Source organism: Janthinobacterium sp. 1L-D-8-B-C4 (assembly GCF_057291295.1).
This window is the reverse complement of record NZ_JBXAVX010000020.1, coordinates 1-56,604: the sequence shown is the minus strand read 5'-3', so window position 1 is coordinate 56,604 and position 56,604 is coordinate 1. Positions and strand designations below refer to the sequence as shown.

General features: G+C 62.6%; 50 protein-coding genes, 2 tRNA genes and 1 pseudogene (1 of these 53 only partly in view). 30 read left to right on the top strand and 23 right to left on the bottom strand.

Features of this window, described 5'->3' with window-relative positions:
• From AC0Z42_RS26730 to AC0Z42_RS26720, 3 genes are all read right to left on the bottom strand, one after another.
• A protein-coding gene (locus AC0Z42_RS26730; protein ID WP_485471101.1) for a YgjP-like metallopeptidase domain-containing protein crosses the window boundary here: on the bottom strand, positions 1-373 show its 5' portion. The gene continues 137 nt to the left of window position 1, outside the view; 373 of the gene's 510 nt are visible here — the first part of the coding sequence; it begins with the start codon at positions 371-373; the stop codon falls past the left edge of the window.
• Positions 374-464: 91 nt separating this feature from the next.
• A complete protein-coding gene (locus AC0Z42_RS26725; protein WP_485471100.1) occupies positions 465-863 on the bottom strand; it encodes a KGG domain-containing protein in 399 nt (132 codons plus the stop codon).
• Positions 844-1,074 carry a hypothetical protein gene (locus tag AC0Z42_RS26720; RefSeq protein WP_485471099.1) on the bottom strand — a complete coding sequence of 77 codons (231 nt, stop codon included), beginning with the start codon at positions 1,072-1,074 and terminating at the stop codon, positions 844-846. The genes AC0Z42_RS26725 and AC0Z42_RS26720 overlap by 20 nt, the downstream gene beginning before the upstream one ends.
• A 155-nt stretch (positions 1,075-1,229) precedes the next feature.
• Between AC0Z42_RS26720 and purU the strand changes: the two genes are divergently transcribed.
• Together purU and AC0Z42_RS26710 are read left to right on the top strand one after the other, a co-directional pair.
• Positions 1,230-2,099, top strand: coding sequence for a formyltetrahydrofolate deformylase (purU, locus tag AC0Z42_RS26715; protein WP_485471098.1), 870 nt, complete (start codon positions 1,230-1,232; stop codon positions 2,097-2,099).
• 26 nt (positions 2,100-2,125) lie between these two features.
• Positions 2,126-2,668: a YaeQ family protein gene (locus tag AC0Z42_RS26710; RefSeq protein WP_485471097.1), complete on the top strand. Its 543-nt coding sequence runs from the start codon at positions 2,126-2,128 to the stop codon at positions 2,666-2,668.
• A 155-nt stretch (positions 2,669-2,823) separates the two neighbouring features.
• Here AC0Z42_RS26710 and AC0Z42_RS26705 read toward each other — a convergent pair whose 3' ends face one another.
• Positions 2,824-3,609, bottom strand: coding sequence for a head GIN domain-containing protein (locus tag AC0Z42_RS26705; RefSeq protein ID WP_485471096.1), 786 nt, complete (start codon positions 3,607-3,609; stop codon positions 2,824-2,826).
• A 166-nt stretch (positions 3,610-3,775) separates the two neighbouring features.
• Between AC0Z42_RS26705 and AC0Z42_RS26700 the strand changes: the two genes are divergently transcribed.
• A complete protein-coding gene (locus tag AC0Z42_RS26700; RefSeq protein WP_485471095.1) occupies positions 3,776-4,411 on the top strand; it encodes a class I SAM-dependent rRNA methyltransferase in 636 nt (211 codons plus the stop codon).
• On the opposite strand, the gene AC0Z42_RS26695 is transcribed toward AC0Z42_RS26700, so the two are convergent.
• Complete coding sequence (locus tag AC0Z42_RS26695; protein WP_485471094.1) at positions 4,412-5,686, bottom strand: c-type cytochrome; 1,275 nt, start codon at positions 5,684-5,686, stop codon at positions 4,412-4,414.
• Positions 5,683-6,393 (bottom strand): c-type cytochrome, encoded by a 711-nt coding sequence (locus AC0Z42_RS26690; protein ID WP_485471093.1) that lies wholly within the window; start codon positions 6,391-6,393, stop codon positions 5,683-5,685. The genes AC0Z42_RS26695 and AC0Z42_RS26690 overlap by 4 nt, the downstream gene beginning before the upstream one ends.
• A gap of 231 nt (positions 6,394-6,624) precedes the next feature.
• Between AC0Z42_RS26690 and AC0Z42_RS26685 the strand changes: the two genes are divergently transcribed.
• The gene (locus AC0Z42_RS26685) at positions 6,625-6,972 is read left to right on the top strand and encodes a DUF4870 domain-containing protein (protein ID WP_485471092.1); all 348 of its coding nucleotides are present in this window, start codon (positions 6,625-6,627) and stop codon (positions 6,970-6,972) included.
• Between the two features lie 14 nt (positions 6,973-6,986).
• Here the strand turns inward: AC0Z42_RS26685 and AC0Z42_RS26680 are convergent, their stop codons facing one another.
• Together AC0Z42_RS26680 and AC0Z42_RS26675 are read right to left on the bottom strand one after the other, a co-directional pair.
• A complete protein-coding gene (locus AC0Z42_RS26680; protein ID WP_485471091.1) occupies positions 6,987-7,643 on the bottom strand; it encodes a 3'-5' exonuclease in 657 nt (218 codons plus the stop codon).
• Positions 7,644-7,652: 9 nt separating this feature from the next.
• Positions 7,653-8,171 carry a ProQ/FINO family protein gene (locus AC0Z42_RS26675; RefSeq protein WP_485471090.1) on the bottom strand — a complete coding sequence of 173 codons (519 nt, stop codon included), beginning with the start codon at positions 8,169-8,171 and terminating at the stop codon, positions 7,653-7,655.
• Between the two features lie 576 nt (positions 8,172-8,747).
• Here AC0Z42_RS26675 and rpoD point away from each other — a divergent pair.
• On the top strand, positions 8,748-11,294 hold the full coding sequence (gene rpoD / locus AC0Z42_RS26670) for an RNA polymerase sigma factor RpoD (RefSeq protein WP_485471089.1): 2,547 nt from the start codon (positions 8,748-8,750) through the stop codon (positions 11,292-11,294).
• 52 nt (positions 11,295-11,346) lie between these two features.
• Here the strand turns inward: rpoD and AC0Z42_RS26665 are convergent, their stop codons facing one another.
• Positions 11,347-12,624, bottom strand: a complete 1,278-nt coding sequence (locus AC0Z42_RS26665) for a PAS domain-containing sensor histidine kinase (RefSeq protein WP_485471088.1) — start codon at positions 12,622-12,624, stop codon at positions 11,347-11,349.
• A 52-nt stretch (positions 12,625-12,676) separates the two neighbouring features.
• A pseudogene (locus AC0Z42_RS26660) lies at positions 12,677-12,943 on the bottom strand (PAS domain-containing protein); the annotation flags it as partial.
• 312 nt (positions 12,944-13,255) lie between these two features.
• On the opposite strand from AC0Z42_RS26660, the gene AC0Z42_RS26655 reads away from it, so the two are divergent.
• Positions 13,256-14,893, top strand: a complete 1,638-nt coding sequence (locus AC0Z42_RS26655; RefSeq protein ID WP_485471087.1) for a hypothetical protein — start codon at positions 13,256-13,258, stop codon at positions 14,891-14,893.
• A 5-nt stretch (positions 14,894-14,898) separates the two neighbouring features.
• Here the strand turns inward: AC0Z42_RS26655 and ppc are convergent, their stop codons facing one another.
• Positions 14,899-17,736 (bottom strand): phosphoenolpyruvate carboxylase, encoded by a 2,838-nt coding sequence (gene ppc, locus AC0Z42_RS26650; protein WP_485471086.1) that lies wholly within the window; start codon positions 17,734-17,736, stop codon positions 14,899-14,901.
• Positions 17,737-17,979: 243 nt separating this feature from the next.
• On the opposite strand from ppc, the gene hemC reads away from it, so the two are divergent.
• Genes hemC through AC0Z42_RS26630 form a run of 4 tightly spaced genes read left to right on the top strand, consistent with a single transcriptional unit; the run spans position 17,980 to position 22,099 of the window.
• The gene (hemC, locus tag AC0Z42_RS26645; protein WP_485471085.1) at positions 17,980-18,966 is read left to right on the top strand and encodes a hydroxymethylbilane synthase; all 987 of its coding nucleotides are present in this window, start codon (positions 17,980-17,982) and stop codon (positions 18,964-18,966) included.
• Positions 18,959-19,747: a uroporphyrinogen-III synthase gene (locus AC0Z42_RS26640; RefSeq protein ID WP_485471084.1), complete on the top strand. Its 789-nt coding sequence runs from the start codon at positions 18,959-18,961 to the stop codon at positions 19,745-19,747. Before hemC ends, AC0Z42_RS26640 begins: the two co-directional genes overlap by 8 nt.
• Positions 19,744-20,898 carry a uroporphyrinogen-III C-methyltransferase gene (locus AC0Z42_RS26635; protein WP_485471083.1) on the top strand — a complete coding sequence of 385 codons (1,155 nt, stop codon included), beginning with the start codon at positions 19,744-19,746 and terminating at the stop codon, positions 20,896-20,898. The genes AC0Z42_RS26640 and AC0Z42_RS26635 overlap by 4 nt, the downstream gene beginning before the upstream one ends.
• A gap of 4 nt (positions 20,899-20,902) precedes the next feature.
• Positions 20,903-22,099 carry a heme biosynthesis HemY N-terminal domain-containing protein gene (locus AC0Z42_RS26630; RefSeq protein ID WP_485471082.1) on the top strand — a complete coding sequence of 399 codons (1,197 nt, stop codon included), beginning with the start codon at positions 20,903-20,905 and terminating at the stop codon, positions 22,097-22,099.
• 48 nt (positions 22,100-22,147) lie between these two features.
• Here AC0Z42_RS26630 and AC0Z42_RS26625 read toward each other — a convergent pair whose 3' ends face one another.
• The 3 genes from AC0Z42_RS26625 to AC0Z42_RS26615 form a co-directional block, all read right to left on the bottom strand.
• Complete coding sequence (locus tag AC0Z42_RS26625) at positions 22,148-24,583, bottom strand: TonB-dependent siderophore receptor (RefSeq protein ID WP_485471081.1); 2,436 nt, start codon at positions 24,581-24,583, stop codon at positions 22,148-22,150.
• A gap of 96 nt (positions 24,584-24,679) precedes the next feature.
• On the bottom strand, positions 24,680-25,687 hold the full coding sequence (locus AC0Z42_RS26620) for a FecR domain-containing protein (RefSeq protein WP_485471080.1): 1,008 nt from the start codon (positions 25,685-25,687) through the stop codon (positions 24,680-24,682).
• On the bottom strand, positions 25,684-26,202 hold the full coding sequence (locus AC0Z42_RS26615; RefSeq protein WP_485471079.1) for a sigma-70 family RNA polymerase sigma factor: 519 nt from the start codon (positions 26,200-26,202) through the stop codon (positions 25,684-25,686). The genes AC0Z42_RS26620 and AC0Z42_RS26615 overlap by 4 nt, the downstream gene beginning before the upstream one ends.
• A 179-nt stretch (positions 26,203-26,381) precedes the next feature.
• Here AC0Z42_RS26615 and ppa point away from each other — a divergent pair, with 179 nt between their 5' ends.
• Positions 26,382-26,930, top strand: a complete 549-nt coding sequence (ppa, locus tag AC0Z42_RS26610; RefSeq protein WP_485471078.1) for an inorganic diphosphatase — start codon at positions 26,382-26,384, stop codon at positions 26,928-26,930.
• Between the two features lie 72 nt (positions 26,931-27,002).
• Here the strand turns inward: ppa and AC0Z42_RS26605 are convergent, their stop codons facing one another.
• Together AC0Z42_RS26605 and AC0Z42_RS26600 are read right to left on the bottom strand one after the other, a co-directional pair.
• Positions 27,003-27,860: an undecaprenyl-diphosphate phosphatase gene (locus AC0Z42_RS26605; protein WP_485471077.1), complete on the bottom strand. Its 858-nt coding sequence runs from the start codon at positions 27,858-27,860 to the stop codon at positions 27,003-27,005.
• Positions 27,861-28,041: 181 nt separating this feature from the next.
• Positions 28,042-29,175, bottom strand: coding sequence for a GNAT family N-acetyltransferase (locus tag AC0Z42_RS26600; protein WP_485471162.1), 1,134 nt, complete (start codon positions 29,173-29,175; stop codon positions 28,042-28,044).
• 99 nt (positions 29,176-29,274) lie between these two features.
• Here AC0Z42_RS26600 and AC0Z42_RS26595 point away from each other — a divergent pair, with 99 nt between their 5' ends.
• Together AC0Z42_RS26595 and AC0Z42_RS26590 are read left to right on the top strand one after the other, a co-directional pair.
• The gene (locus tag AC0Z42_RS26595) at positions 29,275-30,894 is read left to right on the top strand and encodes an NAD+ synthase (RefSeq protein WP_485471076.1); all 1,620 of its coding nucleotides are present in this window, start codon (positions 29,275-29,277) and stop codon (positions 30,892-30,894) included.
• Between the two features lie 40 nt (positions 30,895-30,934).
• Positions 30,935-31,273, top strand: a complete 339-nt coding sequence (locus tag AC0Z42_RS26590) for a P-II family nitrogen regulator (RefSeq protein ID WP_485471075.1) — start codon at positions 30,935-30,937, stop codon at positions 31,271-31,273.
• 82 nt (positions 31,274-31,355) lie between these two features.
• Here AC0Z42_RS26590 and AC0Z42_RS26585 read toward each other — a convergent pair whose 3' ends face one another.
• From AC0Z42_RS26585 to trxB, 3 genes are all read right to left on the bottom strand, one after another.
• Positions 31,356-31,985 carry a trimeric intracellular cation channel family protein gene (locus tag AC0Z42_RS26585; protein ID WP_065307164.1) on the bottom strand — a complete coding sequence of 210 codons (630 nt, stop codon included), beginning with the start codon at positions 31,983-31,985 and terminating at the stop codon, positions 31,356-31,358.
• Between the two features lie 122 nt (positions 31,986-32,107).
• Positions 32,108-32,782, bottom strand: a complete 675-nt coding sequence (locus tag AC0Z42_RS26580; protein WP_485471074.1) for a Smr/MutS family protein — start codon at positions 32,780-32,782, stop codon at positions 32,108-32,110.
• 5 nt (positions 32,783-32,787) lie between these two features.
• The gene (gene trxB, locus AC0Z42_RS26575; protein WP_485471073.1) at positions 32,788-33,741 is read right to left on the bottom strand and encodes a thioredoxin-disulfide reductase; all 954 of its coding nucleotides are present in this window, start codon (positions 33,739-33,741) and stop codon (positions 32,788-32,790) included.
• A gap of 215 nt (positions 33,742-33,956) precedes the next feature.
• Here trxB and AC0Z42_RS26570 point away from each other — a divergent pair, with 215 nt between their 5' ends.
• The 3 genes from AC0Z42_RS26570 (at position 33,957) to AC0Z42_RS26560 (ending at position 38,371) form a co-directional block, all read left to right on the top strand.
• Positions 33,957-36,323 (top strand): DNA translocase FtsK, encoded by a 2,367-nt coding sequence (locus tag AC0Z42_RS26570; protein WP_485471072.1) that lies wholly within the window; start codon positions 33,957-33,959, stop codon positions 36,321-36,323.
• 5 nt (positions 36,324-36,328) lie between these two features.
• Positions 36,329-36,985 carry an outer membrane lipoprotein chaperone LolA gene (gene lolA, locus AC0Z42_RS26565; protein WP_485471071.1) on the top strand — a complete coding sequence of 219 codons (657 nt, stop codon included), beginning with the start codon at positions 36,329-36,331 and terminating at the stop codon, positions 36,983-36,985.
• Positions 36,986-37,063: 78 nt separating this feature from the next.
• Positions 37,064-38,371 (top strand): replication-associated recombination protein A, encoded by a 1,308-nt coding sequence (locus tag AC0Z42_RS26560; protein ID WP_485471070.1) that lies wholly within the window; start codon positions 37,064-37,066, stop codon positions 38,369-38,371.
• A 2-nt stretch (positions 38,372-38,373) separates the two neighbouring features.
• Here the strand turns inward: AC0Z42_RS26560 and AC0Z42_RS26555 are convergent, their stop codons facing one another.
• Both AC0Z42_RS26555 and AC0Z42_RS26550 read right to left on the bottom strand, forming a co-directional pair.
• Positions 38,374-39,111: an NAD-dependent epimerase/dehydratase family protein gene (locus AC0Z42_RS26555; protein ID WP_485471069.1), complete on the bottom strand. Its 738-nt coding sequence runs from the start codon at positions 39,109-39,111 to the stop codon at positions 38,374-38,376.
• Positions 39,108-39,386 carry a DUF2917 domain-containing protein gene (locus tag AC0Z42_RS26550; RefSeq protein ID WP_485471068.1) on the bottom strand — a complete coding sequence of 93 codons (279 nt, stop codon included), beginning with the start codon at positions 39,384-39,386 and terminating at the stop codon, positions 39,108-39,110. The genes AC0Z42_RS26555 and AC0Z42_RS26550 overlap by 4 nt, the downstream gene beginning before the upstream one ends.
• Positions 39,387-39,580: 194 nt before the next feature.
• Between AC0Z42_RS26550 and AC0Z42_RS26545 the strand changes: the two genes are divergently transcribed.
• The 5 genes from AC0Z42_RS26545 (at position 39,581) to AC0Z42_RS26525 (ending at position 43,268) form a co-directional block, all read left to right on the top strand.
• Positions 39,581-40,996 (top strand): aminotransferase-like domain-containing protein, encoded by a 1,416-nt coding sequence (locus tag AC0Z42_RS26545; protein WP_485471067.1) that lies wholly within the window; start codon positions 39,581-39,583, stop codon positions 40,994-40,996.
• 150 nt (positions 40,997-41,146) lie between these two features.
• The gene (locus AC0Z42_RS26540; RefSeq protein ID WP_485471066.1) at positions 41,147-41,350 is read left to right on the top strand and encodes a hypothetical protein; all 204 of its coding nucleotides are present in this window, start codon (positions 41,147-41,149) and stop codon (positions 41,348-41,350) included.
• A gap of 98 nt (positions 41,351-41,448) precedes the next feature.
• Positions 41,449-42,738 (top strand): serine--tRNA ligase, encoded by a 1,290-nt coding sequence (gene serS / locus AC0Z42_RS26535; protein WP_485471065.1) that lies wholly within the window; start codon positions 41,449-41,451, stop codon positions 42,736-42,738.
• A gap of 88 nt (positions 42,739-42,826) precedes the next feature.
• Positions 42,827-42,916 (top strand) — tRNA-Ser (locus AC0Z42_RS26530).
• A gap of 262 nt (positions 42,917-43,178) precedes the next feature.
• Positions 43,179-43,268: transfer RNA gene (locus AC0Z42_RS26525), tRNA-Ser, on the top strand.
• A 272-nt stretch (positions 43,269-43,540) separates the two neighbouring features.
• Here the strand turns inward: AC0Z42_RS26525 and AC0Z42_RS26520 are convergent.
• The gene (locus AC0Z42_RS26520) at positions 43,541-44,434 is read right to left on the bottom strand and encodes a LysR family transcriptional regulator (protein WP_485471064.1); all 894 of its coding nucleotides are present in this window, start codon (positions 44,432-44,434) and stop codon (positions 43,541-43,543) included.
• 202 nt (positions 44,435-44,636) lie between these two features.
• On the opposite strand from AC0Z42_RS26520, the gene AC0Z42_RS26515 reads away from it, so the two are divergent.
• From AC0Z42_RS26515 to AC0Z42_RS26490, 6 genes are all read left to right on the top strand, one after another.
• On the top strand, positions 44,637-45,338 hold the full coding sequence (locus tag AC0Z42_RS26515; RefSeq protein ID WP_485471063.1) for an RraA family protein: 702 nt from the start codon (positions 44,637-44,639) through the stop codon (positions 45,336-45,338).
• Positions 45,335-46,282, top strand: a complete 948-nt coding sequence (locus tag AC0Z42_RS26510) for an NAD(P)-dependent oxidoreductase (protein ID WP_485471062.1) — start codon at positions 45,335-45,337, stop codon at positions 46,280-46,282. The genes AC0Z42_RS26515 and AC0Z42_RS26510 overlap by 4 nt, the downstream gene beginning before the upstream one ends.
• A 78-nt stretch (positions 46,283-46,360) precedes the next feature.
• Positions 46,361-47,698 carry an MFS transporter gene (locus tag AC0Z42_RS26505; RefSeq protein WP_485471061.1) on the top strand — a complete coding sequence of 446 codons (1,338 nt, stop codon included), beginning with the start codon at positions 46,361-46,363 and terminating at the stop codon, positions 47,696-47,698.
• A 115-nt stretch (positions 47,699-47,813) separates the two neighbouring features.
• A complete protein-coding gene (locus tag AC0Z42_RS26500; protein ID WP_485471060.1) occupies positions 47,814-48,956 on the top strand; it encodes a porin in 1,143 nt (380 codons plus the stop codon).
• 161 nt (positions 48,957-49,117) lie between these two features.
• Positions 49,118-50,173 (top strand): histidinol-phosphate transaminase, encoded by a 1,056-nt coding sequence (gene hisC, locus AC0Z42_RS26495; protein ID WP_485471059.1) that lies wholly within the window; start codon positions 49,118-49,120, stop codon positions 50,171-50,173.
• Between the two features lie 68 nt (positions 50,174-50,241).
• Positions 50,242-51,111 (top strand): NAD(P)-dependent oxidoreductase, encoded by an 870-nt coding sequence (locus tag AC0Z42_RS26490; RefSeq protein ID WP_485471058.1) that lies wholly within the window; start codon positions 50,242-50,244, stop codon positions 51,109-51,111.
• Between the two features lie 3 nt (positions 51,112-51,114).
• Here AC0Z42_RS26490 and AC0Z42_RS26485 read toward each other — a convergent pair whose 3' ends face one another.
• A complete protein-coding gene (locus AC0Z42_RS26485; RefSeq protein ID WP_485471057.1) occupies positions 51,115-52,512 on the bottom strand; it encodes an RtcB family protein in 1,398 nt (465 codons plus the stop codon).
• Between the two features lie 404 nt (positions 52,513-52,916).
• On the opposite strand from AC0Z42_RS26485, the gene AC0Z42_RS26480 reads away from it, so the two are divergent.
• The 3 genes from AC0Z42_RS26480 to AC0Z42_RS26470 all read left to right on the top strand — a co-directional run.
• On the top strand, positions 52,917-53,804 hold the full coding sequence (locus AC0Z42_RS26480; protein ID WP_485471056.1) for an RNA ligase family protein: 888 nt from the start codon (positions 52,917-52,919) through the stop codon (positions 53,802-53,804).
• Positions 53,801-54,940 (top strand): AAA family ATPase, encoded by a 1,140-nt coding sequence (locus AC0Z42_RS26475; protein WP_485471055.1) that lies wholly within the window; start codon positions 53,801-53,803, stop codon positions 54,938-54,940. The genes AC0Z42_RS26480 and AC0Z42_RS26475 overlap by 4 nt, the downstream gene beginning before the upstream one ends.
• Before the next feature lie 609 nt (positions 54,941-55,549).
• The coding region (locus AC0Z42_RS26470; protein ID WP_485471054.1) for a ShlB/FhaC/HecB family hemolysin secretion/activation protein at positions 55,550-56,604 on the top strand (1,055 nt) is incomplete at its 3' end.

The following is a 56,604-nucleotide window of genomic DNA, read 5'->3' as shown; positions in this document are numbered from 1 at the left end:
GCGCCAGTTCATGCACGGCGATCATGCGCAGGAATTCCAGCGGCACTTCCTTGAACATGGTGGCGACGCGGATTTCGTGCTTGGCCTTCAGCTTGCCGCCCTGCACCCTTGAAATGGACGTGTGCAAGCCCAGCGCATGCTGTATCACATGGATCTTGCTGTCGAACGCCACCTTGTTGATGGGCTCGGCGTTGCGCAGAAATTCATTCTTCAAGTCTTGCACATACTGGTACAGCGCCTTGTCGTTACGCACATCGTGCGCTCGCGGATAGCGTTTTTGCAGCACCTCGCCCAGCTTGTCCTGGGCGATCAGCTGCTGTACTTTCGATAGCGTTTGTTCGGAATAGGCGCTCAGGTATTTCAGGGCAGGCATCGGCAAGAGGTGGCGGATCGGTCGAGGCGAGAATGTACCACACTGTGCTGGTCGTCACAGCGATGGACCGCCCGGCCATGCCGCCACCGCCTCAGCTATCGCCTTCGTCCTTGCTGCCTTGCCGGTTCGATTTCTGCGCTGTCTTGCCGCTGCGGCTATCGCTGTCGCGATTGGCCGATTGGCGGCTTTCGCCCCCCTTGCGGCCGATTTCGGCCATATGTTCGCGGTTGCGGCTGACCGCCTCGCCACCTTTTTGTCCGGCCCGGCGTGCTTCTTCCGAGTCGAATTCGTGGGCCGTGCCTTTCTGGTGCGCAGCCTGGCCACCCTTGCTGGCGATTTCGCGCTGCTGTGCTTCGCTCATGGCGGCGAAGCCGCGCTTGCCGCTGCCTTTCTGGCTGGCCTGGCCTTCGCTTTTCTGGCTGCTGCCAGCGCTCTTGCCTTGTTCGTTGCCTGGTTCGCTGCCCTGTTCATTACCTTGCTTGGTCGCCATGCTGTTCTCCTTGTTGTCGTTGCCGGTGTGAGGGATGGATGCGTGGTGGTGGTTCAGTGTACTGGTGGATGCACGTTTTAAAACCAGTAAAAGGATAGACGCCACGGATGGCGCCAGGTTCCGCGCCGGCATCAGGTTTTTGGCGCCGCAGGTGGCTGCCAGCTTCAAAAAAACCCGGCATTTGCGGTAGATCAAAGGATGGGGCGATCATGATGCGGGCCATGCCGGCTTGGAAAATGCTGAGAAAGTGGCCCAGCCGTGCGACAATACCGGCCTCGCGGCAGTGCGGCCCAGCGCCGTCTGCCGTGCCTTTCGCGCACAGGCGCGAGTTTCATTGACTGCTTGTTTATCTGCCTTTTCGCGACCATGACGCATCCTGAATACATCCTGACCCTGTCCTGCCTGGACCAGCGCGGCATCGTGCATCGCGTATCGGGCTTCCTGGCCGAGCATGGCTGCAACATCATCGATTCGGCCCAGTTCGGCGACCAGGAGTCGCAGCTGTTCTTCATGCGCGTGCACTTTGCGCTGGAAGACGCGGCCATCAGCGACAGCGCGCTGCGCGCCGATTTCGCGGCGTTATCGGAAACCATGCAACTGAATGGTCAACTGCACGACGCGCATGCCAAGCCGCGCGTAATGCTGATGGTGTCGAAGATCGGCCATTGCCTGAACGACCTGCTGTTCCGCTACAAAAGCGGTTTGCTGAACGTGGAAATTCCCGCCATCGTGTCGAACCACATGGAGTTTTACCAGCTGGCGGCCAGCTACAATATCCCGTTCCATCACCTGCCGCTGGCGGCCGGCGCGCCGGAGTCGGCCAAGCTGGCGCAGGAAGCGAAAATCATCGAGCTGCTCGACGCCCACAAGATCGACCTGGTGGTGCTGGCGCGCTACATGCAGATACTGTCGCCTGGCCTGTGCCAGGCGCTCGACGGGCGCGCCATCAATATCCATCACTCTTTCCTGCCCAGCTTCAAGGGCGCCAAACCGTATGCCCAGGCGCATCACCGCGGCGTCAAGCTGATCGGCGCGACGGCCCATTTCGTCACCGGCGACCTCGACGAAGGCCCGATCATCGAACAGGACGTCGAACGGGTCGACCATGCGATGGACGCGGAAACGCTGACGGCGATCGGCCGCGACGTCGAATGCGTGGTGCTGGCGCGCGCCGTGAAATGGTTCGTCGAACACCGCATCTTGAAAAATGGCAACAAGACCGTCGTCTTCCGCTGATCTCCAACTTCCCTGACCCCGACACAATGGCACTCAAAGCAACGATATTCAAAGCCGATCTGCAGATCGCCGACATGGACCGCAATTACTACCAGGATCACGCGCTGACCCTGGCCCGCCATCCGTCGGAAACCGACGAGCGCATGATGGTGCGCCTGCTGGCGTTCGCCATCCACGCCGACGAGGCGCTGACGTTTACCAAGGGCCTGTTCGATACCGAAGAGCCTGACCTGTGGCAGAAAGACCTGACGGGCGCAATCCAGCTGTGGATCGAAGTGGGCCAGCCCGATGAAAAACGCATCCTGAAGGCTTGCGGGCGGTCCGAACAGGTGATTGTCTACAGCTATGGCGCGACCAGCCATATCTGGTGGAAGCAGATCGCCAACAAGCTCGAACGGGCGAAAAACCTGACCGTCATTAATCTGCCGTCGGATGCGGCGCAGGACATGAGCAAGCTGGCGCAGCGCAACATGCAGCTGCAATGCACGATCCAGGATGGCCAGATCTGGCTGACCGACAGCGTCAATACGGTGCTGATCGACCGTGAACCGGTCAAGCCGGCGCGCTGATCCTGCCGGTTCGCCGAATGTGAAAGCCCTCAGGGATGTGGTAATGCCGTTCGGTTAAGCTGTCCGACGCATGTCAATGCGTGAGGCGTACAAACGTAAACATGGCGGGCCGGAGTGAACTGAACGGCATTACGCAGCGATGCGGGCTTTTGCTTTTACTGCGGGCTTGCCCCCAGGCGCTTGACGCTGCTCGAGCGCTGCATGCTGCGGCTGACCTGCGGGTCGCCGTAGTAGCTGACCTCGCCCGAGCCGCCGATGCTGATGATCAGATTGTCTTTGGCCCACACCTGCGCTTCGCCCGAGCCGCCAATGCTGACCTGCACGTCATTGGCGGCCAGGCGGCCGGCGCCGATATTGCCCGAGCCGCCGATCGAAGCCGTCAATTGCTCCGTCTTGCCACTGGCGTTGAAATTGCCGCTGCCGCCGATGGCGATCGCGACGGCGCGCGCGTCGAGCTGGCCCGCATTGATCGAACCGGAGCCGCCCACGTCGAACCGCAGCTTGTCACCGCGCAGGCCGCTGGCGTTGATGGTGCCCGAGCCGCCCACGCTGACCCGCTCGACCTGGCGTGCATGCACCACGATGGTCAAGGCGGTCTGGCGCAAATTGCTGTTGCGCCTGGCGGGACGGATGCGCAGGGTGCCGTTTTCCACTGCGGTTTCGATCAGCGGCAGGATATTGTCATCCGTTTCGATGGTGACGCCTTCGGTATTGCCGATGCGCAGTTCCACCGTGCCCGGTACATTCAGCGCCACGCCGTTGAAATTGCCCACCTCGCGCACCTGCTTTTGCAGCTTGCCGCTGCCTTTGACGCTACTGCCGGCGATCCAGTCCATCGGCGAGGCCAGGCTGGGCGCGGCAGGCGTGGCCAGGGTCAACACGCTGGCAGCCAGCAGCACGGCGGTAGTGGCGCGGCGCGCCTGGAAAATGCTCGATATCATGCTTGCTCCCTGTTAAATGTCAGGTCTGCATGGTAAGCCGGGCCGGGCGCCGTCCGCAGCGCCTTGCGACAGACTGCGCCGTGGCGGGCACAGAATGCAGGCTGTGGCGACAGGAGGGCATGAGGTATCATGCCGGTATTGCATATGGAAAGAGCACTGGAATGACATGTTGATTATTACCATCAAACAAGGCAAGGAAAAAAGCTTGCTGGGCCAATCGTGGATCTACGCCTCGGCGATCGACAAGGTCGAAGGCAAGCCGCAGGAAAAAATGAAGCCGGGCTCGACCGCCATCGTGCAAAGCTCGTCCAGGCAATTCATTGCCCGCGCAGCCTATAACTCCAAGTCGCAGATCCGCGCGCGCATCTGGAGCTTCAAGGAAGACGAACCGGTCGACCATGCGCTGATCAAGCGCCGCGTCAAGGCCGCCATCGAAAAACGTTTGCCTGCCATCAAAAAGGCGGGCGAACACCAGCTGCTGACCCTGATCAAGGGCGAAGACGAAGGCTTGCCGGGACTGATAGTGCAGCTGTTTGGCGGCGCCCAGGGTTATCTGATCTGCGAATTTAACGCCGGCGGCGTCGATGCGTGGAAAGTGGCCATCGTGCAATCACTGATGGCCTCGACCGGCTGCCCGAATGTGTACGAACGCTGCGACGAGCTGCTGCGCAAGGGCGAAGGCCTGCCCTTGATCGACGGCGCGCTTGCCGGCGAAGAGCCGCCCGATGAAGTCATGCTGACCGATAACGGCGTGCGCTACGCGCTCGATCTGAAGACCGGGCATAAAAGCAAGTTTCGCTGATCATTCCAGCGGCACGCTGCGGTAACGATTGACTTCCAGCGCCGACACCGGCGGCGCATTATTGCCCCAGCTGGCGCGCAAGTGGCTGACCACGGCCGCCACCTCTGCATCGTTCAATACCGGGCCATACGGCGGCATGCCCCAGGGGCGTGGATTTCCGGCCGTGCCCGGTGCAAAGCCGCCATTGAGCACGATGCGGATGGCGTTCACGGGCGAATCTGTCAACAAGGCCCGGTTGCCTGCCAGCGGCGGATAGCCGGGCGGCACGCCCTTGCCGTTTGCCTGGTGGCAGCTGGCGCAATGGGTTTCATACAGTTTCGCACCTTGCGCCAGCTGCGCCGTGGACGCTTCCGACGTGTCGCGCGGCGCCGGTGTTGCCGCTGGTTTTGTATCGGGCAGGCTTTTCAGGTAGAGCGCCATCGCCTGTACATCCGCCACCTCCAGGTATTGCAGGCTTTGCCGCACCACCTCGGCCATCGGGCCGAAGACGGTGGCGCGCGGCGATACGCCGGTATGCAGCAATTGCACAATATGCTCTGTCTCCCAGTCGCCCAGGCCCGCTTCCGCATTCGACGTCAAGGACGGCGCATACCAGCCCAGCATGGGGATCAGGCCGCCCGACAATCCTTCTTCGCTGCCACCCAGGGTAGTGCGGCTGCTATGGCAGGCGCTGCAGTGGCCCAGGCCCTGCACCAGGTAGGCGCCACGGTTCCATTCCACGCTTTGCGCGCGGTCGTCCTGGTAGACGGAAGGCTTGAAATACAGCGCGCGCCAGGCGGCCAGCGCGATCTGCTGGTTGTAGGGAAAGCGCAGCGCGTGCGGAAGATTGGCCTGCCGCTGCGGCGGCAGGCTTTGCAAGTAGGCATGCAGGGCATCGCTGTCTTCGCGCCTGACCCTGGTGTAATTGGTGTAGGGAAAGGCCGGATACAGCAGGCGGCCATCTTTCGATTTGCCATTGTGCAGGGCGCGCCAGAAATCATCGGCGCTCCAGGCGCCGATGCCGGTTGCCTGGTCCGGCGTGATATTGGGCGAGATCAGATTGCCGAACGGCGTCGCCAGCGCGCGCCCGCCCGCATACGGCACGCCGCCGCGGGTGGTGTGGCAAGCCATGCAGTCGCCGGCCCTGGCAAGATACGCGCCGCGCGCCACCAGTTGCTCCCGGCTCAGGCTGTTTGGTGTTGCCGGTGGCCCGATATCGTCGGCTGGCCACAGCAGCATTTTTGCGCCCACGCCCAGAATCAACAGGGCAGCCAGTGCCATCAGCGATTTCTTCATGGCGCTACCTTGGCCGTGGAGCCCGGCACGCTGCCGCAGTGCAGCGGCAAGGGCAGGGCGATGGCGTCCGCCGGGCGTGCACTCGGGTCGGCTGCCTGCGTGCCCAGCCAGGCGGACACCGCGCCGACGTCGGCGTCGGAAAGGCGTTCGGCGACCAGCGCCATGCAGTCGGGCGCATGGGCGCGGCGCACGCCGTTTTTCCAGGCGCCGAACTGGGCGTTGATATAGTCGCGCGGCAAGCCCAGCAAACCTGGAATGGCCGGCGCCACGCCAGCCAGTTGCTGGCCGTGGCAGCTGATGCAGGCCGGGATTTTTTTCACGCTGTCGCCCGCTAGCACCAGTTGCTTGCCACGCGCCAGGGCGCTGCTGCCCGCCGTGCTGGCCTGGGCCGGTGGCGGCACAGGGTGTTGCTGCGAAAAATAGTCGGCGATTTCCTTGAGGTAGGCGTCCGGCAGGTGCTCGACCATATACGTCATCATCGGGTAGCGGCGCCGGCCGTCGCGAAAATTGACCAACTGGTTGTACAGGTAGCCGGCAGGTTTGCCGGCGATGCGGGGAAAGAAGGCGTCGTGCCGTTCCTCCTGCGCATGGCAGGCGGTGCAGGCCTTGATGCGCTGGGCGAGCGTGTCCGGTACGGTGGCGGCCTGCGCCATGCCGCCAGCCGTGCCCGCCAGCGCCATTAACAGCCTTGAAAGAGATCGCCGCATGCTCTCCACCCTTATATGCTCGATGAATTGCCTAGCATATACCGGGGCAGGAAATTGCGATAGTATCAATTGTGCCTGTATGCCATGGCGGGAGCGATGCGCGGCGGTGGCAGTCAAAAAGCGTAGCGCAAAAATAATGGCAAAAACAGATGTCAAAAGCGCCCGTGCACCATTCCAATAAGCAATATTGCTGCTATATTGATGGATCTACAACTATGAATGGGAATGGCAATGGATAGCTCGCAAGGTGACGTGACTCAGAAACAGGATACAACGCTGGGCATCCTGTCCCATATCGCCGGCTTGTTTACGAGCTGGGTAGGTCCGCTGATCATTTTCCTGATCAAGAAGGGCAATGGGGATAAATTTTCTACCGACAATGCACGCGAGGCGCTGAACTTCCAGATCACCTTGCTGCTGTGGTATTTCGTGTGTTTTATCCTGTCCTTCGTGCTGATCGGCCTGTTCATGTTCTGGCTGGTCGCGCTCGGTAACCTGGTGCTGTCGATTGTTGCCGCCGTCAAGGCCAGTGAAGGCGCAGTCTACCGATATCCGCTGACCATCCGTCTGATCAACTGAACGCACCTGCCCGCCTAGGCGGGCAGGTCTGCCGGCGGCGCGATGCGCGGCGCTTTTTGCGGCGCAACCTTGCCGCCACCGGCGATCCAGCAGCGGTACACGCGCAGGGCCACCTGTGCGTCGTCGGCCGCGTACAGGATCTGCTTGTCGGACAAGCGCGCCGACGCCCAGTTGGTGGTGGAGATTTTTTTCGACTTCTGCAGATGCAGGCCAAAAAACTTGGCCACTGCCGTCTTGGCGCCCAGGTCGTTGCGCTGGCCGCCGCGCAGGGCCACCGACAGGTCAAGCACACCGGCCGGCGCGATGCCCAGCTTGTTGCGCAGGCGTTTGACGTCGTCGGACAGGCCGAAACCCACCTTCAGCGTGACGCTCGACTCGAGGATGGCTTTCAGCTCGGCCAGGGCCGGCGTGCTGGACGACCCGACCTGGAACAGATAAGCGGTGTCATCGGTGGCCAGCTGGATCAGGTGCGGGCCGGTCGATGACTCGCCCTTGACGAAGGTCGGCTTCGATTCGGTGTCGAAGCCGATCGCGTCGACCGCCAGCAAGGCAACCATGGCCGCCTTCGCTTCGTCAGCGGTGCGCACCAGCCGCACGTCTTCGAGGCGAATGCCCTGGTAGGGCGGCAAGGCGAATGCAGGCGGCTGGAGTGGCGCAGCAGCGATATCCATGTGGCCGGATCAGCCTTTGCGCGAGAACTTCGCGGTCAGCAAATTGAGCTTTTCAAGGCGCAGGCGGTTGGCTTCTTCGGCTGCTGCCGCTTCGCGCTCGGCCTTCTTGCGGTCGGCTTCTTTCTTGAAGCGCTGCTGCAATACTTGCGTGGCGTGTTCGCGGTGGGTGGCCGTGACTTCCGCGCCGGCTTTGCCGTCGAGGTCGTAGCGCACCTTGGCTTTTTCCATCACGCGCAGATAGCGCAGCGAACCGGTGTGGATGCCCAGCGCGGTGCGCATCAGCTTGCGGTCCAGGTCCGGCAGGCGCGCCAGGATCTGCTTGTCGATACCGATCGACAAGGGCAGGCAATCGCGGAACGGTGGGAATTGTTCCTGGAACTGCTTGAGCAGCGCACGCGCCGTGAGGCCCGCTGCCGGTGCGGCTGCAGGGGCTGCTGTTACGGCCTCGGCTACAGGCGCAGATGCTGCTGCGGCGTCCGCTTGCGTGTCAGGAGTGGTGGCTTGCTGGTCTGGCGTGGAGCTGGTCATCGACATCGTGGGGTTAGGCTATAAAAGGGGAGCATAGCACGCGCCACAGGCGAGTGCATTGTCTTTTTTGGCAACTTGGCACGCATTTGAGCTGCATCGCCGTAATCAAGGCAGGCGCAAAAACCGTGAAATGTGTATAATGTCGGCTTGCGCTGATGACTGCACCGTGTTTTTTGCGGGGCGAATCAGATGTACAGGGGATAAGAGCAGTGCGTGGCGGCCTTGATATTCGGATTGTTGATAGCAGATAGTGTGCTCGTTACATTCAGATCAAGGGTATTCATGCATCATCTTGCTCTCCGCTGTGTATTCACTGAACAACAACAAGCCCGTTCTGGTACGGGCTTTTTTTCATTCCGTAATGTACATCGCTTGTTTATCTGATCTGGCTTCGGCCTCGTCGTCCGGCCCGCCGCTCCCGCAGGATGCGCGGGCTTTGAACGTTCCGATATGCAGGCGCCGCTGCCGCTAGACGGCAGCCGCAACAATACGCTCCATCGAGTCCGGTTTCGCAGGCTTAGGTGGAATCATTCACTTCGCGCCGACACCATCTGGTCTCGCATCAAGAGATATCTCATGAAGAATACGCCAAAAACTTTAACGTTGTCCGCCAAGGCGCCTCGCCCGGCCTCCGCGCAATTAGCCGTTCCAAAAACGACTCTATCTTACTTCATCGATAATGCGCAAGCGAATCCGGAAGCCACCGTGGTGACGCCGACCGTGGTGACGGTAGTCAAGAAGAGCCGTTCGCGCCTGGCCGCCGTGCCGCCGCTTGACTTTGCTGCGGAAACGCCAGTGTCCGCCGAGCTGCCAGCCGAAGTGGCCGCTACGCCCGCTACGGACGAAGCTGCCGGAGTTGCGCCAGCCAAGGTGCCGGCCGTGAAAGTGGCCGTCGCGCCACGCAAGGTCAGCGAAAGCGCCGCCACCAACAAGGTGGTCACGGCTGCCCGCTCGAAAGTCGTGCGCGCCAAGGTCGAAGCGGCGCCCGTTACCATCATCAGCGGCGCGCAGGCGGTCAGCAAGACCACCGACGCCGACGCTCTGGCTGCCATCGATACCTCGAACTATTTCCTGCCAACGGTCAAGGTGCCGGGCCGCCGTGGCCGCAAACCGAGCGAATTCACGCCGGAAAACGACGAAGTGGCGGCACTGAACGCCGTCGAGCGGGCCGAACTGAAGGCCGTCTCGAAAGCGCGCGACCGCAAGGCCAAGGGTGGCGTGGCCGACGCGCTGGGCGATCCGGAAGCGTCCGCTGCCGACCTGGAACGCCGCCGCAAGCAGATCACGGGCCTGATTAACATGGGCAAGGAACGCGGTTTCCTGACCTATGCCGAGATCAATGACCAACTGCCGGAAAACATCATCGATCCGGAAGCGATCGAAGGCATTATCGCCACCTTCAACGACATGGGCATCGCCGTCTACGAGCGCGCCCCTGACGCGGAAAGCCTGTTGTTGACTGACAACGTCGCCACCGTCACCAGCGACGACGAAGTCGAAGCTGCCGCCGCCACCGCGCTGTCGACGGTCGATTCCGACTTTGGCCGTACCACCGATCCGGTGCGCATGTACATGCGTGAAATGGGCGCCGTGGCCCTGCTGACGCGCGAAGGCGAGATCGAGATCGCCAAGCGCATCGAAGGCGGCCTGAAAGACATGATCCAGGCGATTTCCGCCTGCCCGACCACGATCGGCGAAATCGTCGCCCTGTCGCAGAAAATTGCGCGCGATGAAATCAAGGTCGACGAAGTGGTCGACGGCTTTGTCGACCTGAACGAAAGCAATGCCCCGGCGCCGGCCGCCGTGGTGGTGCCTGCCGCCGCCACCGGCGACGAAGAGGAAGAGGAAGAAGAAGCGGAAGAAGAAGACGGCGACGCCAATGGCGGCGCGGCCGGTTTCTCGAGCGAACAGCTGGCGCAGCTGAAAAAGAATGCGCTGGAAAAGTTCAACGTCATCTCGACCCAGTACGAAAAGATGCGCAAGGCGCCCGAGGGCTACAACTCGAAAGTCTACGTCAAGGCGCAGGAAGCGATCTCGCAGGAACTGCTGGGCATCCGCTTCACCGCCAAGGTGGTGGAAAAGCTGTGCGACACCCTGCGCGGCCAGATGGAAGAAGTGCGCCATATCGAACGCGCCGTGCTGGAACTGTGCGTGAACAAATGCGGCATGCCGCGCGCCCACTTCATCAAGGTGTTCCCGGGCAACGAGACGGACCTGGAATGGGTCGACCGCGAAGTCGACTGCAAGTATCCATACAGCGCCATCCTGAGCCGTAACGTGCCGGCCGTAAAAGAGCTGCAGAAGAAAATGATTGACCTGCAGGCGCGCGTCGCCCTGCCGCTGGCCGACCTGCGCAAGATCAACAAGCAGATGGCCGCCGGCGAAAAACGCGCGCGCCACGCAAAACGTGAAATGACGGTCGCCAACTTGCGCCTGGTCATTTCGATCGCCAAGAAATACATCAACCGCGGCCTGCAGTTCCTGGATTTGATCCAGGAGGGCAATATCGGTCTGCTGAAAGCGGTCGACAAGTTCGAATACCGCCGCGGCTACAAGTTTTCGACGTATGCCACCTGGTGGATCCGCCAGGCCATCACGCGTTCGATCGCCGACATGGCCCGCACCATCCGCGTGCCGGTGCACATGATTGAAACGATCAACAAGATGAACCGCATCTCGCGCCAGATCATGCAGGAAACCGGTAGCGAGCCAGACCTGGCGACCCTGGCCGTCAAGATGGAAATGCCGGAAAACAAGGTGCGCGAAATCATGAAGATCGCCAAGGAGCCAATTTCCATGGAAACGCCGATGGGCGAAGATGGCGATTCGCAGCTGGGCGACTTTATCGAAGACAACACGACCCTGGCCCCGCTGGACGCCGCGCTGCACGCCTCGATGCGCAACGTGATCAAGGAAGTGCTGGACTCGTTGACGCCGCGCGAAGCAAAAGTGCTGCGTATGCGTTATGGCGTGGAAATGTCGAACGACCACACGCTGGAAGAAGTGGGCAAGCAGTTCGACGTCACGCGCGAACGTATCCGCCAGATCGAAGCGAAGGCGATGAGCAAGCTGCGCCAGCCGTCGCGTTCGGACAAGCTGAAAACCTTCCTGACACAAAACTGAGTCAGGCAATAAAAAAGAGGCGCAAGCCTCTTTTTTTTCGTCCGTATTCATGTCAGGGCTGGCTGGCCGGGTTCAGCGGCAAACGGATTTCCAGCGTCGTGCCCTGGCCCGGCAGGCTGTCGATATGCAGCGTGCCGCCCAGCGCCTGCATTCTTTCGCGGATGCCTTTCAGGCCGAAGGCGGCGCGCTTGCCGTCGTCGCCCGGCTGCATGCCGATGCCGTCATCGCTGATGCGCACCAGCACCTGACTGGCGCATTGACCCAGCGTCACTTCCACCGTGCTGGCGCAGGCGTGGCGCAGGCTGTTCGACAGCGACTCCTGGATCACGCGGAAGAGGGCGGTCGTCTGGCGCCGGTCCAGCCCTTCGCCGGCATCGGGATCGGCCAGCCGCAGGTAGTAGCGGTCGCCGCCCAGCGCGTTCATCTGTCGTACCAGCCATTCCACGGCCGGTACCAGGCCCAGTTCCAGGGTGCTCGGATATAAATCATTGATGATGGCGCGCACGGCCGCGATGCTGGCGTCGATGGTGGCCAGCGCGCGCTGCGTGTGGCGCCGCATTCGCGCGTGTTTTTCACCGGTGCGCGCATGCAGCAGGCTCACGTCGATCTTCAGCGCCATCAGGCTTTGCCCAAGGTCGTCGTGGATATCGAGTGCGATGCGCCGCCGTTCGGTGTCCTTGTTGCTTTCCTGGTGATCCGACAGTTCACGCAGTTGCAGCAGCGACTGGCGCAGCGCCTCTTCATCGCGCTGGCGCTCGGTGATGTCGATGCCCATGCCGATGATCATCTGCGGCTGGCCATGCTCGTCAAACACCGGCTTCTTGTGTGTCAGCACGCGCCGGTATTGCTGCAGACGATCGTTCCACAGCACGTTTTCGCGCACGATCACGCGGCGCTGCGCAAACGCCTGGCGGTCTTCCTCGCGAAAAGCATGCAATTGTTCGGGTGTGCTGACGCCTTCTTCGGTGCATTCCCTCAGTTCCTGCCGGGCAATGCCCCATTGCTGTTCGCACGCTTCATTCATCAGCACGATCTGCGAATCGGCTGTTTTCAGGAACAGTGCCAGCGGCAGCATGGATATGATTTCCTGCAACTGTGTTTCGCTTTGCGCCAGGGCATGCTGGGCCTGGCGACGCACGGCCACTTCGCTGGACAATCGTGTATTGGCATCCTGCAATTGTGCCGTGCGCAGCGCGATGCGTTGCTCGAGGCCCGCATGCGCCGCCGCCAGGGCCAGTTGCACCAGATGGTATTCGGTGACATCGGTGGCGACGGTGAGCGAGCCGCACAGCTGGCCTTGCGCGTCGAGCAGGCGCTTGCCGCCGACCATGGATCGTGCTGCCGCCGGCGCGCTGGTATTCCAGCAGGCGCGGCGGACCGGGCAGGTCGGTGCGCTGCATCGGGCACAGCCGTAGCAAGGTGGGCGCGTCAAAAAAATCGCCGACCTGGCGCCCCACCAGCTGCGCCACGGGCAGGCCCAGCATTTCGCCCATGCGCCGGTTGGCCGCCACGATGTGGCCGCTGGCGTCGGTACGCCAGACGCCGTCCTGTATCGACTCGCCGAAATCGAGGTAGCGCGCGATGGTCGCGCGCAGTTGCCGGCGCAGCAGCACGATATACAGCCCTGCCGCCAGCAACACGCCGGCCATGGCGAACAGGACGATGCTCGCTGCATGCGACAAGTAAAACGACGGATATGCCATCGGCGCCTTCAGGTGTCGGTCTCCAGGCCCGCTCAACATTGCGAGCGGGCAAACTGGGATTGTTCCCGTGCATTGTAATGCTTTACTTGCATTGCTTTAAAAATAATTTCTACAGTGCATGGCCCGCGCCGTTGATTGCCATGGCGCAAGAGTGCGAGGCCAGTGTTCGCTTACAATCGATAGCGATTTATAAATCCTGCTATCCTCTGGAGCGATCTGGCTATGACGATATGGAAGGCGCATCTTCGCGCAATCACGATGCTGACACTATTTACCGGCCTGGCCGCTCTTGGCCATGCTCAGGCTACAGCGCCTGCCAGCGTGCAAAATGCGCTGGACCGACCGCTGGGCCTGCTCGATGGCCAGCATTTTCGCCTCGCCGACGGCCAGTGCGCCGATTGTCCGACCATTGCGCAAGCGCTTTTCTATTTCCATGACCAGGTGATCGCCGTGCCCCGCCCGGGCATGAGCATATCCGGCCATTCGACTGTATTGCGCGGCAAGGACGATGTGCGCGCCTGGGCCGCCAGTGCCGAAGCGCGGCAGCTGGCCCACCCCGGCGTGGTTTGGCTCGGTGCGCCGCAACTGCTGCCGCAAGCGACTTTTTCGTCCGACGGCACCAGCCTGCGCCTTCCTGGCGGCGAGGCGCTGCCATCGCGGCTGACACCGAAAATTCCCACCAACCGGTCGTATTTCGACGCCAGTTCGCGTACTTTTTTCGACGGCAAATCCGTGCGCGTGCGCGGCACCCTGGCGCAAGCCGGCGGCCAGCAGCCCACTTACACCGCACGCACCATCTGGCCGAACGATTTCGTGATCGGCGCTACGAAGGTCGAGCCGCTGCAGGGCAAGGATGGCCTGGTCGATTATGTGCGGGCGCACGATGGCGGCGCGAAAAGCGCCTATTCGAACCAGCTGGTGTGGCAACGCCAGCCGGGTGCGGCCAGCCAGTGGCAGGGCAAGCCGGTGCTGGCCGTGATGCTCAATGGCGCTCAAGGCGATGACGACGAAGCCTATGGCGGCCATTTTGCGATTGCCACCGGCACCATGGGGCCGCGCGGCGAGTTTGCCGACTGGATCGTGAACAATTTTTATGGGCTTGACGCCTTCGGCGAAAAGGGCATCCTGGCCGCTCCCGTGCCGATGGATAACTATCTGGCCGACCTGAACAGCGGGCAAGCGTATTACCGGCCGTCCTATATGCTGGTCGCCGTGCTGAACAATGCGCGCACGGCCGTCGCCTACCAGGGCGGCGTGCAACGCCTGTACAACCAGTATTACCGCCACGATATTGCCTACGACGGCGCATTCAATAACTGCGCGGGCCTGAGCATGGATGTGTTCGATGCAGTGGGCTGGAAGATCCCGGCGCGCGGCCCGACCAATGCGCTGATGGCACTGGCTGGCTATCCGTATAAAGCGATCAGCAAACTGAGCTTGAAGGAAGGCCGCAAGGCCTACGATTACCTGAGCGAGGAGCAGACGCGGCTTTATCCGGCGGTAGCGTTCGATGCAGCCGGGCAGGACCTGCTGCAGCTGGTCAGCGGCACGCCGCAGCGTACCCTGACGCCGTTCGAGCAGCAGCTGCGCAGCGACGTGGAAGCGTTGATACTGGTGCGGATTCCGCAGTTTCCCTCAAGCCGCGCGTTTGGCTCGGCGCCCGTGTTTTCGTACAGCGAATACATGGCGCGCACGCCGGCAGACCATGCCGACTGGAAGATCGTGCCGGTCGAACCGCGGCCATTTCCGGCCAGCTTGCGCGATGGCCTGGCCAGCGACCCGGTACAGCGCAGCCTGATGCCGTGGCCGGTGGCGCTGGCCGGTGGCACCTTGCTTGCGCTGCTGCTGGGCGCGGGCTGGCTGGCGCGCCGGCTGTGGAGAAAGCGCCGGCGCTGAAGCGACTAGCCTGTATTGCGCAAGCCCGCCGCCACGCCATTGATCGACAGCTGGATGCCGCGATGAACCCGTTCGTCGACCTTGTTTTCGATCGACAGGGCGCGGTGGCGCTTGATCAGTTCGACCTGCAGGTGGTTCAGCGGATCGAGGTAGGCGAAGCGGTTCTGGATCGAGCGCGCCAGCAGCGGATTGCCGGCCAGGCGCTCCGTGTTGCCGGTGATCAGTTCCAGGCATTGAAGGGTGTTGCCATGCTCTTCCGTGATGCGCTTGTAGATGCGTTCGCGCAACTCATGGTCGGCCACCAGCTCCGCATAGCGCGAGGCGATCGCCAGGTCCGTCTTGGCCAGCACCATGTCCATGTTCGACAGCAGGGTGGCAAAGAAGGGCCATTCGGCGTACATGCTGCGCAAAATCGCGATCTTCTCGTCTTTCGAGCCGCCCTGGCCGTCGTTGATCCAGGCGCCAATCGCGCTGCCGAAGCCGAACCAGCCCGGCAGCAGCAAACGGCACTGGCCCCAGGAAAAGCCCCAGGGAATCGCCCGCAAGTCTTCGATGCGCTGGTTGGCCTTGCGCGACGCGGGGCGCGAACCGAGGTTCAGCTCTGCAATTTCCGCGATCGGCGTGGCGGCAAAAAAGTACTCGGTAAAGCCCGGTGTTTCATAGACCAGGTGGCGATACGCCTTGTAGGCCAGATTCGACAGTTCCGCCATCACGGTTTCAAACCGTGCCAGTTGCTTTGCGTGCTGCGGATTGTCCGCCTGCGGCGCCAGGCTCGCTTCCAGCGTGGCGGCCACCAGCAATTCCAGGTTGCGCCGGCCGATTTCGGCGTTGGAAAACTTCGAGGCGATGATCTCGCCCTGTTCCGTCAGGCGGATCTGGCCGTTGACGGTGCCCGGCGGCTGGGCCAGGATGGCTTCATAGCTCGGTCCGCCGCCACGGCCCACCGTGCCGCCGCGGCCGTGGAACAGGCGCAGCTTGACGCCAGCCTGCCGGAAGTCGGCCACCAGCGCCAGTTCGGCCTTGTACAGCTCCCAGTTCGAGGTGAGGAAGCCGCCGTCCTTGTTCGAATCCGAATAGCCTAGCATGACTTCCTGCAACTGCCCTTGCCGGGCGATCAGCTGTTTTACCAGTGGCAAGGCCATCGCACGGCCCATGATGCCGGCCGCGCGCTGCAGGTCGGGAATGGTCTCGAACAGCGGGATGACCATCAGTTCGCCACTGGCGCCGTCGCTGCCATCGACGCGCAGCAAGCCGGTTTCCTTCTGCAGCAGCAACACTTCCAGCAGGTCGGATACGGTTTCGGTGTGCGAGATGATGTAGTTGCGGATCGCCCGCGCGCCGTAGCGGGCACGGATATCGCGCGCTGCGCGCAGGATCGCCAGTTCGGAATCGGTCACCTCGCTGTAGGTAATGAACGGCGAATACAACAGGCGCGGCTGCGACAGCTCACCCAGCAGCAGCGCTTCGCGTTCCTCTTCGCTCAGTGACGAATAGTCTGCCTCCACGCCGCTTTTGGCGAACAGGTCGGCCAGCACTTTTTCGTGCACGTCCGAGGTTTGGCGCATGTCGAGCGACGCGAGGTGAAAGCCGAAGATGTCGGCCGCGCGCGCCAGGGTCGCCAGGCGCGGGCGTGCCAGCGCGGCGCCGTGATTGGCTGCCAGCGAGGCATTGATCACTTTCAGATCGGCGGCAAACGCCGCCGCGTCAGGGTAAGGCGCGGCGGCGCCCACTTCCTTGCGCAGGATATTGGTCGCGCCCAGCGCGCGCGCGGTGGCGGCCAGGCGCGCATAGATGCCGATCAGGGCGCGCCGGTAGGGTTCGTCGCTGCGGTGCGGCGAAGCGTCGGGCGACTGCTCGGCCAATGCCTGCAGTTCGCCGCTGACGCCCACCATCAGGGTCGACACCGACAATTCGGCGCCCAGCGCGTGCACTTCGTCCAGGTAAAAATCGAGGATGGTGGTGGCGTGGCGTGCCAGCGCATGCTGCATGGTGCCGGCGTTGACGTTCGGATTGCCGTCGCGGTCGCCGCCGATCCAGCTGCCCATCTGCACGTAGGCGGCATCGATAGTCGTGACGGTGCCGTCACCATTCGGGTATTCGGCCGCGATATCGTCCTCGATATCGTCGTACAGTGCCGGCAGCTCGCGCAAGAAGGTAATGCGATAGTAGGACAGGGCGTTTTCAATTTCGTCGGCCACCGTCAGCTTGGAATAGCGCAGCATGCGCGTCTGCCACAGGGTGGCCACGCGCGAGCGCAGCAGCTGCATGTTGGCCAGGCTTTCCTTTGGCGTTTGCGGCGTGTCGCGTTCGGCCAGCAGGCGCGCGATGTCGTGCTCGGCGTCGAGGATGCTCTTGCGCTGCACTTCGGTCGGGTGGGCCGTCAGCACGGGCGCGATCAGCGCCTCCTGGAAAAACCTGTCGACGGTGGCGCGCGGCACGCCGGCGGCGCGCAGCTTTTTCAGCGCAAAGGACACACTGCCCTTTTGCGCCGGTGAGCCGGCCAGCAGGTGGGCGCGGCGGCGGCGGATATGGTGCTGGTCTTCGGCGATATTGGCCAGGTGCGAAAAGTAGGAAAACGCGCGCACCACGGAATTGGTCTGTTCGCGCGTGAGCTGCTTGAGCATGGTGTCCAGTGCCAAAGCGGCGTCGGCGTCTTCTTCGCGGCGAAAGCGCACCGAGGTCTGGCGGATGGTTTCAACCACGTTGAAGACGGCGTCGCCTTCCTGTTCGCGCAGCACGTCGCCCAGCAGGCGGCCCAGCAAGCGGATATCTTCTTTCAGTGGCGCGTCCTTGTCCGGGCTGGAGGCGGTGTCTGTTTCTGCTGCACTGGCTTCATTAAGCATGTTTAAGTACCAAAGTAGGTGTAAAAGAAAAGAAACGGCAACTGCGCCGGGCGTTCAGCCGCAGCGGGGAGGGGGGCGCATGATAAAATTTATGATCTTGAACATGGCGTGTGACTGGTTTTGCCGAATAGGCAAAGGAATAACAATTATAGCGACGCCAGGCCGCCCGCCCTGAAAATGCGTGGCCATGCCAGCGGCGAAACAACAACGACAGCGAAAGAACTTGTTTTGAACTCATCCGAAATGCCCCACAAATTGATTCTCCCGTCCAGGCTGGTGATCGCCTCGCGCGAAAGCCGGCTGGCCATGTGGCAAGCCGAGCATGTGCGCGCGCGCCTGGCCGCGCTGTATCCGCAGTGTAGCGTTGAAATCCTCGGCATGACCACGCGCGGCGACCAGATCCTCGACCGCGCGCTGTCCAAGGTGGGCGGCAAGGGCCTGTTCGTCAAGGAACTGGAAGTGGCGATGGACGAAGGCCGCGCCGACCTGGCCGTGCATTCACTGAAAGACGTGCCGATGGAACTGCCGCAGGGTTTTTCCCTGGCCGCCATCCTCGAGCGCGAAGATCCGCGCGACGCCTTCGTAGCGAACGACTACGATAATCTCGACGCGCTGCCGCACGGCGCCGTGGTCGGCACCAGCAGCCTGCGCCGCCAGTCGCTGATCGCCGCGCGCTACCCGCACCTGACTATTTTGCCGCTGCGCGGCAATCTCGATACGCGCCTGGGCAAGCTCGATCGCGGCGACTACGCGGCCATTATTTTGGCCGCCGCCGGCCTGAAGCGCCTGGGCCTGGAAGAGCGCATCCGCGCCGTGCTCGACCCCGAGTACAGCCTGCCAGCCGCCGGCCAGGGTGCGATGGCGATCGAAATCAAAAGCGAACGCAGCGACGGCGTTGACCTGTTCGCCTTGCTGGCGCCATTGAATCATGAAGCCACCGAGCAAGCCGTCACGGCCGAGCGCAAGGTGTCGAAGATTTTCGGCGGCAGCTGCCAGATTCCGCTGGCCGCCTTTGCCACTGTCAATGGCGGCCAGATGCGCTTGCGCGCGATGGTGGCCACGCCGGACGGCGCGCGCATGGCCAGCGCCGATGTGAACGGCGCGGCCGACGCACCCGAACAACTTGGCGAGGCGGTGGCCGAACTGCTGCGCGCGCAGGATGCCGCCGGTATCCTGGCGTCGTGCGCGGTGACTCCCGACCAGCACGAAGGCCTGGCGCCGCATGCCTGATGTGGCGACGGTGGTGATCACGCGGCCCGCAGCCCAGGCCGGGCCGCTGGCCGCCAGCATCGCCGCACTCGGGCTGCCCGTACACTTGCTGCCGCTGCTGGAAATCCATGCGCTCGACGGGCAGGAAGAATGCGCGCACCTCAAGAGCGTATTGGCGCGCCTGGCTGACCATGATCTGGTGGTGTTCGTCTCGCCGAACGCCATCGACTGCGTGTTCGCCCACTTGAGCGCCTGGCCGGCCGGCGTGGCGCTGGCGGTGGTGGGCGAGGGCAGCCGGCTGGCCCTGGCTGCGCATGGCGTCAATGACGCCAATGCCAGCATCACCAGCCCCGGCGTGCAGGCGCGCAGCGATTCGGAGCATCTGCTGCTGGCGCTGGACTTGCCGGCACTGCGCGGCAAGCGCGTGCTGATCGTGCGCGGCGACGGCGGCCGCGATTTCCTGGCCGACGGCTTGCGCGCGGCCGGCGCCGAGGTCAGCTTCGTCACCGCCTACCGGCGCGCCGTGCCGCCCTTGACACCGGCCTTGCGGGCGACCCTGGAAAAACTGTTGCAGCATAATAATGACTGGATCATCACCAGTTCGGAAGCGCTGCGCGGCTTGCTGTCGTTGCTGGCGGAAATGGATGAGAATTTGGCATTTGTTGTAAAAATGAAACAACAGCATCTGATCGTGCCGCATGCCCGTATTGCTCAGTCTGCGGCCGAGCTGGGCTTTGCCCGTGTGACCTTGACAGGATCTGGCGACGCAGGCGTGCTCGCCGCGTTACAATCACGACCATGAACGAAATGCCTACACACTCAGAACCGACTCCAACGCCTGGCAGCGCCGTCTTGACGGCGCCGCAGGCGGCCGATCAACCGGGCTCCGTCCCCTATGGCCGCGCGCCGACCCTGCTGGAGCAGCTGCAAAAGCCGATGAGCATTGCCGTCATCGTGCTGGCCGTGCTGCTGGCGGCGCAAAGCTGGTCGAGCAGCAAGCAGATCCGTAACCTGCGCGAGGAAGTGGCCAAGCGCCTGCAAAAGGGCGACATCAGCAACGCTGAAACGGGCGTGGTGGCGCGTAATGTGCAGGAAAGCAACAAAGAACTGGAAATCAAGGTCGGCGCGCTGGAAAACCGCCAGAGCGAAACGCAAAGCCAGCAACTGGCGCTTGAACAGCTTTATAACGATTTGTCGAAGAACCGCGACGAGTGGGCTTTGACGGAAATCGAGCAAGTGCTGTCGACGGCCAGCCAGCAGCTGCAACTGGCCGGCAACGTGCCGGGTGCCCTGATTGCGCTGCAAAACGCCGACCGCAGCCTGTCGCGTTCGGACAAGCCGCAATTCATCACCATCCGCCGCGCGATTGGCCGCGACATGGAAAAGCTGAAAGCCTTGCCCAGCGTCGATTCGACCGGCGTGGCGCTGCGCCTGGACGCCGTGATCGCCCAGATCGACGCTCTGCCGATGCTGTCCGACGAAAAACCGGCGCTGCCGGCCGCGCCTGAACGCGCCCGCAAGCCGGTACGCGATGCGGCCGGCAAGCTGGTGGGGCCACCGGCGCCCGAACCGCTGCTGCAGCAGGTGCGCAATGGCTGGGATACCTGGAGCGGCGACATGTGGAACGATGTGCGCCAGCTGATCCGCATCCGCCGCGTCGATACGCCCGAAGCGCTGATGCTGTCGCCGACGCAATCGTACTTCCTGCGTGAAAACATCAAGCTGCGCCTGCTGAACGCGCGCATGGCGCTGCTGTCGCGCAACGAGACGGCGTTCAGGAACGATTTGATCGCGGCACAGGATGGCCTGGCCAAGTATTTTGATACGCGCGCGCGCGCAACCCAGACCGCGCAAGGCCTGCTGCGCCAGGTACAGGCGAGCAACCTGACCATCGAAATGCCGACCTTGTCCGACAGCCTGACGGCTGTGCGCAACTACAAAGCGAAGTCCTGAGCCCATGCGTCTATTTCTCTGGTTACTCGCCCTGATGGCTGCGGCGATCGGTATCGCCGTGACGGCCCGTTTCAACCCCGGCAACGTGGTGCTGTTCTACCCGCCTTACCGCATCGACCTGTCGCTGAACTTCTTCGTGCTGCTGCAGGTGACCCTGTTTGCGGTGCTGTATTTCCTGTTGCGGGCTTTGCGCGCCACCGTGCGCATGCCGGCCGAAGTGGCCGCTTACCGCCGCCGCAAGCGTGAACGCGACGGCAACAAGGGCTTGCGCGAAGCCTTGAAGGCGCTGTTCGAAGGCCGCTTCGGCCACGCCGAAAAAGCCGCCCTGCGCGCCGCCGAACTGGAAGAAAACGCCGGCCTGGCCGCACTGATCGGCGCGCGCGCCGCGCACCGCATGCGCCAGTCCGAGCGCCGCGACAGCTGGCTGGCCCGCGTCGAAGGTGACGCCACGTTGAAGACCGCGCGCCTGATGACGGTCACCGAACTGCTGGTCGACGATCACCAGCCGGAAGCGGCGCTGGCCGCCGTGCGTGAACTGAACGCCAGCGGCACGCGCCATATCCACGCGTTGCAATGGTCCCTGAAAGCCGAGCAGCAGGCGAAGAACTGGCCCGAAGTGCTGCGCCTGGTGCGCTCGCTCGACAAGCACCGCGCGCTGCATCCGGCGCTGTCGTCGCGCCTGCGCGAACTGGCCTACGAACACCTGCTGTCGGACCGCACGCATGACGCCGAGTCGCTGATGCGGGTCTGGTCGACGGTGCCGACCAGCGACAGGGTCAAGCCCTACATTGCCTGCCGCGCCGCCGCCGCCCTGAACGCGCGCGGCCTGCACGACGAAGCGCGCATGGTATGCGAAGAATCCCTGGCCGCTGACTGGGACGACCGCGTGGTACGCGCCTACCGCGAAGCGGCGGCGCCTTCCGGCACGCCGGCCCTGCTGCTGCAGATCGAGCATTGCGAACAGTGGCTGAAACAGCGCCCGCTCGACGCCGAACTGGCCTTGACGCTCGGCTCGCTGTGCCTGAAACAGAAACTGTGGGGCAAGGCCCAGCGCCACCTGGAGCAGGCCTTATCGGATGCGAACGACCCGCGCATGGTGCGCGACGCCCACCTGAAGCTGGCGCAGATGCACGACGCCTTGCAGCAGCAGGATCAGGCCGCTGCGCATTACCGGCAGTGCGCGCTGGCGACCATCCTGTAAGAAAAAAAACCCGTCGCGAGACGGGTTTTTTTTTGCGTTGAAGATATCTTAAAACTTGAAATTGGCCGTCAGCAGCGCATTGCGCGGGTCGCCATAGACGCCCGTGCCGTACGAACCCATGCCCGGCATATAGGTTTTATCGAGCACATTGTTGAGGTTCAGCGCCACCGACAGGCGCGGGCTGACCTGGTAGCGCGCCATCAACCCTACCACCGCGTAGCTGGGCTGGGTGGCGCGCCAGCGGGCGGCCGTCGACAGCTGGTAGTAGGTCTCGCTTTGCCACGTCAGCGAGCCGCCGACGGTCCAGCCAGCCGGCAGGGTATAAGCGGTGCTCAGCTTGAACAGGTGCTTGGGCTGGTTGGTATTGACGGCGCTCAGGATCAGATTGGGCTGCGGCGGAATATGCGAGGTGCGGAAGGTGTAGCCGCCGGCCAGGTTCCACGCCGGCGTGACCTGGCCCGACATTTCCAGCTCCACGCCCTTGCTGGTGACGCCGGCGATGGGCCGGTAGATTTCGCCGCCGGTGACGCTGTTGATGCCCTGGTATTGCGGCGCATTATCCTGTTCGATCTTGAACACGGCCGCGCTGGCGTTGATGCGTCCGTCCAGCCATTCGCCCTTCACGCCCGCTTCCATGCTCTTGCCCGTCAACGGATCCAGCGAGCTGTCGCTGGCGTCCTTGTAATAGGTTTGCGGCTTGAAAATGTCGGTGTAGCTGGCGTAGACCGACCAGGTGTTGTTCAAGTCGTAGACCACGCCCGCATACGGCACCACTTTTGCACTTTCCTCCAGGTTGTCCGAGACGCTGCGCACGCCGGCCACGCTGACCTGGTAGTCGTACAGCTTGTACCAGCTGGCGCGCGCACCGAGGATCACCGACAGGTCATCGATCGGGCGAAGGCGCACGGCCCCCGACACGCCTTTTTCCGTGATGGTGGTGTCGCGGTCGGCGCGCTTGGTCTGCGTCGGCAGGGTCAGCACGCCATCCCATAGCCGGTAGTCGGGCACCGTCACCAGGCTGCTGGTATAGAGTTGGGCGTCCTTGTTCTGGCGCGAATAGCCGGCGCCCAGCATCAGCTCATGCTGGCGGCCGAACAGGGTGAACGGGCCGGTGGCGGCCAGATTCGCGCTGTCGGTGCGCGCCTGCGTCGGCAACGGACCACCGAGCAGGCGGATGCCGGCGCCGGTTTGCTGGTTCATGTAGCCGTTGTAGGCCGAGCCGTACAGCACGTCTTTCGACTGCTTCAAATGGCTGGCGGCGGCGTCGAGCTTCCAGTCATTGTCGAACGCGTGCTTGACGGTGGCAAAGGTGTTGGTGCTGTCGTTGTCCCAGTACGACCAGCGCGCGGCCGGGTTCAGCGAGCGGCGAAAATGGGTTTGCGAGCCGTCGCTGTAGAACAGCGGCAAATGGCCGAAGGTGGCGCCGTCGGCGCGGCTCTGCATGTAATCGACGCCGACGCTCAGGGTGGTGCGCGGCGCCAGATCGGCTTCGACGATGGCGTACAGGCTGCGCGTGTCGCGCTGGTAGTAATCGATATACGAGCCGGCATTTTGCGCGGCGGCCACCACGCGGCCACGCAGGCTGCCGGCCGCGTTCAAGGGGCCCGAGACATCGGCCACGCCGCGATATTTGTTCCACGAGCCGATGCTGCCATTGACCGAGGCGGCAAATTCACTGGTCGGGCGCTTGCGCACCAGGTTGATGGTGGCCGACGGGTTGCCGGCGCCCGTCAGCAGGCCGGTCGCGCCTTTCACCACTTCGACCCGGTCGTAGACGGCGCTGTCGCCAATCGCTGTGGTGTACTGGTTCGAGCTGTCGAGGGTGTTGGGCATGCCGTCGAACTGGAAGTTTTCGATGGTGTAGCCGCGCGCATAAAAGGTGGCGCGTTCGCTGTCGTTGCGCCCGACGGTCACGCCGACGACTTTTTCCAGGATATCGGGCACGCTGTTGAGGGCCTGGTCGTCCATCTGCTGGCGCGTGACGATGCTGACCGACTGCGGCGTCTCGCGCATCGACAGGCCCATGCGGGTGGCCGTGCCCATCACCGGGGTGGTGTAGCTGCCGCTGTTTTCGGTGATGTTGGCCGCGTCGGCGCGGGCCGTGACGCTGACCGGCGCCAGCGTCTGTTCGCCGCCAGCGGCGCGGCGCAAGGTATAGCCGCGATTGCCCTGGTCGAGCACTTCCAGGCCGCTGCCGGCCAGCAGCGCGGCAAAGCCGGAGTTCGGCGTGTGCATGCCCTGCAGGCCGGGCGAGGTGCGCCCGCTGGCCAGCGCCGGGTCATACGTCAATGCCACGCCGGCCGAGGCGGCGAACAGGTTCAGCGCCGAGACCAGCGGGCCGGCGGCGATGTTGTAGGGTTTCGCCGGGACGGCGGCCGGCGCGGCCATGGCGATGGCCGGCAGTGCCATGGCCAAGGTCATGGCCAGCATGGCGCCACGGGTGGCGATGGTGAGGGGAAGAAGCGTGCAGCGATGATCAAGCATGATGGGCCCAGGTAAAAGACAGACAGGTTGTTTGTAGTGCTCCTGTCTGGTAGGCCGTGCGAAAACCCAAAAGATGAAAATTTATTTCAACTATTTTCACGCCGCTTCCAGGCTTACCCAATAGCGCGTCAGGCTGCGCATGCGCAGCGGGAACGATTGCACCAGCAGCAGCAGCGCGCGGTCGGTGTCGGCCAGCGGAAACACGCCGGAGATGCGCAGCTGCGCCACTGCCGCATCGCACACCAGGCGGCCACGCCGATAGCGGGCCAGTTCGGCCACCACTTCGCCCAGGCTGCGGTCATTCACCAGCAGGTTGCCGGTATGCCACAGGCCGGCACTGTCGTCGGCCTGTTCTGGCGCCTCGATGGCGCTGGACGTCAAACGCGCCTGCTGTCCGGCGCGCACGATCACGGCCCTGGCAGGCAACTGCGCGGCGCGCAGTTCGACCGCGTCGTCCAGTACGGCCACTTGCGCGTGAGCGTCGAACTGGCGCACGGTAAAGCGCGTGCCCAGCGCGCGCGCTGATCCGTGCCTGGTCTCGACGATGAACGGGCGCGGGTCGGCCGGCGCGGCGGACCCTTGCCGATGGCGCGCCGTCTCGACCAGAATTTCACCGCTTAGCAGCCATACGCGCCGCTGCTGCGCATCGAAGCGCACATCGACCGCGCTGCCGGTATTGAGGATCAACAGCGAGCCATCGGGCAGCGCTACCCGCCGTTGGCGACCGATGGCGGTGCTGTAATCGGCCAGCAAGGGTTGCACCAGCCCATGCCGCTGTGCGCTCTGCCAGGACAGGTAGCCGAGGGTGCCGCTGCCTGCCAGCAGCAATACGCTGCGCAGCACCTGGCGGCGGCCCTGTCCGGCCGTGGCCAGCCGGGCGCGCAGCACCGGCGACGCGATGCCGGCCGGCGCCTGCTGCAAGGTGGCGCGCATTGCCTCGATGCGCTGCCAGGCGCGCTGGTGATCGGGGTGCGCCGCATGCCAGCGCAGCCAGGCCTGGCGCTCGGCCTCGCCGGCACTGCCCGAACACAGGCGCACATACCAGGCCACTGCTTCCTTGCGCACGGCCGCGTCGTCGCGCGGTGTTACTGTTGCCTGGTTCATGGCGCCAGCAGGTCGCAGTGTTCGACGCAGTGTTCGATGGCGGTGCACATGTAATTGCTGACCGTGCGTTTGGTCACGCCCAATTGCTGCGCGATCTGCTCGTAGGTCAGGCCGTCGAGCTGCGACAGCAAAAACGCCTGGCGTACGGCCGGCTTCAGGCCATCGAGCATGGTGTCGATGGCGACCAGCGCTTCGAGCACGATGGCGCGCGCCTCAAGCGACGGCGCATGCACTTCCGGCAGGGTGGCCAGGACGTCGAGATAAGCGCGCTCGATATCCTTGTGGCGGAAAAAGTCGGCCACCAGGCCGCGCGCGATCGCGCCCAGGTAGGCGCGCGGCGCCAGCAGCCGCGGCGTGTCGCGGCGCGCCAGCACGCGCAGGAAAGTGTCGTGCGCCAGGTCGGCGGCGTCAACGGCATTGCCCATCTTGCGGCGCAGCCAGCCTTGCAGCCAGCCGTGATGGTCGCTGTACAGGGCCGTGACGTCGGGCGGTGGAAAGGTGGGAGCGGAAGACACGGCGCATTAGATAATAATGGTTCTCATTTACAAATAATAGCATTGCCGTGTCATCGGCGCCACTGTTGCGCGGCCGCTTGACAAAACGGCTACATACTGGCTGCCGCATCGCACAAGGCGCGTGTACTTCGCTATAATTGCGCGGTTAAAACACTGTCAGCATCCACGAGGAAACCCCCATGAGCTTGAATAAAGTGCCTTCGGGCCGCGATTTGCCGAACGACTTCAATGTGATCATCGAAATCCCGATGAACGCCGATCCGATCAAATATGAAGTGGACAAGGAATCGGGCGCGATTTTCGTCGACCGTTTCATGGGCACCGCCATGCATTATCCGTGCAACTACGGCTATGTGCCGAACACCCTGTCGCCGGACGGTGACCCTGTCGACGTGCTGGTGATTACCCCGTTCCCGCTGTTCCCGGGCGTGGTCGTGCGCTGCCGTCCTATCGGCGTGCTGAAGATGACCGACGAGTCGGGCGAAGACGCGAAAGTGCTGGCCGTGCCGGTCGACAAGGTCCTGTCGATCTACAGCCACTGGCAGAAGCCGGAAGACCTGAACGAACTGCGCCTGCGCCAGATCCAGCATTTCTTCGAGCACTACAAAGACCTGGAAAAAGGCAAATGGGTCAAGATCGACGGCTGGTATGGCGCCGACGAAGCCCGCGCTGAAATCCTGAGCGGCGTTGCCGCCTACAAGGCAGAGGCGGAAAAAGCCGGTTCGTAATCAGCCGCGCTGAATGAAAAATGCCCCCGTGCCAACACTGGCACGGGGGCATTTTTTATTGGTGCCGCAAGATCAATGCGCGGCGATCACGCCCATCTGCAGCAGTGCCAGTACAAAGATACCCAGCACGATGCGGTAGGCCACGAACGGCCAGTAGCCGCGGCTGCTGACGATGCGCAAAAACACCACGATCACGCCATAGCCGACAAAGAAAGCAATGATCGTTGCCAGCAAGGTGGGGCCGGACGCGACCGGGCCTGCCAGCGCTGAATGCCAGCTTTTGTACAGCTGGTAAAAGCCCGACGCCAGCACGGCCGGAATCGCCAGCAAAAAGGAATAGCGGGCCGCCGCTTCGCGCGTGTAGCCCATCATCAGGCCGGCCGTAATGGTGCCGCCCGAGCGCGACACGCCCGGTATCAAAGCCATCGCTTGCGCAAAGCCGAAGATGATGCCGTCGCGCCAGCGCATGCGCGACAGCGGCAACTCGTGACGGCCATAACGGTCTGCCGCGCCCAGAATCAGGCCGAACACGATCAGCATGATGGCCGTCAGGTAGAGGTTGCGCAGATAGGTTTCGATGGCATGCTGGAAGGCCAGGCCCAGGATGGCGATCGGCAGCGAACCGATAATCACCAGCCAGCCCAGGCGCACGTCGGGATGGGCTTTTGCTTCAGCCGTCGCGCCGCTGCCGGGCAGGGCGCCGAACCAGGCCAGGGCGATGCGCAAGATATCCTTGCGGAAGTAAATCAGCACGGCCAGTTCGGTGCCGATCTGGGTAATGGCGGTAAAGGCAGCGCCGGGGTCGGCGCCTGACGGTAAAAACGGTCCGATAATGCGCAGATGGGCGCTCGAGGAAACGGGCAGGAATTCGGTCAGGCCCTGGATCAGGCCCAGCAGCGCGGCTTCCCACCAGCCGATCACGCCGCTCATGCGGAAACTCCACGGCGCGCGTTGCAGCGGCCGGTCAAATTAAATACTTGCAATTGCATTCACCAAAAAGAAAGTTGAGCGGAGCGGCCAACAAGGACCGGCAGGGCGGACAGTGCACGTCTGTTGCAGGCGTGACTTTTTCCAGCTTACCACAGCCGTATTACTTATAAAACAGGCAGTTTTATCCCCGGAACGGGCTATGTTCGTTCAGTTCGTCCAGATACGCGTCGATGCCGCCCCGTTCGCGTTCCAGGAAGCGCTGCACCGCGTCAGCAAAGGAAGGGTGGGCCAGCCAGTGCGCCGACCAGGTCTTCTGTGGCAGGAAGCCACGCGCCATCTTGTGTTCGCCTTGTGCGCCGCCCTCGAAGGTGGCGATGCCCTGCGAGATGCAGAACTCCAGCGGCTGGTAGTAGGCAGTCTCGAAATGCAAACAAGGCACGTGTTCCAGCGCGCCCCAGTAGCGGCCGTATAAGGTGTCGGCGGTATGGATCACCAGTGAGGCGGCAATCGCACGGCCTTCGCGCTCGGCCACCACCAGCAGGATATTGCCGGGCATGCTGGCGCCGATGCGTTCGAAAAATTCCAGGCTCAGGTAAGGAGAGGACCTGTGTTCGGCATAGGTATTGCTGTAGCAGCGGTGAAAGAATTGCCACAGCGCCGGCGTGATATCCGGACCGCGCACCTGGCGCATGGTGACGCCCGCTTCCCGCACCTTGCGCCGTTCGGCGCGGATATTCTTGCGTTTCTTGTGTTCCAGGGTGTCCAGGAATTGCTCGAAATCGGCATAGCCTGGGTTGATCCAGTGAAACTGCACGCCGCTGCGCAGCAGAAAGCCGGCCTCTTCAAGCTGGACGGCTTGCGCCTCTGGCGGAAACAAAATATGCGTGGACGAGACCTGGCTGGCCTCCTGCTGCGCCTGCAAAAACGCCAGCAGGGCCGCACGTGCTTCGCCATCGCGGGCCAGCAAGCGGCTGCCACTGACGGGCGTAAACGGAATGGCCGACAGCAGTTTAGGGTAGTATTCGAGACCATGTTGCTGGTAGGCGTCTGCCCAGGCCCAGTCGAACACATACTCGCCGTAGGAATGCAGTTTGACATACAGGGGCAGGGCGGCGGCCAGCGTCTCGCCTTGCCACAGCACCAGGAATTGCGGCTGCCAGCCAGAGTCGGCGCTTGCACAGCCCGATTCGTGCATTGCATGCAGGAAGGCATAGGACAGGAAAGGGTTGGCTTCGGCTTGCAGTGCCAGCAGATCGGACCATGCAGCTTCGCCAATTTCAGCCAGGGTAGAGACGATAGCCGTGCGATAATTCATTGTTGTGGTTTGCATTCATCACTCTCGGGTTGCCGGCATCGACCTGCCCACCCTCGGGGTTTGCCCCGTCTTTGTTAATAAAACGAAATATCCAATATCATGACAGTCAAAGTCGCAATTGCTCAAATGAATAGTACGGTCGGCGATCTGGCCGGCAACCGCGCCAAGATCGTTGACCTGGCCCGCCGCGCCCATGCATCGGGCGCCGATATCGTGTTGACGCCCGAACTGTCGCTGGTCGGCTATCCACCGGAAGACCTGTTGCTGCGCAATGCATTCTACGCAAAAACCCAACAAACGTTTGCGGCGCTGGCAAATGACCTGGCGCAGTTCCCTGATCTGCACGTGGTGGTGGGCTTGCCGCTGCAGGACGATGCCGGCCTGGTGCGCCATAACGCCGCCTCTGTGCTGGTCAACGGCCAGGTGCTGGGCACCTACCGCAAGCATGATTTGCCGAACACCACCGTATTCGATGAAAAGCGCTATTTTTCATCAGACGACCAGGCCTTCGTGTTTGCCGTCAAGGGCGTACGCTTCGGCATCAATATCTGCGAAGACACATGGTTTGCCCACGCCCCGCAGCGCGCCCGTGCGGCTGGCGCCCAGGTGCTGCTGGTGCCGAACGGCTCGCCCTATCATATGAACAAGCTGCATCTGCGCTATGACACCATGCGCCAGAACGTCTGCGCGCAAGGCCTGTCGCTGGTGTACGCCAACCTGGTCGGCGGCCAGGATGAGCTGATCTTCGACGGCGATTCGTTCGTGATGGACGCGGAAGGCACCATTTGCGCGCAACTGCGCCATTTCGAGGAAGACCTGCAGATCGTCGAGTTCGATGGCGCCAAGCCGGTGCCGCAGCCGCTGCCGGTGGCCCTGACGGTTGAAGCCCAGGTCTACCAAGCGCTGGTGCTGGGCGTGCGCGACTATATCGGCAAAAATGGCTTTCCGGGCGTGCTGATCGGCATGTCGGGCGGCGTCGATTCGGCGCTGACGCTGGCAATTGCCGTCGATGCATTGGGCGCCGACAAGGTGCGCGCGGTCATGATGCCATCGCAGTTTACCGCCGATATTTCGTGGATCGACTCGCGCGACATGGTAAAACGCCTCAATGTGCGCTACGATGAAATTCCGATCAAACAAACCTTCGACGCCTTCCGCGCCACCCTGGCTGAAGAATTTGCCGGCCTGGCCGAAGATGCAACGGAAGAGAACATCCAGGCGCGCATCCGCGGCACCTTGCTGATGGCGCTGTCGAACAAGCATGGCAGTATCGTGTTGACGACCGGTAACAAGAGCGAGATGGCGGTTGGCTATTGCACGCTGTACGGCGACATGGCCGGTGGCTTCGCGGTGATCAAGGATATCGCCAAGACCCTCGTCTATCGCCTGTGTGCGTACCGCAATAGCGTGTCCGACGTGATACCCGAGCGCATCCTGACGCGCGGGCCGTCGGCCGAATTGCGCGCCGACCAGCTGGACCAGGATTCGCTGCCGCCGTACGACATTCTCGACGGCATCATGCAGCTGTATATGGAAGAAAACCGGCCGATCGCCGAGATTATCGAAGCCGGTTATCCACCGGCCGACGTGGCCCGCATCACGCGCCTGATCAAGATCAATGAATACAAGCGGCGCCAGTCACCGGTGGGCATCCGCGTCACGCACCGTGGCTTTGGCCGCGACTGGCGCTACCCGATCACGTCCAGATTCATCGAATAAGCCGCCATCTGAACAAGCCATTAATTTTTAAGGAGTAGCCATGAAACAGATTACCGCCATCATCAAACCATTCAAGCTCGACGAAGTACGCGAAGCCCTGGCCGATGTGAACGTGACGGGTTTGACCGTCACGGAAGTAAAGGGTTTCGGCCGCCAGAAGGGGCATACCGAGCTCTACCGTGGTGCCGAGTACGTGGTCGACTTCCTGCCGAAGGTCAAGGTTGAAGTGGTGGTCGACGACGGCGTGACCGAGCAGGTGGTGGACGCCATCATCAAGGCTGCGCGCACCGGCAAGATCGGGGACGGCAAGATTTTCGTGCGCAATATCGAGCAGGTGATCCGTATCCGCACCGGTGAAACCGGCCCAGAAGCGGTCTGATCAATATCGTAGGTCGGTAGGTCGGATTAGGCCCGCAGGGCCGTAATCCGACACCATTGTTGACCAGGTTAGCAAAGGCAACTCACCGCCCCAGGCGCATATCGAATTTCCAGCTGATCAGGCGCATGATGGTAATGCCGCTGGCGCTGGTCCACAGCGCAAAGTCGTGCTCGACGCCGAAGTGCTTTTGCAGCAGATAGGCCCAGCAGCCGATAAAGGCGCAGATCGCGTAGGGTTTGCCATCACGAAACACCATCGGCACTTCGTTGCACACGATATCGCGCATCACGCCGCCGAAAATTCCCGTAATGACCCCCATCATCGACGCGATGAATAGCGGCATGCCCGCGCGCATTGCTTCGGCCACGCCGGCAATCGCAAACATGCCCAGGCCAATCGCGTCGGCCACCACGATCAGGCGTTCGGAGACGATTTGCCGCAGATGCTGGATCAGCGGCGCAGCTGTCAGCGCCAGCACGAAGATCAAAATCGCGTATTCCTGGTGCGAGACCCAGAACAAGGGCCGCTTGTCGAGCAGGATATCGCGCAAGGTGCCGCCGCCAAAAGCCGTGATGAAGGCCACCACGAAGACGCCGACCAGGTCCATGCGCTTCCTGCGCGCTTCGATAAAGCCGGAAAAGGCGCCCACCAGGATGGCGATCACTTCGATCAGTTTGATCAGCGAGCCGGGCGGCAATTGGGGTGGCATCATGGGGTAGTGGCGGCCGAGCGTGCACGGCAAAAAATAATAGCCACAGGTTAACATGACACGGCCCCGCATGGTGACAAACGGGGCCGTGTTTTAAAGCAACTTGCGAGTGAAAGCGGGAAGGGCTAGCGCACCGCCTGCAGGGCCGACGCCAGCAGCACCGTCAGTGCGCCATCGCCGCCTTCGGAGCGGCGCGACTGGCAAAAGGCGATCACTTCCGGCTTTTGCACCAGCCAGCTGTGCACCATCGATTTGAGTACAGGTTCCTGTCCTTTCGAACCGAAACCCTTGCCGTGGATCACGCGCACGCAACGCAGCTTGCGCCTTGTCGCATGGGCAAGAAAGGCGCCGATGCCGTCGCGCGCCTCGTCGCGGCGCAGGCCGTGCAAGTCCAGCTCATCCTGGATCGGCCAATGGCCCTTGCGCATCTTTTTCACCACATCCGGACCCACGCCCGGCGCCGCATAATTGAGGGCCGGATCGTTTTCCAGGTAATGATCGACTTCGAACAGGTCCGACAGCGACTCACGCAGCACGGCCGCGTCGTCCTCTTCGCGCGACAGCTTGCGCGCCGGCTGGGCCGAGGTCATGGCCGGCGTCTTCGGCAGCGCCGGCACGTAGCGGTCCGATTCGGGCAGGCGCTTGACGCCGCCGATGCTGGCCTTGAACAGATTGCCTTCCACCGCCTGCACCTGGGCCTTTTTGGCGCGCTCGGCCTGCTCGATCGCGCGCGCCTCTGCCTGTTCGCGCAGTTGCTTGCTGACCGCTTTCAGGTCGGCAAAGTCTTTCATCGACGCCACGACAATTACTCCTGGCCTTCCAGGTAGCGCTGGGCGTCCAGTGCTGCCATGCAACCGGTGCCGGCGCTGGTAATCGCCTGGCGGTAGATATGGTCCTGCACGTCGCCGGCGGCAAACACCCCCGGCGCGCTGGTAGCCGTTGCCATGCCTTCCAGGCCGGTCTTGGTCTTGATATAGCCGTTGTGCATGTCCAGCTGGCCTTCGAAAATGCCGGTGTTCGGCTTGTGGCCGATCGCGATGAACACGCCGTGCACGCTCAGCGCTTCGACCTTGCCGTCGATGGTCGATTTGATGTTCAGGCCGGTCACGCCGCCTTCATTGCCGGTCACTTCGTCCAGGGTGTGGTTGTATTTCAGCACGATCTTGCCTTCGGCAACCTTGGCGTTCAGGCGGTCGATCAGGATCGCTTCGGCGCGGAACTTGTCGCGGCGGTGGATCAGCGTGACTTTGTCGGCAATGTTCGACAGGTACAGCGCTTCTTCGACGGCCGTATTGCCGCCGCCAACCACTGCCACTTCCTGGTTGCGGTAGAAGAAACCGTCGCAGGTGGCGCAGGCCGACACGCCTTTGCCCATGAAGGCCGATTCCGACGGCAGGCCCAGGTATTGGGCGGAAGCGCCGGTGGCGATGATCAGGGTGTCGCAGGTGTACTCGTGGCTGTCGCCCTTCAGGCGGATCGGCTTTTCGTTCAGGAACGTGGTGTGGATATGGTCAAACACGATTTCCGTATTGAAGCGCTCGGCGTGCTGCAGCAGGCGCTGCATCAGGTCCGGGCCTTGCACGCCCATCGGATCGCCTGGCCAGTTTTCCACGTCGGTGGTGGTCATCAGCTGGCCGCCCTGTTCCACGCCGGTCACCAGCATCGGCTTGAGGTTGGCGCGCGCGGCATAGACGGCGGCGCTGTAGCCGGCAGGGCCGGAGCCAAGGATCAGAACGCGGGCGTGTTTGGTAGTGGTCATGATGGGGCTTCTCTTTGTATGGGTCTAACAGAATTGGGGGCAATCACGTCAAGCACAAGGGAGTGTTGTGCCCGCGCAAGCTATGCCCGGATTATAGACCAAGCCGTCCACACAGACGAATCGTGAGGTGGTCTCTGACACATATGGCTTAGAATACGGTTTATGATGGGATATTCCCTTACAGAAACATTTATCACCGTGCAGCGCATCCCAGAATGACTAAACCAGCCCAGGCCAACCAGAGTAGTTACACCCGCAAGCCGGTCGAACGCAGGCCCCTGCCCAACCGTCTGGTACGGCTGTTGTCCGAGGCGCGCTGGTTTGCGTTCGCCGCCTTCGCCCTGTATTTCGTGCTGATACTGGCCAGCTTCAACAAGCTCGATCCGGGCTGGTCGCACGCCACCTCGGTCGACAAGGTTGCCAATTTGGGCGGCAAGCTGGGTGCGACCCTGTCCGACCTGCTGTTATATATCTTCGGCTTTTCCGCCTGGTGGTGCTGCGTGTGGCTGCTGCGCACCGTATGGAACGGCTATCGCCGCTTGAGCCGCCGCTTCCTGCTGGAACAGGAAGACGAGGCCGAACGCGAACACCATATCGAGATGCTGATACGCATCATCGGCTTTTCCATCATGCTGATCGGCAGCATGGGCCTGGAATACCTGCGCATGGCGAAAAGCCTGCATGTGCAATTGCCGCGTGAACCCGGTGGCGTGCTGGGCCAATTGGTCGGCCATTCCAGCCATGTCGCCTTTGGGTTTACCGGCGCGACCCTGCTGTTGCTGCTGCTGTTCGCGCTCGGTTTTTCGCTGTTTTTCCACGTTTCCTGGCTGCAGGTAGCTGAGCGACTCGGCGCCGCCATCGAAGACAGTTTCAACTGGTTCGTACTGCGCTACCGCGACCGCGAAGACCGCCGCCAGGGCGAAGTGGCCGCCGTGCGCCGCGATGAGGTGGTGGTGATCGAACGGGCCAAGCATGTGGAAAAGCACGTCGCCGCGCCGCCGGTGAAGATCGAGCCGCAGGTGGTGGCCGTGGTGAAATCGGAACGGGTGGAAAAAGAGCGCCAGGCGTATCTGTTCGAAGGCCTGGGCGACGGCAAGCTGCCGCCCTTGTCCTTGCTCGACGAAGCGCCGGCCGTGGTGGAAACCGTGTCGGTGGAAACCCTGGAATTTACCAGCCGCCTGATCGAAAAGAAATTGTCCGACTTTGGCGTCGATGCCAAGGTAGTGGCCGCTTACCCCGGTCCGGTGGTCACTCGCTACGAGATCGAGCCGGCCACGGGTGTCAAGGGCAGCCAGATCGTCGGCCTGGCGCGCGACCTGGCCCGCTCGCTGTCGCTGACCTCGATCCGGGTGGTGGAAACGATTCCCGGCAAAAACTACATGGCGCTGGAACTGCCCAACAGCAAGCGCCAGATCGTGCGCCTGACGGAAATCCTCGGCTCGAAGGTCTATAACGATGGCGTATCGAGCCTGACGATTGCGCTGGGCAAGGATATTGCCGGCAAACCGGTGGTGGCCGATCTGGCCAAGATGCCGCACTTGCTGGTGGCCGGTACCACCGGTTCCGGTAAATCGGTGGGCATCAACGCCACCATTCTGTCCTTGCTGTACAAATCCGATCCGCAGGACGTGCGATTGATTTTGATCGATCCGAAGATGCTGGAAATGTCGGTCTACGAAGGCATACCGCACTTGCTGGCGCCAGTCGTCACCGACATGCGCCAGGCCGGCCATGCGCTCAACTGGGCCGTCAACGAGATGGAGCGCCGCTACAAGCTGATGAGCAAGATGGGCGTACGTAACCTGGCCGGCTACAACACCAAGATTGCCGACGCGGCCAAGCGCGAAGAACATATCCCGAATCCGTTCAGCCTGACGCCGGATTCGCCGGAACCACTGGAAAAACTGCCGACGATCGTCATCATCATCGACGAGCTGGCCGACCTGATGATGGTGGTGGGCAAAAAAGTCGAGGAACTGATTGCGCGTATCGCGCAAAAGGCGCGCGCGGCCGGCCTGCACTTGATTCTGGCCACACAGCGCCCATCTGTAGACGTGATCACGGGCCTGATCAAGGCGAATATCCCGACCCGTATCGCGTTCCAGGTGTCGTCAAAAATCGACTCGCGCACGATTCTCGACCAGATGGGTGCGGAAACCTTGCTCGGCATGGGCGACATGCTGTACATGCCACCCGGCACTGGTTTGCCGATGCGCGTGCACGGTGCGTTTGTCTCGGATGATGAGGTGCACCGCGTGGTCAGCCATCTGAAGCTGCAGGGCGAGCCGAACTATATCGAGGGCATCCTCGAAGGCGGCACGCTGGAAGGCGAAGGTGGCGAGGCCGGCGGCGCGCCGGGCGAGGGCGGCGGCGAGGCCGATGCCCTGTACGACCAGGCGGTGCAAGTCGTATTGAAAAATCGCCGCGCCTCGATTTCGCTGGTGCAGCGCCATTTGCGCATCGGCTACAATCGCGCGGCCCGCCTGCTCGAACAGATGGAGCAAAGCGGTGTCGTCTCAACCATGCAGTCCAATGGCAACCGGGAAATCCTGGTGCCGGCGGCAAGTGCCGAACCAGGATAAGAAGAATGACAAAACACACTTTTGCAGCAAAATGTATTATCGGCGCCACCAGCCTCGCCTGCAGCCTGCTGTTCGCGGCCAGTGCCTCGGCCAGCGCGCTGGAGCAATTCAAGAGCTTTGCCGCCGGCACCAAGTCGGCCAAGGGCGAGTTCGTGCAGAGGCAAGTCAAGAAAGCCGAGGCCGGCGGCAAGGCGAAAGTCTCTACGCCAGCCAGCGGCACCTTTGAATTCGCCCGCCCCGGCAAGTTCATCTGGACCTATCTGAAACCGTACGAGCAATTGCTGCAAGCCGACGGCGAGCAGCTGTATATCTACGACAAGGACCTGAGCCAGGTGACCATCAAGAAACTGGGCGACGCGCTGGGCTCGTCGCCGGCCGCCATCCTGTTCGGCAGCAATGACCTGGAAAAGAATTTCACGCTGGCCGAAGCGGGCACGCGCGACGGCCTGGAATGGCTGAAGGCGACGCCGAAAGCCAAGGACACGACGTTTGACGAAATCAATATCGGCCTGCGCAACGGCGTGCCCGAAGCGATGGAACTGCGCGACTCATTTGGCCAGACCTCGATCCTGTCGTTCAAGAATTTCCAGAAAAACCCAAGCTTGGCCGCCAATCACTTCAAATTTGTGATGCCCAAGGGTGCGGACGTTATCAATAACTGACGTTACTCGCGCTTCCTTGTTGATCGTGACCGGCCTCGCAGCGATGCGGGGCTTTTGCATTCTTACCGGTAAATAAATATGGCGGACCTTTTCTCTACCGAACCACGCCAGCCGCTGGCCGAGGCGCTGCGCCCGAAAATCCTGACCGAAGTCATCGGCCAGACCCATTTGCTGGGCGTGGGCAAACCGCTGCGCCTGGCCTTCGAGGCGGGCAAGGCCCATTCGATGATCTTGTGGGGGCCGCCCGGCGTGGGCAAGACCACCCTGGCGCGGCTGATGGCGAATGCTTTCGACAGCGAGTTCATCGCGCTGTCGGCCGTGTTTGCCGGCGTAAAAGATATCCGCGCGGCCATGGAGCAGGCGCGCAATAGCCTGGACCAGTTCGGCAAGCACACCTTGCTGTTTGTCGACGAGATCCATCGCTTCAACAAGTCGCAGCAGGACGCCTTGCTGCCGTTTGTCGAGTCCGGCCTGGTGACGTTTATTGGCGCCACCACGGAAAACCCCAGCTTCGAAGTAAATTCGGCGCTGCTGTCGCGCGCGCAAGTGTATGTGCTGAAGTCGCTGACGGAAGAGGAACTGAAGCAATTGCTGGCCAAGGCGCAAGCCACCGTCCTGTCTCACCTGGCGTTCGAGGACGCCGCCGTCGATACCCTGATCGGCTATGCCGACGGTGATGCGCGCCGCTTTCTCAATTTGCTGGAACAGGCCGACACGGCCGCCAGTTCGACCGGCACCACGAAAATCGATGCGGCGTTTGTCGACAATGCGCTGACACTGAACTCGCGCCGCTTCGACAAGGGCGGCGACAATTTCTATGACCAGATATCGGCGCTGCACAAGTCCGTGCGCGGCTCCAACCCGGATGCTGCCCTGTACTGGTTCTGCCGCATGATCGACGGCGGCGCCGATCCGCGCTACCTGTCGCGCCGCATCGTGCGCATGGCCTGGGAAGATATCGGCCTGGCCGACCCGCGCGCGCTGACCATGGTCAACGACGCGGCCGAAACCTATGAGCGCCTGGGTTCGCCCGAAGGCGAGCTGGCGCTGGGCCAGGCCGTGATTTACCTGGCGATCGCCGCGAAAAGCAATGCCGGTTACAACGCCTTCAACCAGGCCATGGCCTTCGTAAAAAAGGACAAGTCCAAGGAAGTACCGGTGCACCTGCGCAATGCGCCGACGAAATTGATGAAGGAGTTGGGCTACGGCCATGCTTATCGTTATGCACACGATGAGCCCGATGCGTATGCTGCCGGCGAAACCTATTTTCCGGATGGCATGGCCGAACCGGGCTGGTACAAACCCGTGCCGCGCGGGATGGAAAGCAAGATTGCCGACAAGCTGGCCTGGCTGCGCGAACTGGACCGCAAAGCCGGCAAAGGCTGACCTTACAAGCCCAGCAGCTTGAAACCATCGTCCTGCGGCGCGTAGCCCACCAGCTGGCGCGTGGCGTCGATCGCCAGCCGTTTATAACGGTTGTCCGATACCCCATGCACCATATGGTAGCCGGGCGGCACATTGGCGGTGATGCAGCAGGCCAGCAATTGCACCACGTCGCGCTCGCTGATAAAGGCGGCGATATCGCGCGCGCTGTGCTGCTGGCCAGGTTCAAAGCGGGCCACGTTGGCAATGCGCACGGCGATCGCCGTCATGCCATGTTGATGCGCGAACGCCGACGCCACGCCTTCGCCGAACGCCTTGCTGGCGCCATACATATTGGCGGGGCGCGCCGGCATGTTTTCATGGATTTGCACATCGAGCGGATAGCCTTCCACCGCTTGCGCGCTGCTGGCCAGCACCACCCGCTGGACGCCTTGCGCCTGCGCCGCGCGGAAGATGTTGTGCGTGCCGACGATATTGGGCCGCAGCAATTGCGTGTCGAAGTCGGCGCTCGCATGCGGCACGCCGGCCAGGTGCAGCACCACGTCAATGCCGGCGCAGGCGGCCAGGCAGGCTTCATAGTCGCTGACATCGAGCTGGACCACGGGGCAGGGCGCTTGCGCCAGCCTGGCTGTGTGCAGGTCGGCCAGGCGCAGCGAGAATTCGCCGTGCCGGCTGTTGCAGAAAACGGTGCCGATCATGCCGGCCGCGCCCGTGACCAGCACGCGGGGTAAAGATAAAGTCATGTCGTCCTTGTGTTCAATGATAGTGATATGGGTAACGTCCACCAGGCACGTTGTGGCGCCGCCGCATGGACACGGATGCGCCCGCTACCCACCGCTTCCACCAGCACCAGGCCATCGTTCGGTATGGTGTAGCGCTGGCCCGGCTGCAGCACGGTGTCGTGGAATTCGGCATAGGCCGTGATCCAGGCCCGGCCTTCCATGCATTCGATGACGCCGGCGCTGGCGTGTTCCAGCCGCAACGGTGCATCGCGCTGTAAATCGTGTTCGGTAGGCATGGCGTGCTCCTGGTATGCAGACAGGAACAGCTTAAGCGCGTTGCAGCCACCGGAACAGATGCAGTAAATCGAAATTGCCATGCATACAGTGCGCTTGCCGCTACACTGTGCTTGTCAAAAAATGCGGCAACTGTATCTGTGCCAGCCTGGCTTTGCCGCAGCATACTGGCGCGAGGAAACATGCAAGGAGACCCATGCACACCAATCTGTACGAGCACCTGGCCAATGAACTCGGTGCGCTGATCGACACGCGCGTGTTTGCGCCCGGCGAGCGGCTGCCGTCGATCCGCCACCTGGCGCAGCAAAAGCGGCTGTCCGTCAGCACCGTGATGCAGGCGCTGCGCCTGATGGAAGACCGCGGCCAGGTCGATGCGCGGCCGCAGTCCGGCTATTTCGTGCGCCACCGCGCGCCGCGCCGGCCGTGCAGCGCGCAGGCGCAGCACCTGAAGGAGCCAGCCTTTGTCGGTATCAACAATCTGCTGATGCGCGTGCTGAAGGACAATGAAACAGCCAATATCGTGCAACTGGGCACGGCCTGGCCGCCCGATGAAATCCTGCCCATCAAGCGCATGCAGCGCACCATCAGCGCGGTGGCGCGGCGCGAACCGGCCTTGCTCAGCAAGGTCAGCTGCTACGACGTCAGCGAAAGTAACTTCCTGCGCCAGGTCACGCGCCGCGCGCTGGACTGGGGCAAGCTGGACCCCGCCGAAATCGTCGTCACCAATTCCTGCACCGAGGCCATCAGCCTGTGCCTGCGCGCGGTGGCGAAACCGGGCGACACCATCGCCATCGAGTCGGCCACCTATTTCGTGCTGCTGCAGATGATCGAAAGCCTGGGCATGAAGGCGCTGGAAATTCCCACCGATCCGAAGACGGGGCCGTCGCTCGACGCGCTGGAACTGGCCCTGCGCGCGGGCCTGGTGCAAGCGTGCCTGTTCGTGCCGAACGCGAATAACCCGCTGGGCTGCGTGATGCCGGACGCAAACAAGCAGCGCCTGGCGGGGCTGCTGTCGGAGTTCAATATTCCGCTGGTGGAAGACGACGTATATGGCGACCTGTGCTTTGCCCAGCAGCGTCCCTGGCCCGTGAAAGCCTGGGACACCAGCGGCAACGTATTGCTGTGCTCATCGTTTTCCAAGGCTGTCACGCCCGCCTCGCGCGTCGGCTATGTGCTGGCCGGCCGCTTTGCGCAAGAAGTGGCGTTGTTGAAAACCGTCTCCAGCGGCGCCACCAGCCATTTCTTCCAGGCCGTGCTGGCGGACTTTTTGGAAGGCAGCGGCTACGACCAGCAATTGCGCAAGATGCGGCGCACCCTGGTGCAGCGCATCGCCCGCATGTCCGATGCGGTGGCGGCCAGCTTTCCGCTGGAATGCCGGCTGTCCGAGCCGCAGGGCGGTTTCGTGCTGTGGGTGGAAATGCCGGCGCAGATCGATGCGCTGGCGCTGCACGGCACCGCCATCGCGCAGGGCGTGGCGACTATGCCGGGCCAGCTGTTTTCGGCCTCGGGCAAGTTCGGCAATTATTTGCGCCTCAATTGCGGCAATGCCTGGACGCCGCGCATCGAGCAGGCGATTGCGCGCCTTGGCGGCCTGGTCAAGGACGCGCTGTAGCGTCTGTCGCCGCTTTAATCCTTGTTTTTTACCGTTCGCGCCGCGTTTTTCGCCGCTGGTCGCAATCCGGTGGTGTTTGACGTGCCTGCTGGCTAAAGTACCACCATACCAGCAGCACTCAACGAATCAAACACTACCAGGAGCCACATCATGAACGCACTGAAAAACATGGAAATCGCCTTTCTCGCCGCCGCCGTCCTGGCCATCGGTTCCAGCTTCGCCACCGCCGACAGCCGCGCCGTTGCCGTCAGCGCCGACTCGACCCTGGTCGCCCGCGTAGCCGACACCTCGATGCCGGTGGTAACCGTCAGCGCCCGCCGCCTCACCGCCGCCGAGAAGGCCGCCTTCATCTGATGCCGGCGGCCGCAAGCCGGCCACTGCAAAACTCGGAATGAAACGAACGGGTCTTGGTACAATGTGTGCTTCCATACCTCAGCACCGCCACGCACCCCATGATAGATATCCAATTACTCCGTAAAGACATCGCCACCGTTGCCGCCCGCCTGGCGACGCGCAAGTTCCAGCTCGACGTGGCAGGTTTTACCGCCCTCGAAGCCGAGCGCAAGGCGATCCAGACGCGCACCGAAGAATTGCAGGGCAAGCGCAATGCGCTGTCCAAGCAGATCGGCATGTTGAAAGGCAAGGGCGAAGACACTTCGGCCGTGATGGCGCAAGTGGCCGGCCTGGGCGACGAACTGAAAGCCGATGAAACGGCGCTGGCGCTGGTGCAAGCCAAACTGAGCGACTTCATCATGGCCGTGCCGAACCTGCCGCACGAATCGGCGCCGGTCGGCGAAGACGAAGCGGGCAACGTGGAAGTGCGCAAGGTCGGCACGCCACGCAGTTTTGATTTCGAAGTGAAAGACCATGTCGATGTCGGCGCCGCGCTGGGTCTCGACTTCGAAGTGGCGACCAAGCTGACCGGTTCGCGCTTCTCGGTCATGAAAGGCGGCATCGCCCGTTTGCACCGCGCGCTGGCGCAGTTCATGCTCAACACCCACGTTGACGAGCACGGCTACACCGAATGCTATACGCCGTACATGGTCAACGCCGATTCCCTGCGCGGCACGGGCCAGCTGCCGAAATTCGAAGCCGACCTGTTCTCGGTAAAAAAAGGCGGCGTGGAAGGCGAGGGCGAGACCTTCTACCTGATCCCGACCTCGGAAGTGACGCTGACCAATATCGCCCGCGATGAAATCCTGCCGCTCGACCAATTGCCATTGAAAATGACGGCGCACACGCCATGCTTCCGTTCGGAAGCAGGCAGCTACGGCCGCGACACGCGCGGCATGATCCGCCAGCACCAGTTCGACAAGGTGGAAATGGTGCAGGTGGTGCACCCGGATACGTCGTATGCCGTGCTCGACGAAATGGTAGGCCACGCCGAAACGATTTTGCAGCGCCTGGGCCTGCCGTACCGCGTGATGTCGCTGTGCACCGGCGACATGGGCTTCACGGCCGCCAAGACGTTCGACCTGGAAGTGTGGCTGCCAGCACAAAACACCTACCGCGAAATCTCGTCCCTGTCGAACACGGAAGCATTCCAGGCGCGCCGCATGCAAGCGCGTTTCCGCAACGCCGCCGGCAAGCCGGAACTGGCCCACACCCTGAACGGCTCCGGCCTGGCAGTCGGCCGCACTTTGGTGGCGGTACTGGAAAACTACCAGCAAGCCGACGGCAGCGTGGAAATCCCGGAAGTGCTGCGTCCGTACATGGGCGGCCTGAGCCATCTGAAAGCATAAAAAAGTCCTTTTCTTTTTTCTGCCGGCTGCTATAATCTTGCCTTCTCGCAGCAATGCAAGAAAAGACCGCAAGCAAAGCGCAGTACCTGGAGAGGTGGCAGAGTGGTCGAATGTACTTGACTCGAAATCAAGCGTACGTTAAATCGTACCGTGGGTTCGAATCCCACCCTCTCCGCCAGAACAAATAAAAGAAGCTCCCGCAAGGGAGCTTTTTTTATTTGTGAGGCGGAGAGGAGCATGCCCCCTGCGGGGCATGCGCGTGGGATTCGAAGACGAGCGCGTACTTCGCGCAAGGCTCCCCGAATCGTCCATTTGGTTTTTGTCTTTAATGGCAAGATCAGCCAATAACCCCCTACCCAAACAGCAACCCCCCATGCTAAAATAGCGCCTCGCTCAAACAGCCCCGGCAGTTCGAGCAGACCGCAAGCAAAGCAGTACCTGGAGAGGTGGCAGAGTGGTCGAATGTACTTGACTCGAAATCAAGCGTACGTTAAATCGTACCGTGGGTTCGAATCCCACCCTCTCCGCCAGAACAAATAAAAGAAGCTCCCGCAAGGGAGCTTTTTTTATTTGTGAGGCGGAGAGGAGCATGCCCCCTGCGGGGCATGCGCGTGCGCCAAGGCGGCAGGTTCGAAGACGAGCGCGTACTTCGCGCGAGGCTCCCCGAATCGTCCATTCAGGTTTTAAGACGCCCAAAGCGCGCCAGCGCAAGGCGTTACTTCGCCCAGCCCTCCCCGAATCGTCCATATAGATTCAAAACCCGCCCAAAGCGCGAAGCGCAAGGCGGTTTTTAAGTCCCCCCTCACCCCACCAGCAACTCCCGCCCCCTCACCCTCAACAACTCCCCCACCCGCAAAATCGCCGGCGACAAATACGCATTCTTCCGATACATCATCCCCAGCCGCCTCGGCATGGTGGTCTCCGGCAGCACCACCTCGCGCAGGCCCAGGTTGCGCGCATGCAAATTGGCATTGCTGGCAAAGCCCAGCAAGCGGGTCTTTTCGATAATCGGCAAGATCATGTTCAGCACCGTCGACTCGATCTGCGCGCGTGGTCGCGGCAGGTGCTGGCGCTCGAATGTCTGGTCCAGCCACTGCCGGCTGGCCACTGTCGTGGCGGGCAATACCCACTGATAGTCAAGCAGGTCCTGCAGGCCATAAGGGCGGGCAAAGACCGGGTGGTGCTTGCTGGCCAGCACCACCATCTGATCGGCGACAATCTGCTCCGACACGAACTCCTCGTCGCCTTCGAGCATCGGGCCGACCGCCAGGTCGATCTCGCCATTGCGCAGCGCCTTGAGCAGCGCGTCGTTCATTGCCACCGACAGGCGGATGGTGACCTCGGGCGCCTGTTCCAGCATTTCCTGGAATACTTGCGGCAGCAGATGTTCGGCCAGGGTCGGCACGCAGCCGAGCCGGATATGGCCTTTCAGGCCCGAGGCGTGTTCACGCATTTCGCGCGCCGTGTCGTCAACCATCAGGGCCATCTGGCGCGTGCGCGACAGCAGCACGCTGCCAGCCACCGTCAGGCGCATGCCGCGACCGTCCTTTTCAAACAGCCTGGCGCCCAGCGCTTCTTCGAGCCGGTCGATGCATTTCGACAGCGCCGGCTGGGTGCGGAACAGCTTGTCGGCCGCCCGCGCCAGGTTGCCCTCCTGGGCAATCACTTCGAAAAACTTCAAGTCGCGGAAGTCCATCAATACATTCCTCGTTTTTATATATTCTAAAAAATAATTGAATATACAGCATAAATAGCCACTCCTATACTGGCCCACAACAAGAAAACGGCTGGCCCTCGCGGCACGGCCGCAGCACCGCAGCAGGAGACGCGCATCACCCAACGCAGCATCGCTGCGCCCTCCCGCACATCCGGAATTTCCTCACCAGACAAGGCCACTCATGAATCACGCATTGCCATCCCGCCCCGACGTCATCCGCGACTTTCCGCGGGTCGATCCCTCCCTGGTCGCCGAAGCGAGCCAGTTCCCTTCCTCGATCCTGGCCGACGTGGCCGGGCGCCGCGGCACCTTGTCGAGCCGCATCGCGCCGCTGTCGCCGAGCATGCGCATCGCCGGCCCGGCGCTGACGATCGAAGTGCGTCCCGGCGACAACCTGATGATCCATGCCGCCATGGCGCTGGCGCAGCCGGGCGACGTGCTGGTGATCGACGGCAAGGGCGACGAAACCTGCGCGCTGATGGGCGAAATCATGGTCTCGCAATGCATGGCGATCGGTATCGCCGGCGTGATCATCAACGGCGCGGTGCGCGATACCGAAGCCATCCGCGAACTGGGCTTTCCCATGTATGCGGCCGGCGCCAACCCGAATGGTCCGACCAAGCTGGTGCCCGGGCGCCTGAACTGGCCGATCTCGGTGGCCGGCGCAGTCGTCAATCCGGGCGATCTGATCGTTGCCGATGCCGATGGCGTGGTGGTCATCGAGCGCGACAAGGCCGCTTCCCTGATGGCGCTGGCGAAACAGAAAGTGGCGGACGAAACGGCGCGCATCAAGGGCATCCGCAATGGCGAACAGCTGCGTCCGCTGTGGCTGGACGGTGCGCTGCGCAAGGCCGGCGTGCTGGCCGAAGGGGAAACGCTGTGAGCGGCGCGGGCGTGAAACCGGTAGTGCTGGTGACCGGGGCCGACCTGGCGCCGCAGGCGGTAGCGATGCTGGCGGGACACACCATCGTGTATGCCGGCAAGACCCCGGACGAGCAGCAACTGGTCGCTCTGTGCCGCCAGCACCAGCCCGACGCCATCATCGTGCGCTATGGCCGCATCACGGCCGCCGTGATCGAGGCCTGCACGCGGTTGCGCGTGATATCCAAGCATGGCACGGGCATCGACACCATCGATGTGGTCACGGCCGGCGCGCGCGGCATCGCAGTCAAGGCGGCGCTGGGCGCCAATGCGGCGGCGGTGGCCGAACACACCTGGGCCCTGATCCTCGCTTGCGCCAAGGATGTGGTGCGGCTCGATGCACGCATGCATGCGGGCCACTGGGACAAGGCCACGCATAAAAGCCTGGAATTGAAGGGCCGCACCCTGGGTTTGGTCGGCCTGGGTGCGATCGGCTTGCGCGTGGCCGCCATCGGCCAGGCGATGGGCATGCAGGTGCAGGCGTATGACCCGTATGCGGCCAGCGTGCCGGAAGGCATCGTGCGCCTGCCCCTGGCGCAAGTGATCGCCGGCGCCGATGTGCTGTCGCTGCATTGTCCTTTAAATGCCGGCAACGCCGGCATGCTTGACGGCGCGGCGCTGGCCAGCATGGCCGATGGCGCCATCGTCGTCAATACGGCGCGCGGCGGCCTGATCGACGAGCCGGCGCTGGTGCAGGCGCTGCAAAGCGGCAAGCTGCGCGCCGCCGGCCTGGACAGTTTTAGCATCGAGCCCTTCAGCGGCGAACACGCGCTCGCGCAATTGCCGAACGTCATCTTGTCACCGCATATCGGTGGCGTTACCAGCGACGCCTATGTCGGCATGGGCACGGCCGCCGCCGCCAATGTGCTGGCGGTATTGAACGGCGAGGTGCTGGCCGTGGCGTGATGGGCCGGGAATTTCTCGCCGCTGCCAGCCATGGCGCGGCGATTTTCGACTATAAACAAAGAGTATTGGAGGAAGACAATGGATCACATAACAAAAAATGTCACCCAACTCGAAAAGGACACCATGCGCAAGGTCACCCTGCGCCTGATCCCTTTCCTGATGGTGTGCTACCTGCTGGCCTTTATTGACCGCGGCAATATTGGCATGGCCTCGCTGCAGATGAATCACGATATCGGCATATCACCGAAAATGTTCGGCTTTGCCAGCAGCCTGTTTTTCATTTCCTATTTTATCTTCGAAGTGCCGAGCAACCTGGCGCTGCAAAAGTTCGGCGCGCGCCAGTGGATTGCCCGCATCATGGTTACCTGGGGTTTGGTGTCGGCCGCCACCTCGCTGGTACAGGGGGCGAACTCGCTGTACGCGCTGCGTTTTTTGCTGGGCGCCGCCGAGGCCGGCTTCTTCCCCGGCGTGCTGCTGTACATGACCTACTGGATACCGGCCGCCTACCGTGGCCGCATCGTCGCCATTTTCATGGTCTCGATTCCGATGGCCAGCTTTATCGGCGCACCGCTGTCGGCGGCGCTGCTGCAGACGGATGGCATGCTGGGCCTGCGTGGCTGGCAATGGCTGTTCATCCTGGAAGGCCTGCCGACCGTGCTGATGGGCGTGGCTTGCCTGTGGTATCTGACCGACCGTCCGGAACAGGCCAAATGGCTGAGCGCCGAGCAGCGCGACTGGCTGTCGACGCGCATGGATGACGAGCGCCGGAACAGCAAGGCCAAGGCGCATGTTTCGATCTGGAAGCTGTTTCGCAGCAAGGAAGTGCTGGGCATGGCCCTGGTGTGTTCGACCGCTTCGGCCGCCGGCAGCGTGCTCAGTGTGTGGATGCCGCAAATGTTCAAGTCGTTTGGCCTGAGCGTGATGCAGACCGGCTGGCTGGCGGCGGTGCCGTACGCGGTCGCCTCGGTGTTGATGGTCTTGTGGGGCCGCCATTCGGACCGCAAGAATGAGCGCCGCTGGCATACCGTGATTCCGCTGGCGCTGATCGGCGTGGGCATGCTCAGCACGCTGGTGCTGTCATCCTTGCTGCCGACCGTGATCATGCTCACTTGCGTGCTGATCGGCGCCTATTCGTTCAAGGGGCCGTTCTGGGCGCTCAGCTCGGGCTGGCTGGCGGCAGGTTCCGCCGCCGCAGGCCTGGCCGGCATCAACGCCGTGTCGAACCTGATCGGCGGCGGCCTGATGGTCAACGTCTACGGCTGGATCAGGACCGAGACCGGCAGCCATGCGCTGGGCCTGCTGCCGATCGCCTTGCTGGCGCTGGCCAGTATCGCCACCTTGCTCGGCCTGAGCGCCAGGGCCAGCCGCGAAACGCGCGCCCATGCCGCGGCAGCGCGCGAAAAAGCGCCTGCCTGAGTCCTGACGGCCAAGGCCCGCGCCTGGCGGGCCAAGGCCGCTTCCTTCCTGTTATCCCGACGCGTCTCCCGACAGGCGCGCGGGACCGGCTTTACCTGAAAAAAAGAGACGAGACATGAATCAACATTGGATCACCGCAGCGGCCGTCGGCATGGCGTTTTTCTCTCCACTTGCCTGCGCCCAGGGAACGAACGTCGTGCTCTACGGCAAACTGAACGTCGATATGGAAAGCGTGTCCGCCGGCGCCGGCACGAATGGCCGTACCGGCCGCATCAGCAATAATTCATCGCTGCTGGGTTTTCGCGGCGAGGAAGCGCTGGGAGGCGGCTTGTCGGCCTTCTTCCAGATCGAATCGTCGGTGGGCGTCGATACCGGCAGCGGCACCCTGGCCGGGCGCAATTCCGGCGTGGGCCTGCGCGGCGCCGCCGGCACCGTCCTGATGGGACAGTGGGACACGCCGTACAAGAACGCCACCCTGAAACTCGACCCTTTCACCAATAAAACCTTTGCCGGCTATGGCGCCGTCCTGTACGGCAACAAGTCAGTAACGGTGGCCAATGCGGCCACCCGCCAGTCGTTCGACCGGCGCCAGAAGAACCTGCTGCAGTATTGGACGCCCGACGCCGCCCACGGCGTCAAGGCGCGCCTGGCATATGGCGCGCGCGAAGAGCGGGACAGTTGCACGGTGGCCTGCGATCCGGGCATGTGGTCGGCCGCCGCCAGTTACGAGCAGGGGCCGCTGTCGCTGATGGCCGCTTATGAGCGCCATGACCAGTACGCCAACACGGCCAGCGTGCAAACCCGCGACAGCGCTTTCAAACTGGGCGCCTTGTACCGCCTTGGCGCCACGTCGTTCAGTGCGATTGCCGAACGCCTGGCCTACCGCGGTAACCTGGGCGCCACCGGCCTTGCCAGGACGTTTGCGCCTGGCGCGGCCAGCGAGGCCAGCTTGCGCAACTATTGGCTGGCCGTTTCGCACCGTGACGGCGCCCGGACATGGCGCGCCGCCTACGGCCAAAGCGGCGATGTCAGGCTGAATTCGCGCGCCAACGGCGCCAGCGCAGCCAACACAGGCATGCGTTATTGGGCCGTCGGTTATGGTTATGCGGCGTCGAAGCGAACCGAGCTGTATTGGATGTATGCGCGCATCGATAACCAGGCGCAGGCGAATGGCGACTTTGCCATCAATGGCGTAACCGGGGTGCGTAACGGCGCCCATCCTGCGGGGATGGGCCTCGGCGTGACGCACGCCTTCTGACGCAGCCGTCCTGACTGGGGGCGGCAGTGCTGTCCTCAATGCATCAAGCTGGCGCCGCATCCATCACGTTTTTCGCCCGGGCTGACTGCTGCCCGGAAGCGGCACTATGGTAATCTACGGCGGTTTTGTTCCGTCCATTTCCTCACCATAGATACCGCGCAATGAGCCAATTCTGGAGTTCCATCGTCACCCAGCTGACCCCCTATGTCCCCGGCGAGCAGCCGAAACTGCCCGGCCTGGTCAAGCTCAATACCAATGAAAATCCGTATGGCCCGTCGCCGCAGGTGATCGCCGCCTTGAAGGAAGCCGCCAGCGACAGCCTGCGCCTGTATCCCGATCCCACTGCCAGCGAACTGAAGCAAACATTGGCCGATTACCACGGCGTGAGCAGCGCAGAGGTGTTTGTCGGCAATGGCTCCGACGAAGTGCTGGCGCTGGCCTTCATGGCGCTGCTCAAGCACGACGCGCCGCTGCTGTTCCCGGACATCAGCTACAGTTTCTATCCCGTGTATTGCAAGCTGTACGGCATCGACTACCGCACCGTGCCGCTGGACGATGCGATGCGCATCCGCCCGCAGGATTACACCGGGCCGTGCGGCGCCATCATCTTCCCGAACCCGAATGCGCCGACCGGCGTCGATTTGCCGCTGGCCGGCGTGGAAGCCATGCTGCAAGCCCATCCGGAAGCGGTGGTGGTGGTCGATGAAGCGTATGTCGATTTCGGCGGCGAGAGCGCCATCGCGCTGGTGCGGCAGTATCCGAATCTGCTGGTGGTGCAGACGCTGTCGAAATCGCGTTCGCTGGCCGGCCTGCGCGTCGGTTTCGCCATCGGCCACCCGGACCTGATCGAAGCGCTGGAGCGCGTCAAGAACAGCTTCAATTCGTATCCGCTCGACCGGCTGGCGCTGGCCGGCGCCGCCGCCTCGTTCCGCGACGAGGCGTATTTCCAGCAGACTCGTACAGCCGTGATCGACAGCCGCACGCAGCTGACGGCGGAATTGACGGCGCTCGGTTTCGAGGTGCTGCCATCGGTGGCCAACTTCGTGTTTGCCCGCCACCCGCAGCACGATGCGGCGCAGTTGGCGGCCGGCCTGCGCGCGCGCTCCGTGATCGTGCGCCATTTCAATGCGCCGCGCATCAGCCAGTACCTGCGCATCAGCATTGGCAATGCGCAGGAATGCGCGGCGCTGGTGGAGGCCTTGCGCGCGCTGGTGTAATGGCTGCAATGGCATGAAGTTGTGCCACAATCAGCGGATTATTCAACAATAACAAGGGGACGGACTATATGGCAAAAGTGGCATTCATCGGCCTGGGCGTGATGGGTTTTCCCATGGCGGGTCATCTGGCGGCGGGCGGGCACGACGTCACCGTCTACAACCGCAATCGGGCACGCGCGCAAGCCTGGCTGGAACAGCACCGTGGCAGCAGCGCCGCCACGCCGGCCGCAGCGGCGGCTGGCGCCGAGTTCGTGTTCACCTGTATCGGCAACGATAACGATCTGTACCAGGTGATCCTGGAGGAGGGCGGCTTGCTGTCCGGCATGGCGCCGGGCAGCATCCTGATCGACCATACGACGGCGTCGGCCGAAGCAGCGCGCACCATCCATGCGGCGGCAAAAGAGAAGGGCGTGTTCTTTCTCGACGCCCCCGTCTCGGGCGGGCAGGCGGGTGCGGAAAACGGCAAGCTGACGGTGATGGCCGGCGGCGATGCCGAAGCGTATGCACGTGCCGAAGCGGTGATCTCCCTGTTCGCGCGCGCCGTGACTTATATGGGGCCGTCGGGTTCGGGCCAGCTGACCAAGATGGTCAACCAGATCTGCATCGCCGGCCTGGTGCAGGCGCTCAGCGAAGGCATCGCCTTTGCCGAGAACGCTGGCCTTGACGCAGCGCTGGTGGTCGATGTGATTTCCAAGGGCGCGGCGCAATCGTGGCAGATGGAAAACCGCGGCAAGACCATGATCGAGCGCAAGTTCGACTTCGGTTTTGCGGTCGACCTGATGCGCAAGGACCTGGGCATCTGCCTGGCCGAAGCCGGGCGCAACGGCAGCGACCTGCCCGTGACCAGGCTGACCGACCAGTTCTACGGCGAAGTGCAGCAGGCCGGCGGCAACCGTTACGATACCTCCAGCCTGATCACGCGCCTGGGCAAAAAGTAAAACCTATGCCTTGAACGTCAGCAGGGGTTTCAGGCGGGCCACCGATTGCAGCAGGCCCGCCTCTTCCTGCGCGCTGATGACGGGGCCGATCTTTTTATACGCCATCGGTGCTTCCTCGACCCGGCGTTCCTCGCGCAAGGTCACGCACTGGAACGCCATCTCGTTGTCGCCAATAGTCGGACGCACCGCACGCATGGCCTGGCGGCGGATGCTGCGCCCGGCGCCGTGCGAGCACGACCACAGCCAGTCCGGGTTGCCCATGCCGGTCGCCACATACGAGTAGTCGCCCATCGAACCGGGGATCAGCGCCAGGTCGCCTGCGCGCGCCGGCGTGGCGCCCTTGCGGTGGATATTCATGCCGTGCTCGCGCAAGATGACGTTGTGCGGCACGTCCACCACCAGGCGCGACTCGTCATGAGCAAACACCTGCGCAAAACTGTCGCGCACCAGTTCGGCCAGCACGGTGCGATTGAGCCAGGCATAGCGCGAGGCCACTCCCATCGCCTCCATGTAATCGGCAGCCAGTTCACCCGTCAGCCCGTACAGGGCCGACTGCGGATGGCGCATGCCTTTCGGCCAGGCTTCGCGCGCACGGTCCATCCAGCGGCTGCCGACAAAAAAGCCCACGTCGCGGCTGCCGCTGTGGATCATTACCACCACTTCGCCGGCCACCAGGCCATGATGCCAGGCGGCGTGGCGGTCCAGTACGGCGTCGACCACCTGGATTTCGACGAAATGGTTGCCGGACCCCGTGGTGCCCAGGCTGGGGTCGCGAATGACTTCACGCGTGCCGACCAGCGCCTCGGGCGCATGGCGCAGGCCGCCACCGAGTTCGCGCAGCGCGATGCATGCGTCGAGCTCGCGCACCAGCCGCTCCTTGTCGACGCGCGACCACAAGCCGCCTTCTTGCACGCTGTCGATCAGCGCCTCCGGCCCCTCGTCGAACAGGGCGGCAAACGCCTTCGAGCGCAGCGGCACGTTGCGCCCGTCTTCCAGCAGTACATGCCGGAGCTTGGCCATGATGGCGTCCTTGCGCGACTCGAACTGCGCCAGCGTCAGGCCGGTGGTAATCAGGCGCATGCCGCAGGCGATGTCAGTGCCGGGAATGGCGGGGATCACCATGTCGGGCGTGGTGGCGACGATGCTGCCGACCGGGGCGATGCTGCCCGGATGAAAGTCCGGCGTGGCGCAGGCCTTGCAGACATGGCCATCCTGGCCCGGCACGGCAACCGAGGCAAATTCGAGCAACTGGCGCACGGCTTTTTCTTCCAGCGGAAAATGATGAGGCAGCAGCACGGACGCCTGGGCGTGCGGGTTGCTGAGCGTGTAGATGCCGTTTGCATAGGCAACAGCGATGCCCTGGCGGCGCAGGGATTTTTGTAATCTTGAGATGGGAAACACGATTCTGCTCCGGAAATAACGAATGCACGGCCCGTTTCAAGGGGCAATGTTTGTTTTCCACGCAGCAGCGACAGGAAGTGCGGCGAGCTTAGCAAATTTTATCTCGATTGCAAAGTGATTCCGCTTGCAATATTGCCGCGCCCGCTTTATATTCGCTCTTCTTTCAAGAACCTCTTTCATACTGGAGCCAAAAGTGCCTCGCCAATTCGCCATCACCTGCTAACGCTGACGAACTGCTCTCTGCAGCATCGCCGGCGCGTTGACGCCCACGATTGCTGCGGCACTTTTTCCGGAATACCCGCACACGTTTTCAAGGCCCCGCCTTGACTGTCCACGCCCGGCCTCGTCGTCAGCACCCCTGACCCTGCAAAGGACACGCCCCGGTGAACGCGGCGTGTGACGCCATGTTTTTACAATCTTTACCGTTATTCAAATACCCGCGCACGCCGCACCTGGAAGGCTCGCGCCTGCAGCCCGGCGACGATGCGTCCGACCAGATGCCGTTGAAGCGGCTGGCCGGCAAGTACGTCGTCATCGAAGAAAAAATCGATGGCGCCAACGCCGCCGTCTCGTTCAGCGAGGCGGGCCAGGTGCTGCTGCAGTCGCGCGGCCACTATCTGGCGGGTGGCGGCGGCGAACGCCAGTTCAACCTGTTGAAACCGTGGGCGCATGCACATGAACACGCCTTGCTGGCGCTGCTGGAAGACCAGTACGTGTTGTTTGGCGAGTGGGCCTACAGCAAGCATTCCGTGTTCTACGACTGCCTGCCGCATTACTTCAACGAGTTCGACATGTGCTGCCGCCGCACCCGGACCTTTCTGTCGACGGCGCGCCGCCATGCGCTGCTGGCTGGCTCGCCCGTGCTGCCGGTACCGGTGCTGTACGCGGGCAGCATGCCCACCAGCACGCGGCAGCTGTGGCAGCTGCTGCGCCACTCGCTGGCCAAGTCCCATACCTGGCGCGAGGGTTTCGAGACGGCGGTGGCGCGCGAGCGCCTGCCTTTGGCCCTGTGCTGGCAGCAGACCGACAAATCGGACCTGGCCGAAGGCCTGTACCTGAAAGTCGAAGACGACGAACAAGTGCTGGCGCGCTACAAGCTGGTGCGCCAGGACTTCACGCAAACCATTCTCGACAGCGGCTCGCACCATGCCACGCGGCCCTTGATCCCGAATCGGCTGGCGCCCGGCGTGGATCTGTATGCGCCACAGCCACTGGTCACTTGGCAGGACCTGGGCCTGCGCACCTGCCGTTCGCCCGACGAGCTGGCCCAACTCACAAGGAGTACCCGATGAACTGGAACACATTGCGCCAGCTGGCGCCGCTGCCGGGACGGCAGCCCGATTTTGCCGCCTGCCTGGACGCCTTTCCGCAGCTGGAACTGGCCAAAGCCACGCCGCAACACCCCGTCTACCACGCCGAAGGCGATGTCTGGACCCATACCATGATGGTGGTCGAAGCCCTGCTGGCCATGCCGGCCTATGCGCAGGCCACGCGCGCGCAGCAGGAAATCGTCTTCCTGGCCGCACTGCTGCACGACGTGGCCAAGTGCAGCACCACCGTGATCGACCCGCTCACGGGCGCCATCGGCCAGCCCGGCCACTCGCGCAAGGGTGCGCTCGACGCCCGCATCGCGCTATGGGATTACGCGGTGCCGTTTGCCGCGCGCGAAGCCATCTGCCGCCTGATCCAGGTGCACCAGGTGCCTTTTTTTTCCCTGGAGACCTCGCGCCGTGGCGTGACGCCCGAATTTACCGTGCGCGAACTGTCGTGGCAGGTCGATATCGGCGTGCTGGCCATGCTGGCCGAGGCCGATATCCGCGGCCGTATCTGCCCTGACCCGCAGCGCGTGCTGGACGCGATCGAACTGTTTCGCGAATTGGCGCGCGAGGAGGGCTGTTACGACCGGCCGCGTGCCTTTGTTGATGACCATACGCGCGTGAAATACTTTCGCGGCGCCGAGGCGCACCCCGACTATCCGCTGTTCCAGCAGCCGGGCTCGCGTGTGATCGTGATGTCGGGCCTGCCTGCGTCGGGCAAGAATACCTGGGTGGCGAAACATCACCCGCAACTGCCGGTGGTGTCGTTCGACGATGCGCGCCAGGCGCTGGGCCTGCGCCATGGCAAGAACGAAGGGCAGGTGGGCGATTATGCGGAAGAGCGCGCGCGTGAACTGCTGCGCAAGGGCCTGCCCTTCGTGTGGAATGCCACGCACCTGTCGACGCTGATGCGCGAAAAAACGCTCAATCTGCTCTACAAATACCATGCGCAGGTGGAACTGGTGTACCTGGAGCAATCGCGCAAGGAACTGCTGCGCCGCAATGGCCAGCGCGATACCTCCTTGAGCAACAAGAAGCTGCAAGCGATGTTGTGGAACTGGGAAATTCCGCTGCCGCAGGAGGCGCATCTGGTGCGCCATGAAGTGGCTTGACGCCATGGCGAGCGCGCCGGTGTTGTAACGGAGCAACGTTTTTCCGGATTTTTCTGAAACTATTTAACGACGTTTTTTCTTGCTGGCGAAGCCAGGCCGGCAAGGCGATTGACTTCCTGCCTGCGACGATAACAGTCTTGCAAGCCATCACCGGTTTGCCCATCTCCCGCCGACAAGGCGCTGTAAGTGTATCTTTTTCTGTGATTTTTCTCCGTAAATTGTTAAATAATGATCGGATTAATATGTCGAAGAAGCTGGAAATCAGAATCAATACGCAATGAAAAATATAAAACATTGTTTTATTATTTTCTTTATGGAAATTCCAAGACCGGTCTTTCTGATGCCGGAACCGGCAGACGGCCGCCCTGTGGCGCTGCGTGAAGCCAGGTGGTGATTATCTGAGATTAATTCTGTAGGGAAAATGTGTAAGCTAACTGCACCAGATATCGCGTAGTAGAGAATAATTCATTTATAAAAATCTTAGCTTGAAGTAAATAAAGATAATCAGGTTTTAAATTGGCAATGTTAAAATATAGAAACTATTAATTTAATATGTTGCAACTTTTTTGCCCCGCCGCTTATTGTGATCATGTGATCGAGAGGATTCTTTTGCGCTCCAAACTTCTACCCCTGACCTTGCTGCTGTTGATCCAGGGCGCCTACGCCCAGCAACCGACCGCCGGCAGCCAGTTGCAGCAGATTCCTGTCGCGCCCCAGTTGCCGAAAGCGGCGCCCGCGATTCGCGTGCAGCGCGGCGATGTGCCGGCCGCCATCGTCGGCGACAGCACCCGCATCAAGGTGGAGCGTTTGCAGATCGCCGCGCCGCCGGTGTTTGCGGAAAGCGAACTGGTCGCCGCCAGCGGCTTCGTGCCGGGCAGCGAACTGACTTTGACGGAGCTGCGCACCCTGGCCAGCCGCATTGCCAGCTATTACCAGACGCGCGGCTATTTCCTGGCGCAGGCGTATCTGCCGGCGCAGGACATCAAGGATGGCGTGGTGCAAGTCACCGTGCTGCCGGGTACGTATGGGCAAGTGCAGCTGCGCAATAAAAGCAATCTGTCCGACGGCCTGGCGCACAGCATATTGAGCGGCCTCGACGGCGAAGTGGTCGCCACCACGCCGCTGGAACGGCGCCTGCTGCTGCTGTCCGATTTGCCGGGCGTGCAGATCAGTTCGACCCTGGCGCCGGGTGCGTCCTTGGGTGCGTCCGACCTGATCGTCGACGTGCAGCCGGGCGCGCGCTTCAACGGCAGCGTCGATGTCGACAACCAGGGCAACCGCTACACGGGCCGCAACCGCATCGGCGCCACCGTCAATATCAACGAGCTGGCTGGCATCGGCGACGTCGCCACCGTGCGCGCGTTCACCTCGACCGACGGCCTGAACTATGTGCGCGCGGCCTACCAGGGCCAGGCCGGCCTGCTGCGCCTGGGCACGGCCTACACGCATATGGACTACAAGCTGGGCAAGGAATTTGCCGTGCTGGAAGCGAAGGGCACGGCAAAGATTGCCAGCGTGTATGGCAGCTACCCCTTGATCCGTTCGCGCGCCGGTAACCTGTACGCGCAGGTGAACTATGACAGCAAGGATTTCCAGGACAAGACCGAATCGACCGGCAGCGTCAACGACAAGACGGCCAAGATCTGGATGCTCAATCTCAATGG

Coding starts and splice junctions, on each gene's coding strand:
- AC0Z42_RS26515 (WP_485471063.1), top strand. CDS start 44,637: ATGAATCACGCATTGCCATCCCGCCCCGACGTCATCCGCGACTTTCCG.
- AC0Z42_RS26665 (WP_485471088.1), bottom strand. CDS start 12,624: ATGGTCGGCGGCAAGCGCCTGCTCGACGCGCAAGGCCAGCTGTGCGGC.
- AC0Z42_RS26620 (WP_485471080.1), bottom strand. CDS start 25,687: ATGAACCAGGCAACAGTAACACCGCGCGACGACGCGGCCGTGCGCAAG.
- AC0Z42_RS26720 (WP_485471099.1), bottom strand. CDS start 1,074: ATGATCGCCCCATCCTTTGATCTACCGCAAATGCCGGGTTTTTTTGAA.
- AC0Z42_RS26480 (WP_485471056.1), top strand. CDS start 52,917: ATGTTTTTACAATCTTTACCGTTATTCAAATACCCGCGCACGCCGCAC.
- trxB (WP_485471073.1), bottom strand. CDS start 33,741: ATGACCACTACCAAACACGCCCGCGTTCTGATCCTTGGCTCCGGCCCT.
- AC0Z42_RS26570 (WP_485471072.1), top strand. CDS start 33,957: ATGACTAAACCAGCCCAGGCCAACCAGAGTAGTTACACCCGCAAGCCG.
- AC0Z42_RS26710 (WP_485471097.1), top strand. CDS start 2,126: ATGGCACTCAAAGCAACGATATTCAAAGCCGATCTGCAGATCGCCGAC.
- rpoD (WP_485471089.1), top strand. CDS start 8,748: ATGAAGAATACGCCAAAAACTTTAACGTTGTCCGCCAAGGCGCCTCGC.
- AC0Z42_RS26625 (WP_485471081.1), bottom strand. CDS start 24,583: ATGCTTGATCATCGCTGCACGCTTCTTCCCCTCACCATCGCCACCCGT.
- AC0Z42_RS26680 (WP_485471091.1), bottom strand. CDS start 7,643: ATGGATATCGCTGCTGCGCCACTCCAGCCGCCTGCATTCGCCTTGCCG.
- AC0Z42_RS26550 (WP_485471068.1), bottom strand. CDS start 39,386: ATGCCTACCGAACACGATTTACAGCGCGATGCACCGTTGCGGCTGGAA.
- AC0Z42_RS26500 (WP_485471060.1), top strand. CDS start 47,814: ATGAATCAACATTGGATCACCGCAGCGGCCGTCGGCATGGCGTTTTTC.
- AC0Z42_RS26540 (WP_485471066.1), top strand. CDS start 41,147: ATGAACGCACTGAAAAACATGGAAATCGCCTTTCTCGCCGCCGCCGTC.
- AC0Z42_RS26555 (WP_485471069.1), bottom strand. CDS start 39,111: ATGACTTTATCTTTACCCCGCGTGCTGGTCACGGGCGCGGCCGGCATG.
- AC0Z42_RS26545 (WP_485471067.1), top strand. CDS start 39,581: ATGCACACCAATCTGTACGAGCACCTGGCCAATGAACTCGGTGCGCTG.
- AC0Z42_RS26590 (WP_485471075.1), top strand. CDS start 30,935: ATGAAACAGATTACCGCCATCATCAAACCATTCAAGCTCGACGAAGTA.
- AC0Z42_RS26605 (WP_485471077.1), bottom strand. CDS start 27,860: ATGAGCGGCGTGATCGGCTGGTGGGAAGCCGCGCTGCTGGGCCTGATC.
- AC0Z42_RS26685 (WP_485471092.1), top strand. CDS start 6,625: ATGGATAGCTCGCAAGGTGACGTGACTCAGAAACAGGATACAACGCTG.
- AC0Z42_RS26490 (WP_485471058.1), top strand. CDS start 50,242: ATGGCAAAAGTGGCATTCATCGGCCTGGGCGTGATGGGTTTTCCCATG.
- serS (WP_485471065.1), top strand. CDS start 41,449: ATGATAGATATCCAATTACTCCGTAAAGACATCGCCACCGTTGCCGCC.
- AC0Z42_RS26520 (WP_485471064.1), bottom strand. CDS start 44,434: ATGGACTTCCGCGACTTGAAGTTTTTCGAAGTGATTGCCCAGGAGGGC.
- AC0Z42_RS26600 (WP_485471162.1), bottom strand. CDS start 29,175: ATGAATTATCGCACGGCTATCGTCTCTACCCTGGCTGAAATTGGCGAA.
- AC0Z42_RS26585 (WP_065307164.1), bottom strand. CDS start 31,985: ATGATGCCACCCCAATTGCCGCCCGGCTCGCTGATCAAACTGATCGAA.
- AC0Z42_RS26695 (WP_485471094.1), bottom strand. CDS start 5,686: ATGAAGAAATCGCTGATGGCACTGGCTGCCCTGTTGATTCTGGGCGTG.
- ppc (WP_485471086.1), bottom strand. CDS start 17,736: ATGCTTAATGAAGCCAGTGCAGCAGAAACAGACACCGCCTCCAGCCCG.
- AC0Z42_RS26475 (WP_485471055.1), top strand. CDS start 53,801: ATGAACTGGAACACATTGCGCCAGCTGGCGCCGCTGCCGGGACGGCAG.
- AC0Z42_RS26655 (WP_485471087.1), top strand. CDS start 13,256: ATGCTGACACTATTTACCGGCCTGGCCGCTCTTGGCCATGCTCAGGCT.
- AC0Z42_RS26705 (WP_485471096.1), bottom strand. CDS start 3,609: ATGATATCGAGCATTTTCCAGGCGCGCCGCGCCACTACCGCCGTGCTG.
- AC0Z42_RS26630 (WP_485471082.1), top strand. CDS start 20,903: ATGCGTCTATTTCTCTGGTTACTCGCCCTGATGGCTGCGGCGATCGGT.
- AC0Z42_RS26635 (WP_485471083.1), top strand. CDS start 19,744: ATGAACGAAATGCCTACACACTCAGAACCGACTCCAACGCCTGGCAGC.
- AC0Z42_RS26505 (WP_485471061.1), top strand. CDS start 46,361: ATGGATCACATAACAAAAAATGTCACCCAACTCGAAAAGGACACCATG.
- hemC (WP_485471085.1), top strand. CDS start 17,980: ATGCCCCACAAATTGATTCTCCCGTCCAGGCTGGTGATCGCCTCGCGC.
- lolA (WP_485471071.1), top strand. CDS start 36,329: ATGACAAAACACACTTTTGCAGCAAAATGTATTATCGGCGCCACCAGC.
- AC0Z42_RS26675 (WP_485471090.1), bottom strand. CDS start 8,171: ATGACCAGCTCCACGCCAGACCAGCAAGCCACCACTCCTGACACGCAA.
- AC0Z42_RS26690 (WP_485471093.1), bottom strand. CDS start 6,393: ATGCGGCGATCTCTTTCAAGGCTGTTAATGGCGCTGGCGGGCACGGCT.
- hisC (WP_485471059.1), top strand. CDS start 49,118: ATGAGCCAATTCTGGAGTTCCATCGTCACCCAGCTGACCCCCTATGTC.
- AC0Z42_RS26700 (WP_485471095.1), top strand. CDS start 3,776: ATGTTGATTATTACCATCAAACAAGGCAAGGAAAAAAGCTTGCTGGGC.
- purU (WP_485471098.1), top strand. CDS start 1,230: ATGACGCATCCTGAATACATCCTGACCCTGTCCTGCCTGGACCAGCGC.
- AC0Z42_RS26595 (WP_485471076.1), top strand. CDS start 29,275: ATGACAGTCAAAGTCGCAATTGCTCAAATGAATAGTACGGTCGGCGAT.
- AC0Z42_RS26560 (WP_485471070.1), top strand. CDS start 37,064: ATGGCGGACCTTTTCTCTACCGAACCACGCCAGCCGCTGGCCGAGGCG.
- AC0Z42_RS26640 (WP_485471084.1), top strand. CDS start 18,959: ATGCCTGATGTGGCGACGGTGGTGATCACGCGGCCCGCAGCCCAGGCC.
- AC0Z42_RS26725 (WP_485471100.1), bottom strand. CDS start 863: ATGGCGACCAAGCAAGGTAATGAACAGGGCAGCGAACCAGGCAACGAA.
- ppa (WP_485471078.1), top strand. CDS start 26,382: ATGAGCTTGAATAAAGTGCCTTCGGGCCGCGATTTGCCGAACGACTTC.